Origin of the sequence: Nostocoides sp. F2B08 (assembly GCF_009184895.1) — a bacterium.
Classification (GTDB): domain Bacteria; phylum Actinomycetota; class Actinomycetes; order Actinomycetales; family Dermatophilaceae; genus F2B08.
The window spans coordinates 230,687-288,357 of sequence record NZ_WESE01000003.1 but is presented as its reverse complement, the minus strand read 5'-3'; the positions used below and the strand labels follow the sequence as shown (position 1 = coordinate 288,357).

Annotated in this window: 53 protein-coding genes and 3 rRNA genes (2 of these 56 running past the window's edge); 48 read left to right on the top strand and 8 right to left on the bottom strand. The window is 70.2% G+C overall.

Translation table 11 applies throughout. The features are described from left to right. Positions 1–165 carry the start of an APC family permease gene (locus tag GA707_RS08760; RefSeq protein WP_152178263.1) on the bottom strand. The gene continues 1,086 nt to the left of window position 1, outside the view, so the window shows 165 of its 1,251 coding nt (coding positions 1–165); it begins with the start codon at positions 163–165; its stop codon lies beyond the left edge, outside the window. 31 nt (positions 166–196) lie between these two features. On the opposite strand from GA707_RS08760, the gene GA707_RS08755 reads away from it, so the two are divergent. Further along, positions 197–850: an MBL fold metallo-hydrolase gene (locus tag GA707_RS08755; RefSeq protein WP_152178042.1), complete on the top strand. Its 654-nt coding sequence runs from the start codon at positions 197–199 to the stop codon at positions 848–850. Between the two features lie 29 nt (positions 851–879). Continuing rightward, a complete protein-coding gene (locus GA707_RS08750; protein ID WP_152178041.1) occupies positions 880–1,062 on the top strand; it encodes a hypothetical protein in 183 nt (60 codons plus the stop codon). A 183-nt stretch (positions 1,063–1,245) separates the two neighbouring features. Here the strand turns inward: GA707_RS08750 and map are convergent, their stop codons facing one another. Next, the gene (gene map / locus GA707_RS08745) at positions 1,246–2,112 is read right to left on the bottom strand and encodes a type I methionyl aminopeptidase (RefSeq protein ID WP_152178040.1); all 867 of its coding nucleotides are present in this window, start codon (positions 2,110–2,112) and stop codon (positions 1,246–1,248) included. 84 nt (positions 2,113–2,196) lie between these two features. On the opposite strand from map, the gene GA707_RS08740 reads away from it, so the two are divergent. Together GA707_RS08740 and GA707_RS08735 are read left to right on the top strand one after the other, a co-directional pair. Continuing rightward, positions 2,197–2,382: a methionine aminopeptidase gene (locus tag GA707_RS08740; RefSeq protein ID WP_152178039.1), complete on the top strand. Its 186-nt coding sequence runs from the start codon at positions 2,197–2,199 to the stop codon at positions 2,380–2,382. Between the two features lie 129 nt (positions 2,383–2,511). Then, a complete protein-coding gene (locus GA707_RS08735) occupies positions 2,512–3,852 on the top strand; it encodes a cyclic 2,3-diphosphoglycerate synthase (RefSeq protein WP_152178038.1) in 1,341 nt (446 codons plus the stop codon). A 353-nt stretch (positions 3,853–4,205) separates the two neighbouring features. On the opposite strand, the gene GA707_RS08730 is transcribed toward GA707_RS08735, so the two are convergent. Together GA707_RS08730 and panB are read right to left on the bottom strand one after the other, a co-directional pair. Continuing rightward, positions 4,206–4,886 carry a bifunctional 2-polyprenyl-6-hydroxyphenol methylase/3-demethylubiquinol 3-O-methyltransferase UbiG gene (locus tag GA707_RS08730; protein WP_152178037.1) on the bottom strand — a complete coding sequence of 227 codons (681 nt, stop codon included), beginning with the start codon at positions 4,884–4,886 and terminating at the stop codon, positions 4,206–4,208. Between the two features lie 7 nt (positions 4,887–4,893). Beyond that, positions 4,894–5,742 carry a 3-methyl-2-oxobutanoate hydroxymethyltransferase gene (panB, locus tag GA707_RS08725; protein ID WP_152178036.1) on the bottom strand — a complete coding sequence of 283 codons (849 nt, stop codon included), beginning with the start codon at positions 5,740–5,742 and terminating at the stop codon, positions 4,894–4,896. Positions 5,743–5,782: 40 nt separating this feature from the next. On the opposite strand from panB, the gene GA707_RS08720 reads away from it, so the two are divergent. The 8 genes from GA707_RS08720 (at position 5,783) to hisH (ending at position 16,928) form a co-directional block, all read left to right on the top strand. Then, on the top strand, positions 5,783–7,768 hold the full coding sequence (locus tag GA707_RS08720; RefSeq protein WP_152178035.1) for a glycosyltransferase: 1,986 nt from the start codon (positions 5,783–5,785) through the stop codon (positions 7,766–7,768). A 27-nt stretch (positions 7,769–7,795) separates the two neighbouring features. Beyond that, the gene (gene glnA / locus GA707_RS08715; protein ID WP_152178034.1) at positions 7,796–9,133 is read left to right on the top strand and encodes a type I glutamate--ammonia ligase; all 1,338 of its coding nucleotides are present in this window, start codon (positions 7,796–7,798) and stop codon (positions 9,131–9,133) included. A 34-nt stretch (positions 9,134–9,167) separates the two neighbouring features. Then, positions 9,168–12,233 carry a bifunctional [glutamine synthetase] adenylyltransferase/[glutamine synthetase]-adenylyl-L-tyrosine phosphorylase gene (locus GA707_RS08710; protein WP_152178033.1) on the top strand — a complete coding sequence of 1,022 codons (3,066 nt, stop codon included), beginning with the start codon at positions 9,168–9,170 and terminating at the stop codon, positions 12,231–12,233. Positions 12,234–12,401: 168 nt separating this feature from the next. Beyond that, positions 12,402–13,733, top strand: a complete 1,332-nt coding sequence (gene hisD, locus GA707_RS08705; RefSeq protein ID WP_152178032.1) for a histidinol dehydrogenase — start codon at positions 12,402–12,404, stop codon at positions 13,731–13,733. A gap of 4 nt (positions 13,734–13,737) precedes the next feature. After that, positions 13,738–14,958, top strand: a complete 1,221-nt coding sequence (locus tag GA707_RS08700; RefSeq protein ID WP_226963648.1) for a histidinol-phosphate transaminase — start codon at positions 13,738–13,740, stop codon at positions 14,956–14,958. Next, positions 14,955–15,587: an imidazoleglycerol-phosphate dehydratase HisB gene (gene hisB / locus GA707_RS08695; RefSeq protein ID WP_152178031.1), complete on the top strand. Its 633-nt coding sequence runs from the start codon at positions 14,955–14,957 to the stop codon at positions 15,585–15,587. Before GA707_RS08700 ends, hisB begins: the two co-directional genes overlap by 4 nt. Positions 15,588–15,687: 100 nt before the next feature. Next, entirely contained in the window at positions 15,688–16,287 is a 600-nt protein-coding gene (locus GA707_RS08690; protein WP_152178030.1) for a hypothetical protein, read from the top strand. After that, positions 16,284–16,928 carry an imidazole glycerol phosphate synthase subunit HisH gene (gene hisH / locus GA707_RS08685; RefSeq protein ID WP_152178029.1) on the top strand — a complete coding sequence of 215 codons (645 nt, stop codon included), beginning with the start codon at positions 16,284–16,286 and terminating at the stop codon, positions 16,926–16,928. Before GA707_RS08690 ends, hisH begins: the two co-directional genes overlap by 4 nt. Positions 16,929–17,051: 123 nt before the next feature. On the opposite strand, the gene GA707_RS08680 is transcribed toward hisH, so the two are convergent. Next, positions 17,052–17,408 carry a hypothetical protein gene (locus GA707_RS08680; RefSeq protein WP_152178028.1) on the bottom strand — a complete coding sequence of 119 codons (357 nt, stop codon included), beginning with the start codon at positions 17,406–17,408 and terminating at the stop codon, positions 17,052–17,054. Positions 17,409–17,535: 127 nt separating this feature from the next. Between GA707_RS08680 and GA707_RS08675 the strand changes: the two genes are divergently transcribed. The 11 genes from GA707_RS08675 (at position 17,536) to GA707_RS08625 (ending at position 27,219) form a co-directional block, all read left to right on the top strand. Beyond that, entirely contained in the window at positions 17,536–18,855 is a 1,320-nt protein-coding gene (locus GA707_RS08675) for an amidohydrolase (protein WP_152178027.1), read from the top strand. A 42-nt stretch (positions 18,856–18,897) separates the two neighbouring features. Then, positions 18,898–19,665, top strand: a complete 768-nt coding sequence (gene priA, locus GA707_RS08670) for a bifunctional 1-(5-phosphoribosyl)-5-((5-phosphoribosylamino)methylideneamino)imidazole-4-carboxamide isomerase/phosphoribosylanthranilate isomerase PriA (RefSeq protein WP_152178026.1) — start codon at positions 18,898–18,900, stop codon at positions 19,663–19,665. Beyond that, positions 19,662–20,483: an SseB family protein gene (locus tag GA707_RS08665; protein WP_226963647.1), complete on the top strand. Its 822-nt coding sequence runs from the start codon at positions 19,662–19,664 to the stop codon at positions 20,481–20,483. The genes priA and GA707_RS08665 overlap by 4 nt, the downstream gene beginning before the upstream one ends. Positions 20,484–20,874: 391 nt before the next feature. Continuing rightward, a complete protein-coding gene (infC, locus tag GA707_RS08660; RefSeq protein ID WP_152178025.1) occupies positions 20,875–21,525 on the top strand; it encodes a translation initiation factor IF-3 in 651 nt (216 codons plus the stop codon). A 112-nt stretch (positions 21,526–21,637) separates the two neighbouring features. Beyond that, positions 21,638–21,832, top strand: coding sequence for a 50S ribosomal protein L35 (gene rpmI / locus GA707_RS08655; RefSeq protein ID WP_152178024.1), 195 nt, complete (start codon positions 21,638–21,640; stop codon positions 21,830–21,832). A gap of 41 nt (positions 21,833–21,873) precedes the next feature. Further along, positions 21,874–22,251: a 50S ribosomal protein L20 gene (gene rplT / locus GA707_RS08650; protein WP_152178023.1), complete on the top strand. Its 378-nt coding sequence runs from the start codon at positions 21,874–21,876 to the stop codon at positions 22,249–22,251. A 19-nt stretch (positions 22,252–22,270) separates the two neighbouring features. Beyond that, positions 22,271–23,104, top strand: a complete 834-nt coding sequence (locus GA707_RS08645) for an RNA methyltransferase (RefSeq protein ID WP_193315244.1) — start codon at positions 22,271–22,273, stop codon at positions 23,102–23,104. Between the two features lie 9 nt (positions 23,105–23,113). After that, on the top strand, positions 23,114–24,247 hold the full coding sequence (locus tag GA707_RS08640; protein ID WP_226963645.1) for an ATP-binding protein: 1,134 nt from the start codon (positions 23,114–23,116) through the stop codon (positions 24,245–24,247). A 32-nt stretch (positions 24,248–24,279) separates the two neighbouring features. Then, the gene (locus tag GA707_RS08635; protein WP_152178021.1) at positions 24,280–25,458 is read left to right on the top strand and encodes an MFS transporter; all 1,179 of its coding nucleotides are present in this window, start codon (positions 24,280–24,282) and stop codon (positions 25,456–25,458) included. 128 nt (positions 25,459–25,586) lie between these two features. Continuing rightward, a complete protein-coding gene (locus GA707_RS08630) occupies positions 25,587–26,783 on the top strand; it encodes a hypothetical protein (RefSeq protein ID WP_152178020.1) in 1,197 nt (398 codons plus the stop codon). A 46-nt stretch (positions 26,784–26,829) separates the two neighbouring features. Continuing rightward, the gene (locus GA707_RS08625; protein ID WP_152178019.1) at positions 26,830–27,219 is read left to right on the top strand and encodes a hypothetical protein; all 390 of its coding nucleotides are present in this window, start codon (positions 26,830–26,832) and stop codon (positions 27,217–27,219) included. 34 nt (positions 27,220–27,253) lie between these two features. On the opposite strand, the gene GA707_RS08620 is transcribed toward GA707_RS08625, so the two are convergent. Genes GA707_RS08620 through GA707_RS08610 form a run of 3 tightly spaced genes read right to left on the bottom strand, consistent with a single transcriptional unit; the run spans position 27,254 to position 29,779 of the window. After that, positions 27,254–27,943, bottom strand: coding sequence for an SDR family oxidoreductase (locus tag GA707_RS08620; protein ID WP_152178018.1), 690 nt, complete (start codon positions 27,941–27,943; stop codon positions 27,254–27,256). 49 nt (positions 27,944–27,992) lie between these two features. Then, a complete protein-coding gene (locus tag GA707_RS08615; RefSeq protein ID WP_152178017.1) occupies positions 27,993–28,397 on the bottom strand; it encodes an ArsC/Spx/MgsR family protein in 405 nt (134 codons plus the stop codon). Beyond that, the gene (locus GA707_RS08610; protein ID WP_152178016.1) at positions 28,394–29,779 is read right to left on the bottom strand and encodes a TrpB-like pyridoxal phosphate-dependent enzyme; all 1,386 of its coding nucleotides are present in this window, start codon (positions 29,777–29,779) and stop codon (positions 28,394–28,396) included. The genes GA707_RS08615 and GA707_RS08610 overlap by 4 nt, the downstream gene beginning before the upstream one ends. 175 nt (positions 29,780–29,954) lie before the next feature. Between GA707_RS08610 and pheS the strand changes: the two genes are divergently transcribed. The 25 genes from pheS to GA707_RS08485 all read left to right on the top strand — a co-directional run. Continuing rightward, on the top strand, positions 29,955–31,112 hold the full coding sequence (gene pheS, locus GA707_RS08605) for a phenylalanine--tRNA ligase subunit alpha (RefSeq protein ID WP_152178015.1): 1,158 nt from the start codon (positions 29,955–29,957) through the stop codon (positions 31,110–31,112). A 1-nt stretch (position 31,113) separates the two neighbouring features. After that, positions 31,114–33,675, top strand: a complete 2,562-nt coding sequence (gene pheT, locus GA707_RS08600) for a phenylalanine--tRNA ligase subunit beta (RefSeq protein ID WP_152178014.1) — start codon at positions 31,114–31,116, stop codon at positions 33,673–33,675. After that, complete coding sequence (locus GA707_RS08595; RefSeq protein WP_152178013.1) at positions 33,672–34,409, top strand: SDR family oxidoreductase; 738 nt, start codon at positions 33,672–33,674, stop codon at positions 34,407–34,409. The genes pheT and GA707_RS08595 overlap by 4 nt, the downstream gene beginning before the upstream one ends. Before the next feature lie 42 nt (positions 34,410–34,451). Further along, complete coding sequence (locus GA707_RS08590; protein ID WP_152178012.1) at positions 34,452–35,438, top strand: NAD-dependent epimerase/dehydratase family protein; 987 nt, start codon at positions 34,452–34,454, stop codon at positions 35,436–35,438. A gap of 78 nt (positions 35,439–35,516) precedes the next feature. Beyond that, entirely contained in the window at positions 35,517–36,557 is a 1,041-nt protein-coding gene (gene argC, locus GA707_RS08585; RefSeq protein ID WP_152178259.1) for an N-acetyl-gamma-glutamyl-phosphate reductase, read from the top strand. Further along, positions 36,554–36,964, top strand: a complete 411-nt coding sequence (locus GA707_RS08580; protein WP_152178011.1) for an ACT domain-containing protein — start codon at positions 36,554–36,556, stop codon at positions 36,962–36,964. The genes argC and GA707_RS08580 overlap by 4 nt, the downstream gene beginning before the upstream one ends. Further along, complete coding sequence (gene argJ, locus GA707_RS08575) at positions 36,961–38,112, top strand: bifunctional glutamate N-acetyltransferase/amino-acid acetyltransferase ArgJ (protein ID WP_152178010.1); 1,152 nt, start codon at positions 36,961–36,963, stop codon at positions 38,110–38,112. Before GA707_RS08580 ends, argJ begins: the two co-directional genes overlap by 4 nt. Continuing rightward, a complete protein-coding gene (gene argB / locus GA707_RS08570; RefSeq protein WP_152178009.1) occupies positions 38,109–39,140 on the top strand; it encodes an acetylglutamate kinase in 1,032 nt (343 codons plus the stop codon). Before argJ ends, argB begins: the two co-directional genes overlap by 4 nt. Beyond that, positions 39,137–40,345: an acetylornithine transaminase gene (locus GA707_RS08565; RefSeq protein WP_152178008.1), complete on the top strand. Its 1,209-nt coding sequence runs from the start codon at positions 39,137–39,139 to the stop codon at positions 40,343–40,345. The genes argB and GA707_RS08565 overlap by 4 nt, the downstream gene beginning before the upstream one ends. Before the next feature lie 24 nt (positions 40,346–40,369). Then, complete coding sequence (gene argF, locus GA707_RS08560) at positions 40,370–41,323, top strand: ornithine carbamoyltransferase (protein WP_152178007.1); 954 nt, start codon at positions 40,370–40,372, stop codon at positions 41,321–41,323. Beyond that, a complete protein-coding gene (locus tag GA707_RS08555; RefSeq protein WP_152178006.1) occupies positions 41,320–41,823 on the top strand; it encodes an arginine repressor in 504 nt (167 codons plus the stop codon). The genes argF and GA707_RS08555 overlap by 4 nt, the downstream gene beginning before the upstream one ends. Next, positions 41,820–43,283 (top strand): argininosuccinate lyase, encoded by a 1,464-nt coding sequence (gene argH / locus GA707_RS08550; protein WP_226963644.1) that lies wholly within the window; start codon positions 41,820–41,822, stop codon positions 43,281–43,283. Before GA707_RS08555 ends, argH begins: the two co-directional genes overlap by 4 nt. Beyond that, positions 43,280–43,885, top strand: a complete 606-nt coding sequence (locus tag GA707_RS08545; RefSeq protein WP_152178005.1) for a DNA-3-methyladenine glycosylase — start codon at positions 43,280–43,282, stop codon at positions 43,883–43,885. The genes argH and GA707_RS08545 overlap by 4 nt, the downstream gene beginning before the upstream one ends. An 88-nt stretch (positions 43,886–43,973) precedes the next feature. Further along, positions 43,974–45,521, top strand: a complete 1,548-nt coding sequence (locus tag GA707_RS08540; protein WP_152178004.1) for an AlkA N-terminal domain-containing protein — start codon at positions 43,974–43,976, stop codon at positions 45,519–45,521. Beyond that, on the top strand, positions 45,521–46,099 hold the full coding sequence (locus tag GA707_RS21605; protein WP_152178003.1) for a methylated-DNA--[protein]-cysteine S-methyltransferase: 579 nt from the start codon (positions 45,521–45,523) through the stop codon (positions 46,097–46,099). Before GA707_RS08540 ends, GA707_RS21605 begins: the two co-directional genes overlap by 1 nt. Before the next feature lie 205 nt (positions 46,100–46,304). After that, positions 46,305–47,606 carry a tyrosine--tRNA ligase gene (gene tyrS / locus GA707_RS08530; protein ID WP_226963643.1) on the top strand — a complete coding sequence of 434 codons (1,302 nt, stop codon included), beginning with the start codon at positions 46,305–46,307 and terminating at the stop codon, positions 47,604–47,606. A 650-nt stretch (positions 47,607–48,256) separates the two neighbouring features. After that, a 16S ribosomal RNA gene (locus tag GA707_RS08525) occupies positions 48,257–49,779 on the top strand. A 358-nt stretch (positions 49,780–50,137) separates the two neighbouring features. After that, positions 50,138–53,246: ribosomal RNA gene (locus GA707_RS08520) — 23S ribosomal RNA — on the top strand. Positions 53,247–53,330: 84 nt separating this feature from the next. Then, positions 53,331–53,447: ribosomal RNA gene (gene rrf, locus GA707_RS08515) — 5S ribosomal RNA — on the top strand. Together the 16S, 23S and 5S rRNA genes form the textbook arrangement of a ribosomal RNA operon. Positions 53,448–53,915: 468 nt before the next feature. Then, positions 53,916–54,509 carry a hypothetical protein gene (locus GA707_RS08510; protein ID WP_226963642.1) on the top strand — a complete coding sequence of 198 codons (594 nt, stop codon included), beginning with the start codon at positions 53,916–53,918 and terminating at the stop codon, positions 54,507–54,509. Continuing rightward, positions 54,506–55,300 (top strand): HAD-IIA family hydrolase, encoded by a 795-nt coding sequence (locus GA707_RS08505; RefSeq protein WP_152178001.1) that lies wholly within the window; start codon positions 54,506–54,508, stop codon positions 55,298–55,300. Before GA707_RS08510 ends, GA707_RS08505 begins: the two co-directional genes overlap by 4 nt. A 175-nt stretch (positions 55,301–55,475) precedes the next feature. Further along, positions 55,476–56,441, top strand: a complete 966-nt coding sequence (locus tag GA707_RS08500) for a hypothetical protein (RefSeq protein ID WP_152178000.1) — start codon at positions 55,476–55,478, stop codon at positions 56,439–56,441. Continuing rightward, the gene (locus tag GA707_RS08495) at positions 56,438–56,638 is read left to right on the top strand and encodes a hypothetical protein (RefSeq protein ID WP_152177999.1); all 201 of its coding nucleotides are present in this window, start codon (positions 56,438–56,440) and stop codon (positions 56,636–56,638) included. The genes GA707_RS08500 and GA707_RS08495 overlap by 4 nt, the downstream gene beginning before the upstream one ends. Next, positions 56,635–57,483 (top strand): TlyA family RNA methyltransferase, encoded by an 849-nt coding sequence (locus tag GA707_RS08490; RefSeq protein ID WP_152177998.1) that lies wholly within the window; start codon positions 56,635–56,637, stop codon positions 57,481–57,483. Before GA707_RS08495 ends, GA707_RS08490 begins: the two co-directional genes overlap by 4 nt. 1 nt (position 57,484) lies before the next feature. After that, a protein-coding gene (locus GA707_RS08485) for an NAD kinase (RefSeq protein WP_226963641.1) crosses the window boundary here: on the top strand, positions 57,485–57,671 show its 5' end (the start). It continues 737 nt past the right edge of the window; the window shows 187 of its 924 coding nt (coding positions 1–187); the start codon lies at positions 57,485–57,487; its stop codon lies off the right edge, out of view.

The following is a 57,671-nucleotide window of genomic DNA, read 5'->3' as shown; positions in this document are numbered from 1 at the left end:
GTTGGCGTAGGCGACCAGCGCGGCCAGGGCCAGGGCGAGCAGCAGCCAGGAACCGGCGGCCGCAGCGGCGGGCGCGTAGGCGACGAAGACGCCCGCACCCAGCATGGACCCCAGACCGATGACGACGGCGTCCGAGAGGCCGAGCCGCCGCGCCAACCGGTCCATGGTCGTCACGCTATCGCTGTACGGTCGGGGTATGCGGATCACCCACCTCGGACATGCGTGCCTGCTCGTCGAGACCGCTGACCGGCGGATCCTCATCGACCCGGGTGCCTTCGCGGGCGACTTCCTGGGGCTGCGCGACCTCGACGCGATCCTGGTGACGCATCAGCATCCAGACCATCTCGACCCCGTGCGACTCCCGGAGCTGGTCCGCGCGGTGGGCGACGTACCGCTCTGGTGCGACCCCCAGACTGTGTCGGTTCTCTCCGGTCTCGGGATCGAGGCGACGGCCCACGACGGACAGGTCGTCTCGGTCGGAGAGGTCGAGATCCGACCGGTCGGGAAGATGCACGCCCTGATCCACGACGAGATACCGCGGATCACCAACGTCGGGGTCCGGGTGAGCGCACCCGGAGAGCCCACGCTGTTCCACCCCGGTGACGCCCTCGACGCCGAGCCGGGGGAGGTCGATGTCCTCGCCTTCCCGCTCAACGCGCCCTGGCAGCGCAGCCGCGAGATGACGGCCTTCCTGCGCCGGATCGGAGCGCCGCATGCCGTACCGATCCACGACGGCCTGCTCAACACGACCGGACGCAACCTCTACCTCAGGCAGGCCGGTGACCTCGGCAGTCCCGACACCGACATTCACGATCTCGCCGGACAAGATCCCTGGCGGGTCGAGTTGTGAGGTAAGGCGATCCTAAGTACTGTCGTGCCGTGCCCAAGGTCACGGCGAAGAAGAAGTGCTGCAAGGACAAGCCCCGGTGCAAGAAGTGCCCGGTGGTGCTGTCGCGCCTGACCACGCTGGGCTACGGCGAGCGTCACCCCAAGGACAAGCGCCGGTATGTGCTGGCCGGCTCGGTCCCGAAGAAGACGATGAAGGTGGCCCGGGCGCGTTAGGTCCGGCGATGTCGGCGTCAGCGGCGGGCTGTCGCGACCGTTGCTGCTCGGCCGTGTGGAGCGCCGTCGGGCGACCGGTATTGCGGTCGCTCTGCGGATGGAAAGTCTCGCGAGTGAGGAAAGGTCGCCTCGGCGACCAGAGGTCCCCGCGAGACGTGCGACCGATCCGGGGCGACCGAGCCGTCAGTCGGTGGTGGTGAGGATCTCGGCACCGGAGTCCGTGACGAGGATGGTGTGCTCGAACTGTGCAGACCGACGTCGATCCTTGGTCACCACGGTCCAGCCGTCGTCCCACATCTCCCACTCGTGGGTGCCGAGGTTGAGCATCGGCTCGATGGTGAACGTCATGCCCGGCTCGATGACGGTGTCGTAGCCCGGTGCCGCGTCGTAGTGCGGGATGATCAGGCCGGAGTGGAAGCTCGCGCCGATGCCGTGACCCGTGAAGTCCCGCACCACGCCGTAGCCGAAGCGCTTGGCGTAGCTCTCGATGACCCGCCCGATGACGTTCAGCTCGCGGCCGGGACGGACTGCCTTGATGCCCCGCATCATCGCCTCACGGGTGCGCTCGATGAGCAGGGCGGACTCCTCGTCGACCTCACCCACCGGGTAGGTCGCATCGGTGTCGCCGTGCACCCCGTGGATGTATGCGGTGATGTCGATGTTGACGATGTCGCCCTCGCGCAGCTCGCGTGAGTCGGGGATCCCGTGACAGATGACCTCGTTGACCGAGGTGCACAGCGACTTCGGGAAGGACTTGTAGCCCAGCGTGGACGGGTAGGCACCGTGGTCGAGGAGATACTCGTGACCGACGCGGTCGAGCTCGTCCGTGGTGACCCCCGGGGCGATCGCGGCCGCCGCCGCCCGCAGCGCCTCCGCAGCGATCCGACCGGCGATCCGCATCCGCTCGATGGTCTCGGCGTCCTTGACCTCGGGACCGGTATGGGGTCGTGGGGCGGGCCGGTCGACGTACTCGGGGGCGGCGATACTGCCCGGGACGGGACGACGCGGGGACAGCGTGCCGGGCTCGACGGAGGCGTAGGCGACTGGCATAGGTTGGAGTCTAGGCGGGTGCGTGTGGTTGTCCCCTGACGGCCGCGATCCCGCACCTGATGACCACGAGCGAGGAGGCCGGCAGTGCAGTACTGGTACAACATCCGCACCGGTGAGGTCGAGACCGACGAGAACCGCAGCCAGAACGACGATGTCATGGGCCCCTACGACACTCGGGAGGACGCGGCGGCAGCTCTGGCGACGGCCAGGGCCAACACCGAGAGGTGGGACGAGGAGGACCGCGAGTGGGAGGAGTGGGGTGAGGACTGACTGTGAGCGCCGGCACAGCCTGACCTGAGCCGTCCCGATAGCATCGGAGACGGCGGGTCCCGCAGCCAGGACTACCCAAAACGCGGGGTGTGTCGGTTCCGGCGGTCGACCTCAGCCAGGAGGTCCGGCATGACCCCTCACGCTCCTCTGTCCGGGACACCCCGTCGCGTCGTCATCCTCGGGGCCGCGGGCCGGGACTTCCACAACTTCAACGTCCTCTTCCGTGCCGACCCTGCCTACCGGGTGGTCGCCTTCACCGCGACCCAGATCCCCGACATCGAGGGCCGGTTGTACCCACCCGAGCTTGCCGGCGAGCATTACCCGGACGGCATCCCCATCGTCGCCGAGTCCGAGCTCGACAGCCTCCTCGTGGACGAGCGTGCCGACGTCGCCGTCTTCTCCTACTCCGACGTCCGTCACGAGCACGTCATGCACGTGGGCTCGAGGTGCATCGCGGCCGGCGCCGACTTCTGGCTGCCGAGCGGTCGGAGCACGATGCTGCGCAGCACCCGTCCGGTCGTCGCCGTGACGGCGGTCCGCACGGGCGTGGGGAAGTCGCAGACATCCCGGTTCCTGGCTCGGCTGTTGACCGATCTCGGCCACCGCGTCGTCTCGGTCCGCCACCCCATGCCCTACGGAGACCTCGCCGCCCAGGCGTGCCAGCGCTTCGCCGATGCCGCCGACCTCGACCGCTACGAATGCACCATCGAGGAGCGCGAGGAGTACGAACCGCACATCGCCGACGGCCTGGTCATCTACTCAGGCGTGGACTACGAGCGGATCCTGCGTGCCGCCGAGCAGGAGGCCGACGTCATCCTGTGGGACGGCGGGAACAACGACCTGCCCTTCTACGAGACCGACCTCCACATCACCCTCGTCGACCCGCTCCGGCCCGGGAACGAGGCGACTTATCATCCCGGCGAGGCCAACGTCCGCATGGCCGATGTGGTCGTCGTCGCCAAGTGCGACTCCGCCGACCCCGCAGCCGTCGCGGCGGTTGAGGAGTCGGTGCGTCGGCTCAACCCTCGTGCCCGGATCGTGCTCGCCGAGTCGCCGGTCACCCTGGACGACCCCACGTCGGTGAGCGGCCGGCGCGTCGTCGTCGTCGAGGACGGCCCGACCCTCACCCATGGGTCGATGTCGTTCGGCGCCGGGGTCGTCGGTGCTCGAGCCGCGGGTGCCGCCGAGATCGTCGACCCGGCCCCCTATGCGGTGGGCTCGATCGCGGAGGTGTACCGCGCATACCCGAACGCCCGCGGAGTCCTGCCCGCGATGGGGTACGGACCCGAGCAGGTGCGTGACCTCGCCGCCACGATCGCCGCGGTTCCGTGCGACATCGTGGTGTCGGGAACGCCGATCGACATCACCCGGGTCATGACGCCGGACAAGCCCGTGGTGCGGGCGCGCTACTCCCTGAAGGAGCGACGAGAAGGGGAGCTGTCCGACATCGTCACCGGCGCTCTGGCCTGAGAAGCGGCGCGGTGGGCAGGCCGGGGACTGCCCGCGAGGGTTGGGCATGTCAGGGGCGTGGCTTGTCGCGCGGTGGGCAGGCCGGGGACTGCCGCGGGGGGTGGTGGCATGTCAGGGGCGTGGCAAGTCGCGCGGTGGGCAGGCCGGGGACTGCTGCGAGGGGTGGTGGCATGTCAGGGGCGTGGCATGTCGCGCGGTGGGCAGGCCGGGGACTGCTGCGAGGAGTGGTGGCATGTCAGGGGCGTGGCATGTCGCGCGGTGGGCATGCCGGGGACTGCCGCGGGGGGTGGTGGCATGTCAGGGCGTGGCAAGTCGCGCGGTGGGCATGCCGGCAATGCCGACAGCCGATCGGATCACCCCTTGCGGTGGACGCTCACGGCGTAGTCGCACGCGAGGCTCCAGCGCGCCCGCTCCCAGGACCCCCACCGTTGCTGCAGCGAGAAGCCGGCACCCCGCAGCGCCCGGTCGTACTCCGTGATCGGCACGACGTGGGCCGTGTCGGGCAGGTCGGCCCGGGTCAGACCGAAGCCCGCGATCATGAATGCCCCCGGCACGAGATGCGCCGCGATCTGGCGCACGACGGTGTCGAGGGTGCCCTCGGCGAGGAAGGGCACGACGTTGCCGGCGAGCACGGCCACGCGGAACCCGCGCGTGCCCGCCCAGGTCGACGTGCCCCACGGCGAGAGGTTCTCCTGCGACAGGTCCATCTCGGTGAGGTCGGCGTTGACGTACTCCGTGCCGGGGTCCTCACGGCGGGCGATGTCGATGAGGTGCTTGTCCGCATCCACGCCGACCGCGTCGTAGCCCATCCGCGTCAACACCCGGGTGAGCCGTCCGAAGCCGCAGCCCGCGTCGAGCACTCTCGCCGGCGGCGGAACGACCGAGGCGACGAAGCGGGCCTCCCCGTGCAGGTCGGCGCCGGCCTCCTCCAGCTCACTGAAGCGCCGACGGTATGCGGCGGCCGCCTCCACACCCTTGCTCACCTCGGACCAGCGCGTCGGAGGGGGTGTGCGCTGGTCACCGGAGGCGGTCACGCGCGGCTCACTCCTCGAACGAGTGCTCGGTGGCGGGGAAGGAGCCGTCGCGGACCTCGGCGGCGTACTCCGTCGCCGCGCGGGCGAGCTCGCCGCGCAGGTCGGCGTACTTCTTGACGAACCGCGGGGCGCGCCCGCCGCGAAGCCCCGCCATGTCCTGCCACACGAGCACCTGCGCGTCGCAGTGCGGGCCGGCGCCGATGCCGACCGTCGGGATCCGCAACGCCGCGGTGACCTCGGCGGCGACGGGCGCCGGTACCATCTCCATGACGACGGCGAAGCACCCCGCCTCCTGGAGCGCGAGCGCGTCCTCCATGAGCTTGGCCGCGCCGGCTCCACGGCCCTGCACCTTGTAGCCGCCGAGGACGTGCTCACTCTGGGGGGTGAAGCCGATGTGCCCCATGACGGGGATGCCGGCCCGCACGAGCAGCTCGACCTCGGGCACCATCGCCTTCCCGCCCTCGAGCTTGACGGCGTGCGCCATGCCCTCCTTCATGAAGCGGGTCGCGGTCGTCAGCGCCTGCTGAGGGCTGGCCTGGTAGGACCCGAACGGCAGGTCGGCGACGACCATGGCGTGCTTGGCCGCCAGGGTGACCGCACGGCACAGCGGGACGAGGTGGTCGACCGTGACCGGCACGGTCGTCTCGAACCCGTAGACGTTGTTGCCCGCGGAGTCGCCGACGAGGAGCACCGGGATGCGCGCTTCGTCGAAGATCTCCGCCGTGTACATGTCGTAGGCGGTGAGCATCGCCCACTTCTCGCCATCCTCCTTCATCTTCTGCAGATGAGGGATACGGATGCGCCGCTGGGGGGCGGCCTGCACGCCGGTGCCGTACGGTGCGGGGGACTCGCTCATGGTGACGATCCTAGGGCGGTGACGGGGTAGGTTGACCTGCGTGACTGGGCCGTTGTCGATCCGCTTCGTCTCGATGCACACCTCGCCGATCGCGATCCCCGGAGCCGGTGACGCCGGTGGGATGAACGTCGTCGAGCGACATCAGGCCCACGCACTGGCCTCGCTCGGTCACACCGTCGAGATGGTCACGCGGCGCGCTGACCCCGACGTGCCCGACGTCGTTGAGGTCGCCCCGGGCGTCACGTTGCGCCACCTGCCCGGCGGACCGCCGACTCCCTTGGCCAAGAGCCGGATCGACGACCATCTCGAGGAGTTCTCGAGCCACCTCCGGCGCCTCGATGCGCCGGACGTCGTCCACTCCCACCACTGGATGTCCGGCGTCGCCGCCATCCCCTGCGCACGGGAGTGGGGCGTGCCGCACGTCCAGAGCTTCCATTCCGTCGCCGCCCTGCCGGACAGCCCCCTCGGCGAGGGTGAGCCGCCCGAGTCGCCGCGCCGGGTCCCGGGGGAGCGGTTCGCCGCCCAGGAGAGCGACCTCGTCATCGCGGTGAGCCACGCGGAGGCGCGCACCGTCATCGACCGCTGCGGCGGCGACCCCAGCCGGATCCGCATCGTCTCCCCGGGTGTCGACCCACAGATGTTCCGCCCCCTGCTCGCCGGCGAGGAGCCCTGGCGGGAGGAGCCGTACCTCCTGTTCGCAGCCCGGCTGCAACCACTGAAGGGCGCAGACCTGGCGCTCGCCGCATACGCCCTGCTCGACCCGCCCCTGCGGCCTCGGCTCGTCATCGCCGGCGACACCTCCGAGGACTTCGCCGACTACCGGCACGAGCTCGACCGCATCGTCGCCGAGCACGACCTCGCCGACGAGGTCGACTTCGTCGGACCGAAGGCACCGGACGAGCTGGCCCGGATGCTCCGCGCCTCCCGGATCGTCCTCGTCCCGTCCCACTCCGAGACCTACGGTCTGATCGCCCTCGAGGCGAGTGCGAGCTCGGTGCCGGTCATCGCATCGGCCGCCGGCGGGCTGACCGAGGCCGTCGTGCACGGCTGCTCCGGCGTCCTCATCCCCGAACGTGAGCCGAGCCTCTGGGCGGCGGCGATGACCCGGGTCCTCCACGACGAGGGGTATGCGCGGCGCCTGGGCCGCAACGGCCGCACCCATGCCCTGGGGTTCTCCTGGGAGGAGCACGCCGACCACCTCGTCGGCCTGTACCGCCGCCTCGCGGAGGCCGCCGCGGACGCAGTGTCCGCCACCGCGCGGCGCGACATCCTCCCGGCCCTTCGCTCGGCCCCGGCGGTCGGCCTGCTGCACGCCCACCCGGACGACGAGTCGCTCGCGACCGGCTCCCTCATCGCCGACCTCGTCGACTACGGGGTGCGGGTGCACGTCCTGACCGCCACCCGCGGTGAGCGGGGCGAGGTCGTGGCCGGTCCGCTGAGCCACCTCGAGGGCACCGAGGAGCTGCACGAGCACCGGATGGACGAGCTCGCGGCAGCGCTGGCGGCCCTCGGTGCGCAGCCGCCGGAGCTGCTCGACTACGAGGACTCGGGGATGCAGTGGATCACCGAGACCGTGGCCGGCCCGGCCGACGACCTGGGAGAGCGCGCCCTGACGAGCGCGCCGGTCGAGGAGGTCGCCGAGCGCGTCGCCGAATGGGTGCGGGCGGCGGGGCTGACACACCTGGTCACCTACGACTCGACGGGAGGCTACGGACACCCCGACCACGTCCACCTCCACCACGTCGGAGCGTTGGCCGCCGTGCTCGCCGGCGTGCCTCTCGTCGAGGTGCTGCCCACGCGCCGGGGGGTGCGCTGGCGGGGGGAGTGGACCGAGCTGCCGCAGACCCGCGAGCGCGTCGTCGCGGCGTTGCGGGCCCACGCCACCCAGGTCACCGTCACCGACGCCGAGGACCCCGCGGGCGTGGTCGTCACGCACAGCGGAGGGCAGCGCGACCTCATCCCGCTCGCGGTCGGGCTGCGGCGCTCGACCGGGATCGGGACCGGGGTGCGGACCTCCCACCCGTAGCCGCTGCGACTTTGACAGGATCTGGACATGGATCGTCAGCAGGAGTTCGTCCTTCGCACCATCGAGGAACGCGACATCCGGTTCGTCCGGCTGTGGTTCACCGACGTGCTCGGCACGCTGAAGTCTGTCGCGATCGCCCCGGCCGAGCTCGAGGGCGCCTTCGCCGAGGGGATCGGCTTCGACGGCTCGGTCATCGAGGGGTTCGCGCGGGTGTACGAGGCGGACATGCTGGCCCGGCCAGACCCGTCGACCTTCCAGATTCTCCCCTGGAGGGGTGAGGCGCCGGGAACGGCGCGGATGCTCTGCGACATCCTGCTGCCCGACGGCACGCCGAGCTACGCCGACCCCCGCAACGTGCTGCAGCGGGCGCTGACGAAGGCCTCCGACCAGGGCTTCACCTTCTACACCCACCCCGAGATCGAGTTCTTCCTCTTCGAGCGGGGCACGAAGGCCGGCCGCACCCCGGTCCCGGTCGACCACGCGGGGTACTTCGACCACGTGCCGCGCGGCACGGGCCACGATTTCCGCCGCGCCGCGATCACGATGCTCGAGTCGATGGGCATCTCCGTGGAGTTCAGCCACCACGAGGGTGCGCCCGGCCAGAACGAGATCGACCTGCGCTATGCCGACGCCCTGACGACCGCGGACAACATCATGACGTTCCGCACCGTCGTCAAGGAGGTGGCGCTCGAGCAGGGCGTCTTCGCCTCGTTCATGCCGAAGCCCTTCGCCGACCACCCCGGCTCCGGCATGCACACCCATCTGTCCTTGTTCGAGGGCGACTCGAACGCGTTCTACGAGGCGGGCGCGCCCTACCAGCTCTCGAAGGTGGGTCGGCAGTTCATCGCGGGCCTGCTCACGCATGGCGCCGAGATCACGGCGGTGACGAACCAGTGGGTCAACTCGTACAAACGGCTCTGGGGCGGAGGTGAGGCCCCGGCCCATCTGACGTGGGGCCACAACAACCGCTCCGCGTTGGTTCGGGTGCCGATGTACAAGCCGAGCAAGGGACAGAGCAGCCGGGTGGAGATACGCAGCCTCGACTCGGCCTGCAACCCCTACCTCGCCTTCGCCGTCGTCCTCGCGGCGGGGCTCAAGGGCATCGAGGAGGGCTACGACCTGCCGCCGGAGGCCGAGGACGACGTGTGGAGCCTGACGGCCGGTGAGCGCCGCGCCCTGGGCATCAAGCCGTTGCCGGCCTCGCTCCACGAGGCGATCTCGATCATGGAGGGCAGCGACCTGGTCGCCGAGACCCTCGGTGAGCACGTCTTCGACTTCTTCCTGCGCAACAAGCGGCAGGAGTGGGACGACTACCGCCACGAGATCACCCCATTCGAGCTCAAGCGCTACCTGCGCGCCCTCTGAACCCCGTGGTCCGTGACGCCAGGGTGATGCACCGATGACGAATCGGGCCCGGGATCGCGGCGGAAGTCTCCCTGCCGCGATCGCGCGGCTCGGCTTCGACGACCCCGAGCGCGTGCTGCGGCTGCTGTCGGACCCGGCGGTCGCCGACCTGATCCACACCACCGAGCGGATCGAGGACGAGGGACTCGCGGCGAGCCTGAGCCGCACCGCCGACCCCGACGCGGCGGCCCTCGGCATGGTCCGGCTCATGGAGACGGCCTCCGCAGACGCCGGGCTGTATGCGGCGGTCACCTCCGCGCTCTCCTCGCCCGGTCAGGCGCGGGAACGGGTGACGAAGGTGCTCGGCGCGTCCGTCGCCCTCGCGGACCATCTCGTCGCCCATCCGGGGCAGTGGCGCGCCGTCGCCGAGGCCGTCGACCTCAGCGCGCACGAGCGCATGGACCGTCTCGTCGGCGCTGTCCGCGACGCCATGGAGGAACGCGCAGCGGCCGGATCCGAGGAGGGGGATGCCGCCGACCCGGTCGACGTCCTGCGGATCGCCTACCGCGAGCAGCTCCTCGGGATCGCGGCGCTCGACGTGACCGCCGAGGAGCCGACCGAGCGGTTCGAGCGCAGCGCCGAGGCACTCGCCGACCTCGCCGCCGCGGCGCTGGAGGCCGCGCTCGTCATCGCGTCCGGGGAACTCGGACCGGCCGCGGAGCAGACGCGGCTCGCGGTGATCGCCATGGGCAAGACGGGAGGTCGGGAGCTCAACTACATCTCCGACGTCGACGTCATCTTCGTCGCCGAGCCCGGCGTCGGACCGGACGGCGAGCCGGTCGACGAGGCCGTGTCGACGGCCCTGGCCGCAGACCTCGCGGCGCGCGTGATGCGGGTCTGCGGCGCGCATACGGCCGCGGGTTCCCTCTGGGAGGTCGACCCGGCCCTGCGGCCGGAGGGCAAGGCCGGGCCGCTGGTGCGCACGGTCGCCTCGCACCGGGCCTACTACGAGAGATGGGCCAAGACGTGGGAGTTCCAGGCGCTACTCAAGGCGCGCCCGGTCGCCGGCGACGCCGAGGTCGGCCAGGCCTATATCGAGGCCATGAACCCGTTCGTCTGGCAGGCCGCCTCCCGCGAGAACTTCGTCGACGAGGTCCAGGCGATGCGCCGCCGCGTGGAGCAGCACGTCCCCAGGGCCGAGGCCGACCGCCAGATCAAGCTCGGTCCCGGCGGGCTGCGGGACATCGAGTTCTCCGTCCAGCTGCTGCAGCTGGTCCACGGTCGCAGCGACGAGGCCCTGCGGTCCCGCAACACCCTCGAGGCGCTCGCCGCCCTGTCGGCCGGCGGGTACGTCGGTCGGGAGGACGCCGCGACGCTGGCCGACGCATACCGCTTCCTGCGCACCCTGGAGCACCGCATCCAGCTGCACCGACTGCGGCGCACCCACGTCATGCCGAGCGGCGCCGGGGACCTGCGGCGGCTCGGGCGGGCTCTCGGGCTGCGCAGCCAGCCCGACGAGCAGATCGTCGCGCGGTGGCGGGCCCGCCAGCGCGAGGTGCGCCGCCTCCACGAGCGGATCTTCTACCGGCCGCTGCTGTCCGCGGTCGCGCGGCTCTCCCGCGACGAGGCCCGCCTGACCCCCGAGGCCGCCCGCGAGCGGCTCTCGGCCCTGGGTTTCCGCGATCCGCGCGGGGCGCTGCGACACCTCGAGGCGCTCACAGAGGGGCCGTCCCGGCGGGCCGCCCTGCAGCGGCAGCTGCTGCCCGTCATGCTCGGTTGGTTCGCCGACGAGGCCGACCCCGATGCGGGACTGCTCGCGTTCCGCCGGATCTCGGACGAGCTCGGCTCGACGCCGTGGTACCTGCGCCTGCTGCGGGACGAGGGGTCCGCCGCCGAGCGCCTCGCCCACACCCTGGCACGGTCCCGCTATGCCGGCGACCTGCTCGAGCAGGCGCCGGAGAGCGTCCAGTTCCTCGGTGACCCCAAGGGCCTGAGCCCGCGGACCCGCGACGAGATCCTCACGCGTATGCGGGCGGCCGCCGGCCGTCGGGACACCGCTGTCGACGCCATCGCCGCCGCCCGGGTGATCCGGCGCTCCGAGCTCTTCCGCATCGCCGTCGCCGACCTGACCGGACGCATCGGGCTCGGCGAGGTGGGTGCCGCCCTGACGGCGGTGACGACCGCCCTGATCGAGGTGGCGCTCGAGCAGGTCACCAAGGATGTCGTCGCCCGCACGGGAGGTCGCCCGCTCACCCGCATGCTCGTCGTGGGGATGGGACGCCTCGGGGGCGGCGAGCAGAGCTACGGGTCGGACGCCGACGTCCTGTTCGTCCACGACCCGGTGGAGGGCGGCTCGGACGGCGTCGATGCGCAGGCGGCCCAGGACCAGGCCGTGGAGATCGTCAAGGAGCTCGTCAAGGTCCTCGGGCAGCGTGGGCCGGACCCGATCGTCGAGATCGACACCGACCTGCGGCCCGAGGGCAAGAACGGGCCCTTGGTGCGCTCGCTCGCCTCCTATGCCGAGTACTACGGTCGCTGGGCGCACGTGTGGGAGCGCCACGCGCTTGTCCGAGCGACGCCGGTGGCCGGCGACGAGTCGCTCGCGGAGCGCTTCGTCGGTCTCATCGACCCGCTGCGCTGGCCCGAGGGTGGCCTGAGCGCGGAGCAGCTGCGGGACATCCGCCGTCTCAAGGCGCGCATGGAGGCCGAGCGGCTGCCCCGGGGCGCGGACCGCAAGACGCACCTGAAGCTCGGACACGGGGGTCTGTCCGACGTCGAGTGGGTCGTCCAGCTCACCCAGCTCCGCCACGCTCACGAGCAACCGTCGCTGCGGACGCCGTCGACGCTCGAGGCCCTCGACGCGGCTGTCGCCGCCGGACTCATCGACGACGAGCGCGGCACGGATCTGCGGCGGGCGTGGGAGCTGGCGTCGCGGATCCGCAACGCCGGGGTGCTGTTCCGCTCGCGCGGTCTGGAGTCTTTGCCCAGCGACCCGCGCGAGGCCGACGGGGTGGCCAGGATCCTCGGCATGCCCGCGGGCTCGGGCGAGATGCTCACCGACACCTACCGCCGCTATGCTCGCCGCGCCCGAACGGCTCACGAGCAGCTCTTCTACGACTGACCTCTCGCAGCGCCCGCGCTCGCTTCGGGACGGAACCTCTCGCTTCGGGAAGGAAACCTTCCGTCCCGAAGGACTCCTTTCTCTCCGGGAGAGAGAAAGGACAGGCGGCGGCCGGGGGCGGTGAGACGGGTTCGGGGGCACCGCAGACGCGCTCGTAGACTCGAGATCATGATGTCCGTCCTCGACCTGCGTGGACGCAGCCTCACGCTGCGAGACCTGCGCACGGCCCTGCCGCGCGCCGAGTTCGACGTCGAGGCGGCCCTGCATACGGTCCGTCCGATCTGCGAGGACGTGCGCGAGCGTGGGGCAGAGGCGCTGTATGCGGCGGCCGAGCGGTTCGACGGCGTCCGCCCGCAGCGGCTCCGCGTGCCCGCCGAGGTCATCACCGCCGCGCTCGACGCCCTCGACCCGACCGTCCGTGAGGCGCTGGAGGAGTCGATCCGGCGTGCGCGGCTCGTGCACGCCGACCAGCGGCGCACCGACGGTGTGACCCAGGTCAGCCGTGGTGGGCGGGTCACCGAGCGGTGGGTGCCGGTCGACCGGGTGGGCCTTTACGTCCCGGGCGGGCTCGCGGTCTACCCGAGCAGCGTGGTCATGAACGTCGTCCCGGCCCAGCTGGCCGAGGTCGGCAGCGTCGCCGTCGCCAGTCCGCCCCAGCGGGAGGCACCTCAGGGGTTCACGGGCTGGCCGCACCCCACGATCCTCGCCGCCTGCGCCCTCCTCGGGGTCGACGAGGTGTACGCCATGGGTGGAGCGCAGGCGGTCGCCGGCTTCGCCTACGGCTTCGACGACGCCGACCAGGTCTGTGAGCCGGTCTCCCTCGTCACGGGCCCGGGCAACATCTACGTCGCGGCCGCCAAGCGACTCCTCAAGGGGCTCATCGGCATCGACGCCGAGGCCGGACCCACCGAGATCGCGATCCTCGCCGATGCCACGGCCGACGCAGAGCACGTGGCGGCCGACCTGATCAGCCAGGCCGAGCACGACCCGCTGGCCGCCTCGGTGCTCGTCACCGACAGCGCCGAGTTCGCCGACTCGGTCGCCGCCGCCCTCGAGCGGCGCGTGGCCCGGACCAAGCACCAGGAGCGGGTCGGCACGGCGCTGGCGGGCCCCCAGTCCGGGGTGGTCCTCGTCGACGATGTCGACGCCGGACTCGATGTCGTCAACGCCTACGCTGCCGAACACCTCGAGATTCACACCGCGGACGCGGCAGAGGTCGCCGCCCGGGTGCGCAACGCCGGTGCCGTCTTCGTCGGCACGTGGGCTCCGGTCAGCCTCGGCGACTACTGCGCCGGCTCCAACCACGTCCTCCCGACCGGTGGCTGCGCCATCCACAGCAGCGGCCTGTCCGTGCAGTCCTTCCTCCGCGGCATCCACGTCGTCGAGTACGACCGGGACGCGCTGCGCGAGGTGGGCGCCCACGTCGTCGCGCTGGCCCGTGCCGAGGACCTGCCCGGCCACGGTGACGCGATCATCGCCCGCCTGCCCGAGCTGGAGTGAGCCGGTGACCTCGAGGAGTCCGGGCCTGCGCCCGGAGATCGACGCGCTGCTGCGCCCTGACCTGCGCGGTCAGTCGCCGTACGGCGCGCCGCAGCTCGATGTCCCCGTGGCGCTGAACACGAACGAGAACTCCTACCCCGTTCCGGAGATCGTCGTCGAGTCGATCACGGCGGCCGTCCGTGCGGCCGCGTCGGGCCTGAACCGCTACCCCGACCGTGAGTTCACCGACCTGCGGAAGGCGCTCGCAGCATACCTCTCCCGCTCCGGCACGGCGATCGGCCCGCAGCAGGTCTGGGCGGGCAACGGCAGCAACGAGGTCCTGCTCCACCTGCTCCAGGCGTTCGGGGGACCGGGACGAAGCGCTCTCGGCTTCACGCCCGCCTACTCCATGCACCCGATCATCACCCGCACCACCGGGACCCGCTGGGTCGACGGAATGCGCGGCATGCTCGGGGCGGACGGCCCCGAGGGGGGCCGGCCCTTCGATCTCGACGCGGAGAGCGCCGCGGCACAGGTGCGTGAGCACGCTCCCGACGTGATCTTCCTGTGCTCCCCGAACAACCCGACGGGCACCGCCCTCGGGCTCGACGTCGTCGAGGCCGTGCACGACGCCGCCCCCGACGCCCTGATCGTCGTCGACGAGGCCTACGCCGAGTTCGCCCGAGACGACACGCCGTCCGCGCTGACGCTGCTCGCCGGACGCCCGCGACTCGTCGTCACCCGCACGATGAGCAAAGCGTTCGCCCTCGCCGGCGCCCGGCTCGGATACCTCGCGGCCGACCCGTCCCTGACCGACGCCCTGCGACTGGTGCGGATGCCCTATCACCTCGGCACCCAGACCCAGGCGGTCGCCCTCGCCGCCCTCGAGCACACCGACCTCATGCTCGCGACCGTCGGCGCGATCAAGGCCCAGCGCGACCGCATCGTGGCCGCACTGCCCGACCTCGGCCTGACGCCCGTGCCGAGCGACGCCAACTTCGTCCTCTTCGGCCTCCTCCCGGACTCGGCCTCCACGTGGCGGGCGCTGCTCGACCGGGGCGTCCTCGTCCGCGACGTCGGCATCGCCCACTATCTTCGGGTGACGGCCGGCACGGAGGCGGAGACGACCGCGTTCCTCGACGCCCTCGCCGCCGTCCTCGGCGGTTCCGCCGGACCGACCGCCGACAGCCCCAGCCCCCGACCCTGCCCTCAGCCCGCCCCTTCGTCCCGCCGGGAGACCGCATGAGCACCGACGACCCAACCGACGACCGTGCCACCCACCGCACCGCCAGCCTGGCCCGCACGACCTCGGAGAGCTCGGTGAGCGTGCGGATCGACCTCGACGGCACCGGCCGCGGCACCGTCTCGACGGGCGTTCGGTTCTACGACCACATGCTTCTGTCGCTGGCCAAGCACTCCCTCATCGACCTCGACATCGAGGCCACCGGCGACATCGACGTCGACGCCCACCACACGGTCGAGGACGTCGCGATCCTGCTCGGCGACGCGCTCAAGGAGGCGCTCGGCGACAAGACGGGCATCAGCCGCTTCGGCGACGCCACCGTCCCGCTCGACGAGGCCCTCGTCCAGGCGGTCGTGGATGTCGCGGGCCGGCCCTATGCGGTGCACGTGGGAGAGCCGTCGGGTCAGGAGTACGTCGTCATCGGTGGCCAGTACGTCGGCTCGCTCACGCGCCACGTCATCGAGACCCTCGCACACCACGCCGGCATCGCCTTGCACGTTCGCGTGATCTCAGGGCGCGACCCGCATCACATCGTCGAGGCCCAGTTCAAGGCGATCGCTCGGGCTCTGCGCGCGGCCGTCGCCCGCGACCCCCGCGTCCAGGGAGTCCCGAGCGCCAAGGGCGTCCTCTAAGCGGTCCAGGCGCGGGACACGCCACCGGGAACCCCGCGCGGGTCCGGGCGTGCGGCACGATGTGACCGTGACCAGTCGGCGACAGGAGAGGATGCGGCCGGTGAACGTACGCGGCGTGCTCCTGGTCAAGGGCACCCCCTCAGAGACCGAGGCGTGGGTGCGCCGCGGAGTCGTCGCGGCCCACGTCGTGCCCGCCGGCGCGTGGGTCGGCATCTGCCCCGCCGAGTCCCAGACCCGGGTGGGGGAGCCCTACGACGCGGTCGTGCCGGCGCTCGCGGGTCATCCGCTGCGCCGCAGCCAGCGGCCCGGCATCGGCTTCTTCGTCACCCGTGACGAGGCGGGGGAGCGGGGCCTGCTCACCCTCCAGTTCGGCAGGGTGCGCCCGAGCACCGCATGGTTGGCCTGGACGCCGGGGCGCGGCACGCATACCCTTCCGCCGTTGCCCGCCCCGAGCATCGCCGACCTCGCCGCCGCGGCCGGGCGCCCCGGTGCTCGCGGCCGAGTCCTCGAGGCCCTGCGGACGCACCGCGCCGGTGCGGACGAGTGGCTCACCGGCGTCATGCTCGCCCTCGACCTGCCGGCGGTCGACCTCATCCTCGGCGCCCCCCGCGCGGTGCCCGTGACCGAGCCTGAGGAGAAGTCCGTGGAGACCTTCGCCTCCCTCACCGCAGACGACCTTCGCGAGGAGCAGACCCGATGACCGGACCGTCCGTCGTCGTCCTCGACTACGGCAGCGGCAACGTCCGCTCGGCGGTGCGCGCCCTCGAGCACGTCGGCGCCGTCGTCGAGCTGACGGGAGACCCCGACGCCGTCCTCGCAGCAGACGGGCTGCTCGTGCCGGGCGTCGGCAACTTCCACTCGTGCATGGAACAGCTGTCGGCGGCCCACGGTCCGCTCCTCATCGACCGTCGCCTCGCGGGTGGTCGCCCCGTCCTCGGCATCTGCGTCGGGATGCAGGTGCTGTTCGAGGGCTCCGACGAGCCGAGCCCGACGCCCCGACCCGGCCTGGGGGAGTGGCCCGGACGGGTCGAGCGACTACGGGCCGACATCGTGCCGCACATGGGCTGGTCGCACGTGCGGGCCGCCGTGGGATCCGCGCTGTTCGCGGGGATCGAGGACGAACGCTTCTACTTCGTCCACTCGTATGCGGTGCGCGAGTGGGAGATGCCGGTCCCGACGGGCGCGTTCACGGTCGTGGCGCCCAGGGTGACGACGTCGACCCACGGCGAGTCCTTCGTGGCCGCCGTCGAGAACGGCCCCCTCACCGCAACCCAGTTCCACCCGGAGAAGTCCGGCGAGGCCGGCCTGGCGCTCCTGCGCAACTGGCTCCAGACCCTCTGACACGCTCTTCGGGACCGCCCGCTGGCGCCTGGCGGTCAGGGTCGCGCCGGGTCGCTACGGACGCTTGCGTTGTAGCGGGTCAGAGGGTGAACCGGTACAACGCCGCTGCGGCGATGGGGGCGATCACCCAGCCGAGGACAAGGAGCAGCGTGGCGACCGCGACGAACCTGCGGCTGGCGTCCCTCGGTGGCACTCCGGCGTCTCCGACGGCGTCCCAGAGGTCCTGTAGGCGCGGACGACGGCCCGGTGGGCGGAGCCGAACCGGTCGGGATCGGCGAGTGGCCGGGCCGCCCTGGCCGTCTCGTGCAGAACGAGATCCTCCGCCGAATCGGCGTCGAGGAGGCTCTCGAGAGCGGCGTCGGCCTTCTCCTCGTCGGCCTCGGTCATGATCTGGAAGGCGTCGACGGGGCCGGCCACCCGATCCGCGATTCGTCGCGCGAAGGACTCCTGGTCGCCGGAGTCGTCGGTGCGCTTCTCCACACGCGCGTGTGTAGCGGTCGGTGACCGCGCCCAGCCGTTTCTGAAGAAGGGTTGTGGAAGGATGTGGCCACGCCGGGCCTGAGTCCCGGGGCCGTCAGCCGCTGCAGACCCGCGAGTGAGGTGTTCGATGTCCTCCGTGTCGACAGCCGGGACGGCACCGACGACACCCGGGACGTCACCAGGGCAGGCAGCGGAGCCGGCGAAGACCGAACCGGATGCACCGCCGGCCGGGGCCTTCGACGCGGCTGCCGTCTACCGGGACCTGCACGCCAACCCGGAGCTGGGCTTCGAGGAGCACCGCACCTCGGGGATCGCCGCCGAGCACCTGGCGGCAGCGGGGTTCACCGTGGCGACGGGTATCGGCGGCACCGGCGTCGTGGGCACCCTCGATCGCGGCGACGGGCCGGTCGTCCTGCTGCGGGCGGACATGGACGCGCTGCCCGTGGAGGAGGCGACCGGTCTCGACTACGCCAGCACCGCGACGACGCTCGACGCGAGCGGCACGAGCCGCCCGCTCATGCACGCCTGCGGCCACGACGTCCACACGACGTGTCTGCTGGGTGCCGCGTACTCCCTCGCCGCCGACCCGGGGTGGACCGGACGCGTCATCGCGGTCTTCCAGCCCGCTGAGGAGCTGGGCCGCGGGGCCCGCGCGATGGTGGCCGATGGCCTGTTCGACCGGTTCGGAACTCCTGACGTCGTTCTGGGCCAGCACGTGGCGCCGCTGCCAGCCGGCGTCCTCGGCGTCCACGACGGTCCGGCCTTCGCCGCCTCGGACTCGCTGCGGGTCACCCTCCACGGCAAGGGTGGCCACGGCTCGCGCCCCGAGACCACCCACGATCCCGTGCTCATGGCGGCGTCCTTCGTCGTCCGTCTCCAGTCGATCGTCTCCCGGGTCATCGGCGGCAGCGACGTGGCGGTGGTGTCGGTGGGTTCGCTTCACGCCGGCACCGCGCCCAACATCATCCCCGACCACGCCACGTTGGAGCTGACCGTGCGCACCTTCGACCCGGCGGTCCGGGAGACGGTCCTGGCGACCATCGAGCGCTATGCGCGCGCCGAGGCCCTGGCAGCCGGAAGCGACCGCGAGCCGACGGTGGAGCCGATCGAGTCCTTCCCCGCCGTGGTCAACGACCCCGACGCGTGCGGGATCCTTCGCGGCGCCTTCGCCGATCTCCCCGGCGTGATGGTCGTCGACCCGGGAGTCGTCACCGGCAGCGAGGACGTCGGTATCCTCGCCCGCGAGTCCGGCGCCCCGTGCGCCTACTGGCTCCTCGGCGGCTCGGACCCGCGGCACTTCGCCGGGGCGTCGACGATCGAGGAGGTGGCGGCGGTGGTCGCCGGACTGCCCTCGAACCACTCCCCGCACTTCGCTCCGGTCACCGATCCGACGCTGCGGGTCGGCGTCGCGGCGCTCACCGCTGCGGCGCGGCGCTGGCTCGGGTGAGGGGGTCGGGAGCGTCGTCACCCGGTCACTAGGCTGGCTCGGGTGACGACAGACGACGTATCCACCGACCCCGACCCGGACACCCCCCGCCTCGAGCTCCTGCCCGCCGTGGACGTCCGCGACGGGCGCGCGGTCCAGCTCCAGCAGGGCGTCGCGGGCAGCGGCTGGGAGTTCGGCGACCCGGTCGAGGCCGCTCTCGCCTGGCAGGAGCAGGGTGCGGAGTGGATCCACCTCGTCGACCTCGACCGCGCCTTCGGGACCGGCTCGAACGCCGAGCTGCTCGCCGAGATCGTCGGACGCCTCGACATCGCGGTCGAGATGAGCGGTGGCATCCGTGACACCGACTCGCTCGAGGCGGCGCTCGCGACCGGGTGCCGCCGGGTCAACATGGGCACCGCCGCGCTCGAACACCCCGAGTGGACCGCCGAGGCCATCGCCCGGTACGGCGACCGGATCGCGATCGGGCTCGACGTCCGAGGCACGACGCTCGCCGCCCGCGGGTGGACCCGTGAAGGCGGCGACCTGTGGGAGACGCTCGAGAGACTCGACCGCGAGGGGTGCGCGCGCTACGTCGTCACCGACGTCGCCAAGGACGGCATGCTCCAGGGCCCGAACCTCGAACTGCTCCGTGACGTCTGCTCGCGGACCGACCGGCCCGTTGTCGCGAGCGGCGGTGTGTCGACGCTGGCGGACCTCACGGCGATCCGCACGCTCGTGCCGCTCGGTGTCGAGGGCGCCATCGTCGGCTCGGCGCTCTACACGGGCGCCTTCACCCTTCCGGAGGCCCTCGACGCGGCGGGTCGACCGTGACCCGCCCCGGCACCGACGGCGCCGACGAGCTGGGCGGCCGGCCACCGCATACCCACGAGCCCCACACCTCCGACCCCCGCACCTCAGACTCCCGCACCTCGGACTCCGCGGGACAGACGTTCGGCGGACGCACCCTGGACCCGACCGGCTTCGAGGCCGACGACGGCGCCGCGGACGAGGCACTCGCCATCGCCCGGGCGAACCCGGCCGACGAGCGCGCCTGGATGGCCGCCCTGGCGCGGTCCCGGTTCCTCGTCCCGGTCCTCGCCGTGCCGGGTGAGACCGAGGAGGTCGCCGGTCGTCTCGTCGAGAAGACGAGCGACATGGCGATGGTCACCCTGACCGCCCCGGACGGGCAGCGGGCCCTCCCCGTGTTCACCGGGACCGCCGCTCTCCAGGCGTGGGACGCCACGGCCCGCCCGATCCCCGTCGAGGCGACCCGCGCCGCGCAGGCGGCCATCACCGAGAGCTGCGACGTCATCGTCGTCGACGTCGCCGGCCCGGATGCCTTCGTGCTTCGCCCGAGCATGCTGTATGCGGTGGCCCAGGGCCGCGACTGGCTGCCCGGGCACGAGGACCCGTTCGTCGCCCAGTCCGTCGGTCACGCCCTCGCCGGGGAGGAGCTCGTCCTCGACCACGACCTCGTGCCGGGCGAGCCCGCCGGTCAGGGGGTGCTCGGGATCCGACTCGTGCTGCGGCCCGGACTGGGAGCCGACGAGATCCAGGCGCTCGCGACCCGAGTGGGGGAGCGGCTGGCCACCGACGGTGAGTTCCGCGCGCGCGTGGACGGCGTGTCGTTCATCCTCGCCGGTCGCTGAGCCGCCGCGGCCGGCGATGTGGTGTCGAGCGCGGCGAGCAGCCCTCGAGCGGCACCACACCGGCGTCCGGACTTTGAGCCCGTGGCCGCCCGGCTGCTACCCTTGACGCACCGGCTTCGCCTGCACCCGTGTTTTCGACTCGCACTGGCGCAGGCCAGGCGCAAGAGAGGCTCTCGAGCTTCCACCCCGGCACCCGCCAGCACGACCGATCCTCAGCACGACGATCACCACGAACACAGGGGGCCGAGGTTCCGAGGTACCCGTTCCGGGTCGGCTCCGCCGCACCGGTTCAGGGCCGAAGGCTTCTTGCGCGCACGCCAAGGAGCCTTTTTCGTTTTCCCTCTCCGGCGGAGCCGCCGCCGAAGAGCTCAACCGTTCGAAGGAGCAGCACATCAGCGAGCCCCGCATCAACGAGCGCATCCGGGTCCCCGAGGTGCGCCTCGTCGGCCCCAACGGCGAGCAGGTCGGGATCGTCCGCGTCGAAGACGCCCTCCGACTGGCCGCCGAGGCAGATCTCGACCTCGTCGAGGTGGCCCCCATGGCCAAGCCGCCCGTCGCCAAGCTCATGGACTTCGGCAAGTACAAGTACGAAGCCGCCATGAAGGCCCGGGAGGCTCGCAAGAACCAGGTCAACACGGTCATCAAGGAGATCAAGCTCCGCCCGAAGATCGACCCGCACGACTACGGCACGAAGAAGGGCCACGTCGAGCGGTTCCTCAAGGGCGGGGACAAGGTCAAGGTCACGATCATGTTCCGCGGCCGCGAGCAGTCTCGTCCCGAGCTCGGGTTCCGGCTGCTGCAGCGTCTGGCCGAGGACATCGCCGAGCTCGGTGTCGTCGAGAGCCAGCCGAAGCAGGACGGCCGCAACATGGTCATGGTCATCGCGCCGACGAAGAAGAAGTCCGAGGCCATGGCCGAGCAGCGCCGCAAGCGCGACCGTCAGGCCGCGGAGCGGTCCGCCGCGCACGACGCGCCGGCCGAGGCGCAGCCGACCGAGGGCGAGACCACCGAGACCAGCGAGGCAGGGTCCGCAGCGTCCTGACCGGGCGCGCACCGCATACCTCGCACAGTCCTCGCAGGAGGACCACCCCACACACCACCCCCACGCGCCCGCCACCCGGCGGACGCGCGAGAGACAAAGGAGATCGGCAGCCATGCCGAAGAACAAGACCCACAGCGGCGCCAAGAAGCGCTTCCGTGTCACCGGCTCGGGCAAGATCATGCGCGAGCGGGCCGGCGTGGTCCACAAGTTCCACGAGAAGACCCCGCAGAAGGCGCGGGCCCTCTCCAAGGACGTCGTGGTCAGCAAGGCCGACACCAAGGCCGTCAAGAAGATGCTCGGTCGCTGACCGACTGCCCCGATCCCCAACGAACGAGAAGGAGAACTCACGTGGCACGCGTGAAGCGGGCAGTCAACGCCCAGAAGAAGCGCCGCACCGTCCTCGAGCAGGCGAGCGGCTACCGCGGACAGCGCTCGCGCCTGTACCGCAAGGCCAAGGAGCAGGTCACCCACTCCCTCGGCTACGCCTACCGTGACCGGCGCGCCAAGAAGGGCGACTTCCGTCGCCTCTGGATCCAGCGGATCAACGCCGCGGCCCGCGCCAACGGCATGACCTACAACCGGTTCATCCAGGGTCTGAAGGCCGCCGAGGTCGAGGTCGACCGCCGCATCCTCGCCGACCTCGCGGTCAACGACGCGCCGGCCTTCGCCGCGCTCGTCGAGATCGCCAAGGCCAACGTGCCGGCCACGGCCGACGCCTCGGCCTGACCTGGATCCGCTGAGCCGGGTGCTCGCGAACCCACGGTCCGACCGCATCCAGGCGGTCCGGGCCCTCACGAAGCGGTCGGTGCGCGCACGCACCGGCCGCTTCGTCGTCGAGGGACCGCAGGGGGTGCGCGAGGCGGTCCGTCACGCCCCCGAGCGTGTCGTCGACGTGTATGCGACGGTCGCCTCCGCGCGTCGGTACGCCGACGACATCATCGAACCTGCCCGGGCAGCGGGTCTGTACGTCCACGAGGCCACCGACGAGGTGGTCGCCGCCATGGGTGACGCCGACAGCCCGCAGGGAGTCCTCGCCGTGGTGTCCGACGCGTCCCCGAGCCTCGACGAGGTCCTCGCAGCGGAGCCCGGGCTGCTGGTCCTCCTGGCCCACGTACGAGACCCGGGCAACCTCGGCACCGTGATCCGGGCCGCGGACGCGATGGGGGCCGACGCCGTGCTCGTGAGTCAGTCGTCGGTCGACGTGACGTCGCCGAAGGTCGTGCGCTCGACGGCGGGGTCGCTGTTCCATCTGCCGATCGTGCGGGGCCTGCCCGTCGAGTCAACGCTGCACCGGCTTCGCGCGGCGGGTATCCGCAGTCTGGCGGCCGACGGCCACGGAACGCGGCAGCTGCCTGACGTGGACCTCACGGGTGCCCACTGCTGGGTCATGGGAAACGAGGCTTGGGGGCTGTCGGAGGAGCTCCGGGCCGCGTGCGACGCGGTCGTCAGGGTCCCGATCCACGGCCCGGCCGAGTCGCTCAACCTCGCGATGGCCGCGACCATCTGCCTGTATGCCTCGGCCGACGCTCGTCACCACGGTGACACGCGGGACCCGACCCGGGGAACGGACACCGCGTAGGTTAGGAGTATGAGCGGGGCGAGCGTCGGGGAGGGCCCGATCGACGACGGGCGGCCCGACCCGGGCGCGAATCCTCCGGGGGATCTCGAGAGCGCCGCGGCGGCCGACGAGATGGCCGAGCTGTTGCCCGACGGCTTCATCGCCCTGACCGCCGAGGGCACCGTCGAGTCGTTCAACCGACGTGCGGTCGAGATCTGCGGGGTCGAGCCCGCGGTGCTGCGGGGCGGCGACGTGCGCCAGGTCCTCCCGCTGCAGGACGTGCACGGCCAGGACTGGTGGGAGATCAGTGAGCCCTCCCGCAGGCTGCCCACGACCACCGGCCACCGCGAGAAGGCCCTGATGCTCCGCAGCGGTCGGATGGTTCTGCTCACCGCCCGCTATCTGCGCGACCCCGAGGGTCGCCTCTTCGGGATACTCCTCGCGTTGCGCGACGCGGCGGAACGCGAGCGCGCCGACTCCGCGGTCGCCGAGCTGATCACCACGGTCGCCCACGAGCTCAGGTCGCCGGTGGCCGGGATCACGGGGTTCACCGCGAGCCTCCTGCAGCACTGGGACCGCTTCGACGACGGTGACAAGCGCGTCATGCTCGAGACCATCGAGCACGACGCCCAGCGGGTCACTCGCCTTATCACCGAGCTGCTCGACGTCGCCCGGATCGACGCCCGGACACTCCAGGTCCGGCCCCAGCCGCTGGATCTCGAGGCGTTGCTGCGCACCCATGTCGCGCGGTGTGTGGTCACCGGAGAGCCCGAGAGCCGCTTCGAGCTCAGGGTCGCCGAGGACCTGCCCCAGCTGTGGGCCGATCCGGACCGCCTCGAACAGATCGTGGCCAACCTCGTCGACAACGCTCTCCGGCACGGGGCCGGTCTGGTGCGAATCGAGGTCGATCGGTCGAGCCTCGATGACGGCACCCCGGCGGTGTCCATTGCGGTGAGCGACCAGGGGGACGGGATCGCCGAGGCGAACCGAGAGCTCGTCTTCTCCCGCTACTGGCAGGGTGGGGCCAAGGCGGGGACCGGGCTGGGCCTCTTCCTCGTGCGCGGCATCGTGGCCGCCCACGGCGGCAGCGTCCGGGTGACGGATGCGCCAGGAGGGGGTGCCCGGCTCGAGCTACTCCTCCCGGTCCGCTCCGACACCGGATGAGAGCGCACCCGGGACGCCCCTAGGATGAGCCGGTGCTGCGCCGGTACCGGGACATCCTCGCCATTCCGGCCATCCGCACCGCCATCGTCGTGGGGTTCCTGGTCCGGCTGCCCTTCTTCGGTGCGGGGATCGTCGTCACCCTCCACGTCGTCCGCACCCTGGACCGCTCCTACACCGAGGCCGGAGTGGCCTCGGCGGTGCTCGTGCTGGCCATCGCCGTCTCAGGCCCGTGGCGCGGTCGACTCCTCGACCGCTGGGGACTGCGCCGGGTGCTGGTTCCGTCGATCGCCGTGCAGAGCGGGTATGCGCTGGTCGCCCCGACGTTGGAGTTCGGCCCGTTCCTCATGGCTCAAGCGGTGGCGGGTCTCTTCTTCATCCCGGTCCAGCCCATCCTGCGCCAGGCCGTCATGGCCGCCGCGCCCGAGGACCGACGGCGCGCGGCGTTGTCGCTGGACGGCGTCGTGCTCGAGCTGTCCGCTGGCCTGGCGCCGGCGATCGCGGTGTGGGCGGCGACGACGTGGGACACCGCCGTCGTGCTCGGCGGGGTGTTCTGGGCGAGCGCGCTCGGCGGTGTGATCCTCTTCGCCGTGGACCTGCCGCTGCGGCGCGCGGGTGCGGGCGTGGCCGGCGGGGCCCCTCCGGCAACCCGGTCGTGGTTCGGGCTCGGCGTCCTCGCGCTGCTCGTCGGAGGTGTCACGAGCACGCTCGTGTTCGCCGGGACCGACCTGTCCGCGGTCGCGAGCCTCAACGAGGTGGGACGCGCCTCGTCCATCGGCTGGGTTCTGGCGCTCTGGGCCGTGGGTTCTCTCATCGGTGGGCTCGCGTACGGGACCGTGCAGCGCACCCCCAGCCCGTTCCTCCTCCTCGCCGTGCTGGGGGTGGTCACCCTGCTGCCCGCCCTCTCCACGGGTGCTTTGAGTCTCGGGCTGCTGCTCCTCGTCGCAGGGCTCCTGGGTCAGCCGGTCGTCACCTCGACCGTCGAGGTGCTCACAGACCGGGTCCCGGAAGCGGCCCGGGGTGAGGCGATGGGGTGGCACTCGACGGCAATGACCACGGGCATCGCCCTCGGTGCCCCGGTCAGCGGAGTCGCGATCGACGCCTACGGGGGGTCGGGCGGCTTCGTCCTGGTCGGGTCCGTGGCGGTCGTCGTGGGTCTCACGCTCTGGGCCCTGGCCGGGCAGCGGTCCCGGGCGGGTGCCCCGGCTCGCTGAGCAGAACGGCCGCGCTGTCCCCAGCGCGACACCAGGCGGTATCGGCCGGCGTATCAGCATCGCCCGCGCCGTGCTCCTTCGAGTTGACGGGCCGCATCCGCGAGCGCGTCCCCACGAGAGGAGAGGTCATGACGACCACGGAAGATCTCGGCACCGAGTACCACCAGCAGGACACCGACTACTACTGCGGCGCGGCCTGCGCGCAGATGGTCCTGGAGGAGTGCGGGTCAGGACATATCGATCAGGTGTCGCTGTACAACGACAACCACAGCCACTCCACGACGGACACGGGAGTGAACTGGGCGACCGGGCCAGACGGCCTGACGTGGACCCTGAACAACCGGCAGAGCGGCCGCTACTTCGTCCTCGACGCACTCGCGACCGAGGACGCCATCTCACGGATGATCGTCTGGACGATCCACCACTACCGGGTCTCCCCGGTCGCCCTGGTCTTCGGATGGGCGCACTGGATCGCGGTGCGCGGGTACACGACGAGCGGGCACCCGACGAGCTCGACGGACGTCGGCTACACGATCACGGGATTCGACGTCAACAACCCGTGGCCCCCGACGCCGGGGATGGCGGCCGAGCCCCCGCACACCACAGGTGACGGCTGCGGAAGTGGCGGCACCCGGGGAGTCTCGGACGAGTACATCTCCTACCAGACGTGGCAGGACGACTACATGACCGGAGTGCCCGGGGGTCACTGGTCCGGCCGCTTCGTCGCCGTCTGCGACCCCGAGCCGCCACCCGAGCGACACCCCGAGCGGGTGGAGCGGCCGTTGCCGCGGTACGACGGCACCGAGATCCTGTCACCCGACCTGGCGAGGGAGCTCTCCCTCGAGTCGTTGAAGGAGGCCGGTCTGCGGGAACGCGAGACGTGGACCCGGGCCCTCGAGGGTACGGAGCCGGGCGAGCCCCAGCTGGTTCAGCGGCTGGACCGCAACGACGCCTTCTACTGGATCGTGCCGCAGGTGCGCGACGGGATCGCCACCGCCGCGGTGAACGTCGACGCCCTCTACGGTGGGTTCCAGCAGGCGCGGGCGCTGGCGGCGGGAGAGGACACAGCGCTGCTGACGCTGGAGCGCCGCGCGCTCGACGAGCGGATCCTCGGGCGCGTCATCGACCTGCCCCGGAAGGCGGGCCAGCTGCGCCTCCGCCCGGGGATCGCGTGCGTGTCGCGGCACTGGGTCTGGAAGCCGTGCGACCAGTCGCTCTCTCCCTACTACCCGTTCCGGCAGGTCTGCTACGGCGACCAGCACCTCTACGTCCGCAGTGACGGCCGCCTCTTCACCCGGCTCACCGTCAACGGTCGAGGCATCTGAGGACGCGCTGGTCCGCGCGGTCCGGCTCGCCGCTACGGTGACTGTCATGCGCGACTCCGGCTCCGCAGAGAGCGCCCGGGCGGTCGAGACCGCCCGGGCCTCGGTGGGCGTCGGACCCGATGCCGAGGCGGCGGCCCGGCTCGTCATGCGGCTCGAGCCGGGGCGGGAGCCGTACTTCCTCGTGGGTCTGTCGCTGGGGGACCGTGGCTGGGTCGTCGCGGTGTCCTCGGACGGAACCGCTGTCCGTCAGGTCGCCGAAGACCCCGCTGGGGCGCGGTCGTGGTGGGTCGACGTGCCGGAGGAGCTGGTCTGGGCACCGGGCACGTGGAGCCGATCACCGCTGTACCCGCTGCGCCGTGGCACCGACGGTGGTCGGGCCGTGCTGCTCGACCACCTCGGTCGTCGGCTTCCGCCCGGGCCGGTCGGGCCGGGATGACGCGTCGGCGGGACCTTCCGCCGAGCGTGTGCCGTCAGGCGAACTGTGCCGAGCCGACCTCGGACTCGCCGGCCTCGATCGCCCGGACGACGCGCCGGGCGACGACCTGAGGGTCGAGCCCGCGCGGCAGCTTCGGGGCGGTGCCGGCCAGCGGTCGGTCGGCAAGTCCGGTCCCGGTATGCGGTGGCCGGGCGTCGATGACGCTCACCTTCATCCGGCGCAGCTCACGAACGAGAGCGGAGTCGGCGGCGGTCAGTGCTGCCTTGGCGGCGGCGTACGGGACCATTCCCGGCAGAGGCTGCTCGGCGACGACGGCGGAGATGTTGCAGAAGAAACCGCCGGTCTCCGCGAGCGTCGGGGCGACGCGGCGGATCATCCAGAGCGGTCCGATGACGTTGGTCATGAACAGCTCTTCGACGACGGCGTCCTCGGTGTCGACGAGCGGGCCGAACGCGACGACCCCGGCCGCGTTGACGACACCGTCCAGCCGTCCGTGGACATCCAGCGCCGTCTGGACGACCCGGTCGCCGGCGGCCGCGTCGGTCAGGTCCGCGACCACGGTCGACGCACCCTCGATCGGGACCCCCGCCAGCCGCTCCTGGTCCCGGCCGACGAGCACGAGGCGGGCTCCGCGGTCGGCGAGCTCGCGGGCGATCAGCGACCCGAGCGCCCCGCTCGCACCGACGACCGCGACGACGGATCCGTCCAGGGTGTGTCCAGCCATGCCCGCAACTGTACGGAGGTGTGCGGCTGGGAGAGGTCCGCCCCTGCGGTCAGTCCGTCTTCGTCGAGGACGGCCCGTGCCCCGTCGCGAGGTCGGTGACCCGGCTGCGCGGCCTGCCGATGAGGGCGCGATCCCCGACGAGGAGGACCGGGCGCTGCATGAGCTCGGGATGTGCCAGCAGTGCGGCCACCACCCCGTCCGCGTCGGAGACATCCGTCTCGGTCAGTCCCGATCGCTCGAAGGCCGGATCTCGTCGCACAAGGTCGGTCACCGGGTCCTCGAGCCGATCGACGAGATCGCGCAGAGCGGGCTCGTCGAGCGGCTCGCTGAGATAACGGACGACGGTATGCGCGACCCCCGCCTCCTGGAGCGTCTCGACCGCGAAGCGGGACGTCGAGCACCGGGGGTTGTGCAGGACGGTGAGCTCTGTCTGCCGCGTCGGCGGCTGACTCACCGCTCGGCCTCCGCGTCCGCGCCAGGCTGCTGGGAGAGGTAGTCCTGGTAGGACGGCAGGTCGAGCACACCGTTGCCCGACAGGCCGATGAGGATTGACCGCTCCGTCCCGGACTCGGTGCACGCGTTGGCCTCTCTGATGGCGCCGGCGACCGCGTGCGTGGACTCGGGGGCGGGGATCAGCCCCTCGGTGCGGGCGAAGGTGACACCTGCGGCGAAAGCCTCATCCTGGTCGACCGCCATGGCCTCCATCAGGCCGAGGTTGACGATGTGGCTCACCATCGGGCTCATCGCGTGGTAGCGCAGACCGCCCGCGTGGATGGGATCGGGCACGAAGTCCCGGCCCAGGGTGTACATCTTCATGAGCGGCGTCAGGCCGGCGACGTCGCCGTGGTCGTACTCGTAGCGCCCTGCCGTCAGGGAAGGACAGGCGGCCGGCTCGACGGCGACCAGCCGGCTCGTGGTTCGTCCGGCAAGGTTCTCCCGCAGCAACGGGAAGGTCAGGCCGGCGAGGTTGGAGCCGCCTCCGGCGCAGCCGAACACGACGTCGGCCTGCTCCTCGCCGAACATCGCGAGCTGGGCCAGGGTCTCCTCTCCGATGACCGTCTGGTGGAGCATGACGTGGTTGAGGACCGAGCCGAGCGCATACCGGGTCGACGGATCGCTCGCGGCCGCCTCCACCGCCTCCGACACGGCCATGCCGAGCGAGCCGGTCGTGTCCGGGAACCGCGCGCGCAGCGCCCGGCCCGCCTGGGTGAGCTCGGACGGCGAGGAGTGGATCGAGGATCCGTAGGTCTCGATCATCATCCGCCGATACGGCTTGCTGGCATAGGACGCGGCGACCTGCCACACCTCGCAGGTCATGCCGAAGAGCGCGCAGGCCATGGACAGCGCGCTGCCCCACTGTCCGGCACCGGTCTCGGTCGTGATCCGGCTGACCCCGTCGAGGTGGTTGTAGTACGCCTGGGCCACTGCTGTGTTCGGCTTGTGCGACCCCACCGGCGAGACGCCCTCGTACTTGTAGTAGATCCGGGCCGGTGTGCCGAGCGCGCGCTCGAGGCGCCGCGCGCGATACAGGGGTGAGGGCCGCCACAGCCGGTAGATCTCGCGGACCGGCTCCGGGATCTCGATGAAGCGCTCGGACGAGACCTCCTGGGCGATCAACCCGGCGGGGAACAGCGGCGCGAGGTCCTCCGGGCCGACGGGGTCCTTGGTGGCCGGGTGCAGGTGCGGGGGAAGCGGCTCCGGCAGGTCCGGCAGGAGGTTGTACCAGTGCGTGGGGATCTCGCTCTCGGGGAGCGTGGCGCGGGTCAGCTCGGATGGGCCGGTGACGACGCCGACGTCGGCCTGGGGGAGCGTCTCGGTGGGCGAGGTGGCGGTCATGGCGTCACCCTAGAGGGGATAGTCTTGCTCGTCATGAGTGGTCGCCGATTTAGCTAGCCTTCGGGCGCGTTCGTCCCGGTATCCGGACGCACCCGAGGGCTGTGCCGCAGCCGCCCACCGCGTTGGCTGCCCGCGACTCGACCACCCGCTCCCGCACCCGGAGGACACCGTCCGCATGTCTGGACCCAACACGAACTTCGACCCTGTCCGGGTCGCCGCGCTCGAGCCGGAGGCGCTCGAGGAGGCCGTCTCCACCGCCCTCGCGGCGGCCGCTGCGGCCGCCGGCCTTGACGAGCTCAAGGCGGCCCGCTCCGCACACCAGGGGGACCGCAGTCCGCTCGCACTCGCCAACCGGGAGATCGGCGCCCTACCCCCGAGTGCCAAGGCCGAGGCGGGCAAGCGCGTCGGCGCCGCCCGGGCCCGGGTGGCCGAAGCGTTCGCCACCCGGCAGAGTGAGCTGGAGATGGAGCGCGACGCGCGCATCCTCGTCGAGGAGGCCGTCGACGTCACGCTGCCGACCGGTCGTCGGCCGTTGGGGCGGCGACACCCGATCGAGCTGATGGCGACCCGGATCACCGACATCTTCGTCGGGATGGGGTGGGAGATCGCCGAAGGCCCGGAGATCGAGGCGGAGTGGTTCAACTTCGACGCCCTCAACTTCGACGAGGACCACCCGGCCCGACAGATGCAGGACACCTTCTACGTCGCCGCACCGGACGAGGTCGTCGCCCACGGCCAGGCGGCGTCCTCACACGACGGCGGCCACCACGACTGGCCGTCCAGCGGTCTCGTCCTGCGCACCCACACCTCGCCGGTCCAGGCGAGGGCACTGCTCGAGCGGGGAGTGCCGCTCTACGTCGCGTGTCCCGGCCGGGTCTTCCGCACCGACGACCTCGACGCGACGCACATGCCGGCGTTCCACCAGGTGGAGGGTCTCGCGATCGACGAGGGTCTGACGATGGCGCACCTGAAGGGCACCCTCGACCGGCTCGCGAGCGAGATCTTCGGCGAGGGCACGACGACCCGCCTGCGCCCCGCATACTTCCCGTTCACCGAACCCAGCGCCGAGATGGACCTGCGCTGCTTCCTCTGCCATGGGACCAATCCCGACTGCCGGGCCTGCAAGGGAATGGGCTGGATCGAGTGGGGCGGCTGCGGCATGGTCAACCACAACGTCCTGCGCGCCTGCGGGATCGACCCCGAGAGGTACTCCGGCTTCGCCTTCGGCATGGGCATCGACCGGGCTCTGATGTTCCGCACCGGCGTCTCCGACATGCGCGACATGATCGAGGGAGACGTCCGCTTCAACGCCCAGTTCGGGATGGAGATCTGACATGCGCGTCCCCATCGACTGGCTCCGCGACTACGTGGACGTGCCCGCCGGCACGACCGCTCAGCAGGTCGCGGCCGACCTGGTCCGCGTCGGGCTGGAGGAGGAGGCCTTCCACGGCGGCGGCGTGACCGGCCCGCTCGTCGTCGGGCGTGTGCTCACGCTCGACAAGGAGCCGCAGAAGAACGGCAAGGTCATCACCTGGTGCACCGTCGACGTCGGCGCGGCCAACGGCACGGGTGAGCCCCAGGGAATCGTCTGCGGAGCACACAACTTCGAGGCGGGCGACCTCGTCCCGGTCATCCTTCCGGGGGGCGTCCTCACCACCCCGCAGGGACCGATGGTGGTCGGGGCCCGCAAGACGTACGGTCACGTCTCGGCGGGGATGATCTGCTCCGAGCTCGAGCTGGGCCTCGGCGAGGACCATGACGGCATCATCGTCCTGACCCGTCGCTTCGCCGACGACCCCGAGATGCTCGCCCGGCTCGAGCCGGGTGCCGACGCGATCCCGCTGCTCGGCCTCGACCGCGAGACCGTCGAGGTCAACGTCACCCCGGACCGGGGCTACTGCTTCTCGATCCGCGGCATCGCGCGCGAGTACTCCCACGCGACTGGCGCATCCTTCACCGACCCCGTCGTCGACCTGGCCGAGGCCGCACCCGCCGCGACGGACGACGGCTTCCCGGTCCGACTGGAGGACCACGCGCCGATCCAGGGTCGGGCGGGGTGCAGCCGCTACGTCGCGCGCGTCGTGCGCGGCATCGACGTCTCGGCACCGACGCCGCGCTGGATGTCCCAGCGGCTCGTCGAGGCCGGGATGCGACCAATCTCCCTGCCGGTCGACGTGACGAACTACGTCATGCTCGGCCTCGGCCAACCGCTGCACGCCTTCGACGCGGCAACGCTCGGTGACGCGATCGTCGTGCGCCGTGCGGCACCGGGTGAGCGGATCACGACCCTCGACGGCCAGGACCGCGCGCTGCATCCCGAGGACCTCCTCATCACCGACGGCGGGCGCACCCCGATCGCGATCGCCGGGGTCATGGGCGGAGCCGAGACCGAGGTCGGTGCGGGCACGGCCGACGTGCTGGTCGAGTCCGCGACGTTCGACCCTGTTTCGATCGCGCGCTCGGCCCGACGGCACCGACTTCCCTCGGAGGCGTCCAAGCGCTTCGAGCGCGGCGTCGACCCCGAGCTCGCCCCCGCCGCCGCCGAGCTGGCCGTCCAGCTGCTCACCGCGTACGGCGGCGGTTCCGTCGACCCCGGGGTGACCGATGTCGGCACCCCGCGGCCGATCGTCACCGTCGACCTCGACCCGGACTATCCCGCGCGGTTCGTCGGCGTCCCCTACAGCCGCGACGACGTCCGGCGCATCCTCACCGAGATCGGCTGCCACGTCGAGGAGGTTGCGACGACCGGAGGCCCGCGGATGCGGGTCACGCCGCCCTCGTGGCGACCCGACCTGAGGACGGCGCCGGACCTGGTCGAGGAGGTCGCCCGCATCGACGGCTACGACCGCATCCCCTCCGTCGTTCCGACACCCCCGAGCGGGAGCGGGCTGACCCACGGCCAGCGGGCCCGCCGCATCGTCGCGGAGGTGCTCGCCGGTCAGGGTCTCACCGAGGTGTGGAGTCCGCCGTTCGTCGGCGACACCCGCCACCGCGACCTCGGGTGGGACCCACAGGAGGCCCGCGCCCGGACCGTGGCCCTGGCGAACCCGCTGTCCGAGGAGCAGCCGCTCATGCGGATCAGCGTGCTCTCGACGATGGTCGACGCCCTCGTGCGCAACGTCGCCCGCGGCGCCAAGGACGTGGGGCTCTTCGAGGTGGGCCTCGTCGTCGCGCGCGACGGCGAGCAGCGGCGGGCGCCGACGGAGGACGTCGGCATCCTGCCGAGCGAGGACACCCTCGCCGCGATCCACGCCGCCATCCCGGCACAGCCGCGTCACCTCGCAATCCTTCTCACCGGCGACCGCGACCGGGCGGGGTGGTGGGGCGGCGGGCGGCGTGCCGACGTCACCGACGTCATCGCCCTCGCCGCGAGCGTCGCCGAGGCCCTCGGAGTCGAGACGGAGGTCCGGCCGGCCGACGACGTCATGCCGTTCCACCCGGGGAGGTGTGCGGCACTCCACCTCGCCGACGGCGTGCTCCTCGGCCACGCCGGCGAGCTGCACCCCAAGGTCGTCGCGTCGCTCGGACTGCCGGCGCGCACCCTGGCTGCCGAGCTCGACCTCGACCGACTCATCGCCGCGTCCGAGGTGACGGTCCAGGCCCGGGACGTCATCACCTCGCCGGTCGCCTACAGCGACGTGGCGCTCGTCGTCGACGAGACGGTCACCGCGGCCGCGGTCGAGGCGTCGCTGCGCTCGGGTGCCGGGGACATCCTCGAGTCGGTGGGTCTCTTCGACGTCTACCGGGGCGACCAGGTCGGCCCGGGCCGCAAGTCGCTCGCATACCGGCTCGCCTTCCGGGCCCCGGACCGCACGCTGACCACCGACGAGGTCTCCGGCCTGCGCGACCGGGCGGTCGCCGAGGCGGCCCGGGTCGTCGGGGCGGTCCAGCGATGAGCGCGCCCGTCGCCGTCGTCACCGGCGCCTCTCGCGGGATCGGTCGGCACATCGCCGACGCCCTCCAGGCGCACGGGTATGCGGTGGCGCGGGGGTCGAGCATCGTCGCCGCCGTGACGGACCAGGAGGCGGTCGAGAGGTGGGTCGCCGACGTCCTCTCCCGGCATCCCCGCGTGGACCTGCTCGTGAACAACGCCGGCGTCATCGACGCCGAGGTTCCGCTCCTGGACTCCGAGCCGGAGCAGTGGTGGCGGACGGTCGAGGTCAACGTGCGCGGCGCATACCTGGTCACGTGGGTTCTGGGCCGGATGCTGCGCGAGCGCACCGGCTCGACCGACGGACTGCGGGTCGTCAACCTCAACAGCGGCGCGGGCCTGCGGCCGGGGGCGCTGGCCACCGCATACAACCTCAGCAAGACCGCCCTCGCCCGGCTGACCGGCTCGACCCACCTGTCCGGCATCCCATGCCTGGACCTCATGCCGGGCGTCGTCCGCACCGACATGACCGAGTCCATGCAGGCCCACGTCGACCGGACCGAGTGGACCGACCCCGCCGACGTGACCGCTCTGGTGCTGGCGTTCGCGGCGGGCGACCTCGACGCGTGGTCGGGCCGCTTCGTCCGGGCCGGTGTCGACACGCCCGAGTCGCTGCGGGCGCGGGCGAAGGCCGGTCTGGACGAGTCGGACCGCACGGTGACGCTCCGCACCTGGGGGGCCGGGGACCCGCTCGGCTGACCGCCGCGCGGACTCGCAGGAGGGTCACAGTAGGTTGGCGGGATGGCCGAGACCACGCGACTGACGGTGGCGGTGACTGGACCCACTGGCACCTTCGGGCTGGCGCTGGTGCCGATGCTCGAACGCGATGAGCGAGTCGGGCGGGTCATCGGGATCGCGCGCCGGCCGTTCGATCCCGCGGCCCGGGGCTGGTCCAAGCTCGAGTACCGCAGAGGCGACGTGCGGGATCCCGACGCGCTGCGGGCCTGCTTCGAGGGCGCCGACGTCGTCGTGCACCTCGCGTTCCAGGTGATGACGGGGAACGAGGAGACGGCTCGGGCGATCAACGTCGACGGCACCCTGGGCGCGTTCGACGCGGCCGTGGCGGCGGGCGCCCGCCGGTTCGTCTACGCATCGTCGGTGGCGGCCTACGGCTTCCACCGCGACAACCCGGTCGGCCTGACCGAGGACTGGGCCACCCGCCCCGCCGGGCGGCTCCTCTACGCGCAGGAGAAGGCCGAGCTCGAGCACGCCCTCCAGCGGGCGGCCGCACGCAACCCCGGGACGGACGTGTACCTCCTGCGCCCGCCGATCGTCCTCGGTCCCGACGCCGCCGGCGGGAAACAGGTCCTGCCGGCTGCGCTCGCACCGGTCGTACCCCTGGTCCGCGCCGTCATGCGCGGCCTGCCCGCCCCGCCGGTGGTGGTTCCCGACCTTCCGCTGCAGTTCGTCCACCAGGAGGACGTGGCGCGCGCGCTGCTCCTGTGCGTCCTGGGCGCCGGTCCTCCGGGCGCCTACAACATCGCCGCGGACGACGTCGTGTCCCTCGTCGACGTCGCCCGGGCGCTCGGTCTGCGACCCGTCCGGATGCCGGGCGCGCCCGTCGCCGCGGCCTCGCGGGTGATCGCGCGAGTGCCCCACCTGCCGTCCCGGATGGCGTGGGTCGAGACCATGGCCCACCCCGCGATCATGGACACGACCAAGGCCAGGACGGTGCTCGGCTGGAGTCCTCGGCACTCCGCGCTCGATGCGCTCGGGGAGACCTTCTAGCCCCGTGTGCTGGGTCGCTCGCCGAGAGCGGAACCGGAGTGAATGAACGTGCTGAGTCATGTATAGTCATGCAACGTGATGAGAGCAGCGGTCGTCGGTGCGAGCGGCTACGCCGGCGGTGAGATCCTGCGGCTGCTGATCGAGCATCCTGGCATCGAGATCGGGGCGCTGACGGCGGCGAGCAGTGCCGGGACGCCCCTGGGTCGGATCCATCCGCATCTTGTGCCGCTGGCCGACCGGACCGTCGTGGAGACGACACCGGAGGCGGTGACCGACCACGACGTCGTCTTCCTCGCCCTCCCGCACGGACACTCGGCCGCCCTCGTGGACCGGTTGCCGGCCGACGTCCTCGTGATCGACTGCGGGGCCGACTTCCGGCTCGCCGACGACGCTGCGTGGACGGCCTACTACGACACCCCCTATGCCGGGCAGTGGCCGTACGGGCTGCCCGAGCTCGCTCTCGCCGACGGCGGGGTCCAGCGGACCCGGCTGCTCGGAGCGCGCCGGATCGCCGTGCCCGGCTGCTATCCGACGGCCGTTTCTCTGGCCCTGGCACCAGGCCTGGCCGCCGGCGTGCTCGAGCCGGACGACCTCACCGTCGTGGCCGCCTCCGGCACGTCCGGCGCGGGCAAGGGGCTCAAGGCGCACCTGCTCGGATCCGAGGTGATGGGAGCGATGTCGCCCTACGGCGTCGGCGGCGTGCACCGGCACACTCCCGAGATCGAGCAGAACCTCTCCCTCGCCGCGGGGGCCGACGTGCGGGTGTCGTTCACCCCCACCCTGGCGCCCATGCCCCGCGGCATCCTCGCGACGTGCACCGCCCGGCTCGCGTCCGGGGCCGGCGTCGAGCAGGTGCGCGCCGCCTGGGAGCAGCGGTATGCGGGGGAGACCTTCGTCCACCTCCTGCCCGAGGGCGTCTGGCCGAGCACGGCGAGCGTCGTCGGGAGCAACAGCGCCCTCATCCAGGTCGCCGTGGACGACCGCGTCGGGCGGGTCATCGCGATCGCCGCCATCGACAACCTGACCAAGGGCACGGCCGGCGCCGCCGTCCAGTGCCTCAACCTCGCGGCCGGGTGGGACGAGACCATCGGGCTGCCCGTCGCCGGAGTCGCCCCATGAGCGCCCTGAAGCTGCACATCCTGCACCACACCGACCCGTTCGTCATCGCCTCGCTGCCGCCGGACACGGTGGTGGACTGGGACCGCTCCGGGTCGGTCCTGTTCTCCGTCACCCACTCCACGACGGAGACCTCGGTGATCTGTCACGAGAGGGCGGTCCCCGACGGGACCCGGACGGAGGGGCCGTTCCACGTGTTCGAGGTCGCCGGGCCGCTCGACTTCACCCAGGTCGGTGTGCTGGCGGGGCTGGTCGTGCCGCTCGCGGCCAAGGGCATCACGATCCTGACGACGTCGACCTATGAGACCGACTGGATCCTCGTTCCCGCGGGGCGGGCGGACGAGGCCGAGCAGGCCTGGCGGCGAGAGGGCTTCCTCGTCACCCCTCCGGTTCTCGGGTCCCTCGGATGAGCGTCACCACCCCACGGGGTTTCGTCGCCGCCGGCGTGACGGCAGGGCTCAAGGCCTCCGGCCGCCCCGACGTCGCACTCGTGCACAACCTCGGTCCGGATCGGCATGCCGCCGGGGTCTTCACGAGCAACCGGGTGTGCGCCGCGCCGGTGACGTGGAGCCGTCAGGTCCTCGCCGACTCGCGGGTCGACGCCGTCGTCCTCAACAGCGGGGGAGCCAACGCATGCACCGGCGCCCAGGGGTTCCAGGACACCCATCGCACGGCCGAGCTCGTCGCGGACGCGCTGGACGTCAGTGCGGGGGACGTCGCGGTGTGCTCGACGGGTCTCATCGGCGAGCTGTTGCCGATGGACCTCATCGAGTCGGGGATCGCACTGGCGTCGGCGGCACTGTCCACCGAGGGCGGAGCCGACGCGGCGCTGGCGATCATGACGACCGACACCGTTCCCAAGACGGCGTCGACCAGCCGTGACGGCTGGTCGGTGGGCGGCATGGCCAAGGGCGCCGGCATGCTCGCGCCGGCCCTGGCCACGATGCTCGTGGTCGTCACCACGGACGCCGTGACCACCCCGGGAGACCTCGATGCCGCCGTGCGCTCGGCGACGGCGCAGACCTTCGACCGCGTCGACTCCGACGGGTGTCAGTCCACGAACGACACCGTCCTGCTCCTCGCCTCCGGAGCGAGCGGCATCGCCGTGGACCGAGCCGACCTGACCGCCGCGGTCACCGAGGTGTGTGCCGACCTCGCGCGTGGGCTCGTCGCCGACGCGGAGGGCGCCCACCACGAGGTGGCGATCGACGTGACCGGCGCCGCGACACTCGAGGACGCCCTCGAGGTGGGCCGCTCGGTCGCCCGCAACACCCTCGTCAAGTGCGCCATCTTCGGACAGGACCCGAACTGGGGCCGGATCCTCGCCGCGGTCGGCACCACGGGGGCCGCCTTCGAGCCGACCGACCTCGACGTGAGCATCAACGGGGTCATGGTGTGCCGTGCCGGCGGTGTCGGGGAGGACCGCGCCCTCGTCGACCTGTCCCCCCGCGAGGTCCACATCGTCGTCGACCTGCACGCCGGGGATGTGGCCGCGACGATCTGGACCAACGACCTCACCCATGACTACGTCCACGAGAACAGCGCCTACTCGACATGACCGCCGACCACATCCCGGGCGGCGCCCCCACCGCGGCCGACGGCCACCGGACCGGCCCGACCGGTGGTCGCCACGATCACCACGTCGCCACCGCCTCGGCCAAGGCGGCCACCCTCATCGAGGCGCTGCCGTGGCTCGAGCGCTTCCACGGCTCCCTCGTCGTCGTCAAGTACGGCGGCAACGCGATGACCGACGACGCCCTCAAGACGGCCTTCGCCCAGGACGTCGCCTTCCTCCGCTATGCCGGCCTGCGACCGGTCGTCGTGCACGGGGGCGGCCCCCAGATCGGCACGATGCTGGACCGGCTCGGGATCCACAGCGAGTTCCGCGGCGGACTGCGGGTCACGACGCCGGAGGCGATGGACGTCGTCCGCATGGTCCTGGTCGGACAGGTCGGCCGCGAGCTCGTGGGACTGCTCAACCAGCACGGCGCCCTCGCCGTCGGACTGTCCGGCGAGGACGCCGGCCTCTTCAAGGGGGTGCGCAAGGGCCTCGTCGAGGACGGTGTCGCGGTCGACCTCGGACTCGTCGGCGACGTGACGGAGGTCGATCCGACGGCCATCGACGACCTGCTCGCCGCCGGCCGCATCCCGGTCGTCTCGACGATCGCCCCGGACCTCGAGGACACGGGCCAGGTGCTCAACGTCAACGCCGACACGGCGGCTGCCGCCCTCGCCGTCGCGCTGCCGGCCGACAAGCTCATCGTCCTCACCGACGTCGAGGGTGTCTACGCTAGCTGGCCCGACCGCGACTCGCTGCTCACCGACCTCCCCGTCGGTCGGGCCCGGGAGCTGCTCGGCACCGTCGACTCGGGCATGATCCCCAAGCTCGAGGCCTGTGTGCGAGCCGTCGAGGGGGGAGTGGCCGCAGCGCACGTCATCGACGGCCGCATCCCGCACGCCCTCCTCCTCGAGGTGTTCACGGACACGGGCATCGGGACGATGATCCGGCCGGACGAGGCGATGCCGCCCACCGCACGGAGTCAGGCACCGCGCAGGGCGTCGAACCCGGGCGGAGGTTCGGCATGAGCGCCTCCGACGAGCTGCTGGCACGCTACGAGCGGTCCCTCATCGGCGTCTTCGGCGTGCCGCAGCTCGTCCTCACCCGCGGCGACGGCTGCTACGTCTGGGACGCCGACGGCCGACGGTACCTCGACCTGCTCGGCGGCATCGCGGTCAACGCCCTCGGGCACAACCACCCCTCTCTCGTCGTCGCCGTCTCGACGCAGGCGAGCGAGATGCTCCACCTCTCCAACTTCTTCACCTCGCCTGCCCAGGTCGGGCTGGCCGAACGCATCCTCGAGATCGCGGACGCTCCGGCCGGCTCGGGCGTCTTCTTCTGCAACTCGGGAGCCGAGGCCATCGAGGCGGCGATCAAGATGAGCCGCCGCACCGGACGGACCCGGCTCGTCGCAGCCAGCGGGTCCTTCCACGGACGCACCACCGGTGCCCTGGCCCTGACGAGCAAGGAGACCTACCGCAGCCCCTTCGAGCCGCTGATCCCCGGGGTGGACTTCGTCCCCTTCGGCGACGTCGATGCGCTCCGCCGCGTCGTCGACGACCACACGGCCGCGATCTTCCTGGAGCCCATCCAAGGTGAGGGGGGCGTCGTGCCGGCGACCAGCGCATACCTCCTCGCCGCCCGCGAGGTCGCCGACGCGACCGGCGCCCTGCTCGTCCTCGACGAGATCCAGACCGGTGTCGCCCGCACCGGCGACTGGTTCGCGTTCCAGCACGTGCCCGGCCTGCGTCCCGACGTCATGACGCTCGCCAAGGGTCTCGGCGGTGGCATCCCCGTCGGGGCGGTCGTCGCATTCGGGGAGCACGTGCGCGGACTCCTCACCCCTGGCCAGCACGGCACGACGTTCGGCGGGAACCCGCTCGCCGCCGCCGCGGGACTCGCGGTGCTCGACGAGATCGAGCGGGCCGGTCTGCTCGAGCACGCCCGGGCCGTCGGCGACCATGTCGCCTCGGCCATTCGCGCCCTGGGCCACCCCTCGGTCACGGACGTGCGCGGCCGCGGACTGTTGCGGGCCATCGCCCTCGACGCCGAGATCGCGCCCGCACTCGTGACCGCGGCCCGGGACCAGGGCTTCATCGTCAACGCCGTCACGCCGTCCGCGATCCGGATCGCCCCACCGCTGATCATCACCGCGGAGCAGCTCGACACCTTCGTCACCGCCCTGCCGGGGCTCGTCGACGAGGCGCATGCCCGGACCGCTCAGACCGCCTGACCACGCCCGCCCCAGGAGACCGACATGCCGCTGCGCCACTTCCTCCGCGACGACGACCTCACCCACGACGAGCAGGCCCTCGTCCTCTCCCGCGCCGCCCGGATCAAAGCCGCCCCCTTCACGGACCGCACCCTCGTCGGACCGGAGGTCGTCGCCGTCCTCTTCGACAAGCAGACCCTGCGCACCCAGCTGTCGTTCTCCGCGGCGATCGCCCACCTGGGCGGATACCCCATGGTCGTCGACGGCAAGCTCGCCCAGGTCGGTGTGCGCGAGTCGATCGCCGACGTCGCCCGCGTCATGGGCCGCGAGGCAGTCGCGATCGTGTGGCGCACCTACGGGCAGGACCGGATCGAGGAGATGGCCGCATACGCGCAGGTGCCCGTCATCAATGCACTCACCGACGACTTCCACCCGTGCCAGATCCTCGCCGACCTGATGACCGTCCAGGAGCACCGGGGTGACCTGCCCGGCAAGACCCTCGCCTACCTCGGCGACGGGGCGAACAACATGGCCCACTCCTACCTGCTCGGCAGTGCGCTGGCCGGGATGCACGTGCGGGTCGCGACGCCCGCCGACCACCAGCCGAAACCCGAGATCCTCGCCCGCGCCGAGGAGCTCGCCGCCGCCCACGGGGGCTCGGTGCTCATCACCGACGACCCGGTGGCGGCGGTCGCCGATGCCGACGCGGTCGCCACGGACACCTGGGTCTCGATGGGGCAGGAGAAGGAGAAGGACCGCCGCCGCGGCGAGACCAGCCCGTTCGCCCGGTTCCAGGTCACGACCGAGCTGATGGGTCACGCGGACCCCGAGGCGGTCTTCCTGCACTGCCTGCCCGCGTACCGCGGGTACGAGGTGACGGCCGAGGTCATCGACGGCCCCCAGTCGGTCGTCTGGGACGAGTCGGAGAACCGGCTGCACGCCCAGAAGGCGATCCTCTCCTGGCTCGTGGAACAGCACCGGGCGGGGGAGCAGCCGTGACGATCTCGACGAGCCGGACGGCCCGCCAGCAGCGGATCATCGAGATCCTCGGGCAGCGACCGATCCGGTCCCAGCCCGAGCTGCTCGACCTGCTCGCCGAGGACGGCATCGAGGTCACCCAGGCGACCCTCTCGCGGGACCTCGTCGAGATCGGCGCGGAGAAGGTGCGGGTCGGCAAACAGCTCGTGTATGCGGTGCCCGGCGAGGGCGGCGACCGCACCGTCCGCCCGGCGCCGGCCGCGCACGAGGTGAGCCAGCGACTCCAGCAGCGCTGCCAGGAGCTGCTCGTCAGCGCCGAGCCGACGGCCAACCTCGTCGTGCTGCGGACCCCGCCGGGCGCCGCGAACTTCCTCGCCTCGGCCATCGACCACGGAGCGGTCCGCGAGGTGCTCGGCACGATCGCGGGGGATGACACGATCATGGTCATCACGACCGGCGACGCCGCGAGCAGGCGGGTCGCCGACCTGTTCATGAGCATGGCGAGGAAGGACACGACGTGACCCATCACGGGGAGGCAGGGTCCACGGTTTCCGGCGGGCCGGACCGGGTGGCGCTGTGGGGCGGCCGGTTCGCGGGCGGCCCGGCCGATGCGCTCGCCGCGCTGTCGAAGTCCACGCACTTCGACTGGCGTCTGGCGGCGTACGACATCGCCGGCTCCCGGGCGCACGCGCGTGTCCTGGCCGGCGCCGGCCTGCTCGAGGAAGCCATGCTCGCCGAGATGCTCCGCGGGCTGGACGAGCTCGCCGCGGACACCGCCTCCGGGGCCTTCGTCCCCGCCGAGACCGACGAGGACGTGCACACGGCCTTGGAGCGGGGCCTCATCGAGCGGGTCGGCCCCGAGGTGGGCGGCCGGCTCCGGGCCGGTCGCTCCCGCAACGACCAGGTCGCGACGTTGTTCCGGATGTACCTGCGCGACCACGCGCGCGTCGTCGCCGGACTCGTGCTCGACGTGGTCGAGGCGATCACCGGCCAGGCCGACCGCCATCTCGGCGTGCCGATGCCGGGACGCACCCATCTGCAGCACGCCCAGCCCGTGCTGCTCAGCCACCACCTCCTCGCGCACGCCTGGGCGCTGCTGCGCGACGTCGACCGCCTCCGCGACTGGGACCGGCGCGCGGCCGAGAGCCCCTACGGCTCAGGTGCCCTGGCAGGCAGCTCGCTGGGTCTGGATCCCGAGGCCGTCGCCGCCGACCTCGGCTTCGACCGTGCGGTGGAGAACAGCATCGACGGCACGGCCGCTCGCGACTTCGTCGCCGAGTTCGCCTTCGTGACGGCGATGATCGGAGTCGACGTGTCCCGACTCGCCGAGGAGGTCGTCATCTGGGCGACCAAGGAGTTCTCGTTCGTCACCCTCGACGACGCGTACTCGACCGGCTCGAGCATCATGCCGCAGAAGAAGAACCCCGACATCGCCGAGCTCGCGCGCGGCAAGGCCGGCCGTCTCGTGGGCGACCTGGCCGGGCTGCTCACGACCTTGAAGTCGCTCCCGCTCGCCTACAACCGCGACCTCCAGGAGGACAAGGAGCCGGTCTTCGACGCTGTCGACACCCTCGAGGTCCTCCTGCCGGCCTTCGCGGGCATGGTGGAGACCATGGTCTTCGACACCGAGCGGCTCGCGTCGCTGGCACCGCAGGGCTTCTCGCTGGCCACCGACATCGCCGAGTGGCTGGTCCGGGAGGGGGTGCCGTTCCGGGTCGCGCACGAGGTGGCGGGTGAGTGCGTCCGGGTGTGCGAGGCCCGCGGGATCGAGCTCTGGGACCTCTCCGACGACGACCTCGCCGGCATCTCACCGCACCTGACGCCCGCCGTGCGCGAGGTGCTCTCGGTCGAGGGCTCGCTCGCATCGAGGGCGGCCAAGGGCGGGACCGCGCCGGAACGCGTCGCGGAGCAGCTGGCGGCGGTGCGCGAGAGGTCCCGGGACGCCCGTGGCTGGGCGGACGGGTCCGTCCTGCCCTCGTGACGAGGCTCGTCAGGGCCGCCCTGGAGCGTCCCGTCCTCGAGGTCGCCCCGGACCTCCTCGGGTGCCTGTTCACCGCGGGCGGCGTCACCGTGCGGATCACCGAGGTCGAGGCGTATGCGGGGGAGTCCGACCCCGGGTCGCACGCCTTCCGGGGGCGCACGCCGCGCACCGAGGTCATGTTCGGGCGGGCCGGTCACCTCTATGTGTACTTCACCTACGGCATGCACTGGTGTGCCAACGTCGTCACGGGACTCGAGGGCCGGGCGTCCGCGGTGCTCATGCGCGCCGGGGAGGTGGTCGCCGGGCACGAGGTCGCCGCGCGACGACGGCCCGGGATCCGCGAACGCGACTGGGCCCGCGGCCCGGCGAGGTTGGCGAGCACCCTCGGGCTCGACCGCGCCCACAACGGCGCCGACCTGTGCGGCGACGCGGAGGAACCCCGTCTCGAGGCCGCCGGCGCGGTACCGGATCCGGCGGCCGTGCGGACCGGACCCCGGGTCGGGGTGAGCGGACCCGGAGGCGATGGCACCGCATACCCCTGGCGCTTCTGGCTCGACGCAGAGCCGACCGTCTCCGTCTACCGACCTGGACGGCGGCCCTGAGCCGGCGTCCCTGGCCCGCGAACTACCCGTCACTGCCGTGTCGGTTTTCCGCTGGTCACCGTGCTCCGCGTACCGCAGGATGGTCGGTATGCACACCGACCACGCCCGGTGCGTCCGAGCCGTCCAGGGCCGGGACGCCCGCTTCGACGGGCTCTTCGTGACCGGGGTCGTGTCGACCGGGATCTACTGCCGGCCGTCGTGCCCCGCCCGCACGCCCGCGCCCCACAACATGCGCTTCTACCCGAGCGCGGCGGCCGCCCACCGGGAGGGGTTCCGCGCCTGCAAGCGGTGCCTGCCCGACGCGACGCCGGGCTCCCCGCAGTGGAACGTGCGGGCGGACGTCGTCGCGCGAAGTGTCCGCCTGATCGAGGACGGCCTCGTCGACCGCGTCGGGGTGCCGGGACTCGCGGCTGCGGTCGGGTACAGCCCACGGCACCTCGAGCGGCTCATGCTCGCCGAGGTCGGCGCGGGTCCACTGGGGCTCGCCCGAGCGCAGCGCGCGCAGACCGCTCGCACCCTGATCGAGCGCTCCGCCCTGCCGCTCACCGAGGTGGCATGGGCTGCGGGGTTCGGCAGCGTGCGGTCCTTCAACGAGACGATCCGAGCCGTCTACGGCACCTCGCCCAGCGAGCTGCGAGGGCGATCCTCGTCCCGACGGGGCGTAGGCGCCGTTGGCAGTGCGGGAGAGGAGCCGGACGGCGCACAGGCCGCGGGCTACAGCCTGGTGCGGGTGCGCCTGCCGTTCCGTCCGCCGCTCGAGCCGCGCCAGCTCCTCGGTCATCTCGTCGCCACCGCTGTCCCCGGGATCGAGGAGTGGAACGGGACGGCCTACCGCCGCACCCTGCGGCTCCCGCACGGTCATGGCATCGTCGCGGTCCGGCCACCCGACCCGGCTCGGGCTCACGTCGAGGCCGACCTGCACCTCAGCGACGTGCGTGACCTCACCGCAGCCGTGCACCGGGTCCGGTCACTCCTCGACCTCGACGCCGACCCTGGCGCCGTCGACGAGGCCCTCGCGTCCGACCCCGTGCTCGCGCCGCACGTGAGGCGCTCGCCCGGACGCCGCGTTCCGCGGACCGTCGACGCGGGGGAGCTCGCCGTCCGTGCGGTGCTCGGGCAGCAGGTCTCGACGTCGTCCGCCCGAACCCTCACCGGCCGCCTTGTCGCCAGGCTCGGTGACCCCGTGACGGACCCCGTCGGCGGGCTGAGCCGGCTCTTCCCGGAACCGGAGCGGTGGGCGGGTGCACCCGACGACGTGCTCCGCATCCCGGGCGGTCGCCGGCGGACGGTCCGAAGTCTCGGCGCCGCTCTCGACGCCGGCCTCGACCTCGGCCCGGGCGCCGACCGCGACGAGGCCCGAGGTCGGCTGGCCGACATCCCCGGGATCGGGCCGTGGACGGTCGAGACGGTCGCGATGCGCGCCATGGGGGACCCGGACGCCTTCATCCCGACGGATCTCGGGATCCGGGCCGCCGCAACCGGGCTCGGCCTGCCGGGTGGTCGCGACCTCGTGAGTCGCGCCGAAGCATGGCGGCCCTTCCGCTCGTACGCGGTCCAGCACCTCTGGGCCGTGCTGCCCCATCCCGTCAACGACCTGCCGGACCCCGGTCCGACCATCCCACGAGGAGAGAGCTGATGTCCGTACCGTCCACCCCATCCGGATCCGACCCCGAGGCCGGGCCGAACAGCCCGTTCGTCTCCGACGCGCACGGACCCCTGCGTCACGCCGCGGCGCCGACGGCGCTCGGGGTGTTCACGCTCGTCGCCGACGACGTCGCGGTCACCGCCGTCCACTACCCGGGTCAGGATCCGCCGCTCGATGGCGCCTGGGGCACTCCGGTGCGCGCCGAGGACCACCCGGTGCTGGGTCCGGCGGCCACCCAGCTGGCCGAGTACGTCGACGGAGCCCGCACCGAGTTCGCCCTCCCGCTCCGTCCTGCGGGAACGGCGTTCCAGCGGGACGTCTGGGCCGCTCTCCTCGCCATCCCGTACGGCGTCACCCGGTCCTACCGAGAGCAGGCCGAGTCCCTCGGCCGACCGAACGCGGTGCGCGCCGTCGGCGCCGCCAACGGGCGCAACCCGATCCCCGTCGTCATCCCGTGCCACCGGGTCATCGGGTCAGGTGGTGCGCTGACGGGGTATGCGGGGGGCACCACGCTCAAACGTGCGCTTCTCGATCTGGAGTCGGGCTCCCGTCCACTACCGACCGGTTGACCATCGGGGGGTTGGCCGGCGACGGCCAAGCGGGCAGTCCGCGGCCCCACCCGGTCGGGGTCGTGGCCACCGGATGGACCGTCGCGGTCCACTGCAGGGCGACGTGGCAGGCTGTGGCGAGCGCCGCATACCGCTGCGGCCCCGGCCGGTGGACACGGTCGGCACCCCACCCACGACTCCGACGACGCACGAGGACGGCAGGACAGTGACCCAGACCCAGGCGATCACCCGGGACGGGATTCTCGACGAGCTCCGGTGGCGCGGAGCGATCGCGCAGACCACGGATGAGGACGCCCTTCGCGCGGCGCTGGGCGCGGGTCCGGTGACGGTCTACTGCGGGTTCGACCCGACCGCTCCCTCGCTACACTTCGGGAACTTCGTCCAGCTCGTCGCGCTGCGCCGGTTCCAACGGGCCGGACATCGGGTGATCTGCCTCGTCGGCGGTTCCACCGGCCAGATCGGCGACCCGAAGGCGACGGCGGAACGGGTGCTCAAGTCCCGGGAGCAGACGGCACACAACGTCGCCCGGATCAAGGATCTCGTCGCACCATTCCTCGACTTCGACGGGTCCACCGGTGTCGAGCACCCGGCGGTCCTCGTCGACAACCTGGACTGGTTCGCTCCGTTGACGGCGCTCGACTTCCTGCGCGACGTGGGCAAGCACTTCCGGGTCAACCAGATGATCCGGAAGGAGGCGATCGCCGCTCGGCTCGAGAGCCAGGAGGGTATCTCGTACACCGAGTTCAGCTACCAGCTGCTGCAGGCCTACGACTTCCTCGAGCTGTACCGCAGCCACGGCTGCACCCTGCAGATCGGCGGATCGGACCAGTGGGGCAACCTGACCGCCGGGGTCGACCTGATCCACCGTGTCGAGGGGGTCGCCGTCCACGCGCTCACCTCACCGTTGCTCACCGACTCCTCCGGCACCAAGTTCGGCAAGTCGGAGGGCAACGCGATCTGGCTCTCGGCGGACATGACGAGTCCGTACGCCTTCTACCAGTACTTCCTCAACATCGAGGACGCATCGGTGATCACGCTCCTGCGCATCTTCACCGACCTCTCGCCCGAGGCGATCGGGGATCTCGAACACCAGGTGACGGTCGAGCCGTATCGTCGGACCGCCCAACGGACGCTGGCCGAGGAGATGACGCGGCTCGTCCATGGCGACGACGCGACCGACGCGGTGATCGCCGCATCCGAGGCGTTGTTCGGGCGTGGTGACCTGCGGGTGCTCGACCCCGGCACCTTGGCCGATGCTGTCGAGGAGCTGCCCGGCGGAGGGGTGGTCCCCGGCGGAACGCTCACGGATGCGCTGGTCGCCGCGGGCCTGGCGGAGTCCCGCAATGCCGCCCGTCGCATCGTCGGCGAAGGTGCGGTCTCGTTGAACGGCGAACGCGTGGCCGACCCGGAGCAGGTCCTCGTGGAGGGTGACTTCCTCGGGGGCGTGGCCGCGATCCTGCGACGCGGCAAGAAGAACCTCGCCGCCGCACGCCGGCGGGACGGCTGAACGCCACTCGGCGGCGCGCCGACCGGGAGCACGCGACCGCCCACCCGAGGGCCGGACGCGCGAACTCGTTGGAGCACAGGGCAATTCGCCTATCCACGCCTGCATCTCAGGGCTGCGACACGCCCGAGATACAGGGCGATTTGGCGCCGCGGAGGAGCCCGGTCTAATGTTTCTTCTCGTCAGCCCGAGAGGGAGGAACGGACACCAAGCGGTGCGCGGCGCGAAGCGCCGAGGGCACACCAAGCAGGCCGGTCCCCAGGGCAGACTCCACCGAAAAGCAGGCCTTGTGGGTCTGGTACAGTGGATCGCCGCAGCCAGCGAAGACGCTCGAGCTGATCGAGACGGTCAGCGAATTTGACGCGCTTGGAGCCTGCGGATACAGTAGAACGGTTGCCCCGATGAGCCACCCACTGGGTGGCGGACCGGTGCGCGTCCGAACCTTGAGAACTCAACAGCGTGTCAAAAATCGATGCCAATAACCTCGTCTCGAGGGGCCTCGAACCGGCGCCGAACGGCGCCGTCGACGGGTCATTCGAACGAAAATCCTTTGGTTGACAACGAATAACTACTTACAGCTAGTTGTTCTTGCTCAGTCAGTGAAACAACCCTTCTTGGGTATAGATTTCGCAGGTTCGCCTGCGAGCTAAACATCAACGGAGAGTTTGATCCTGGCTCAGGACGAACGCTGGCGGCGTGCTTAACACATGCAAGTCGAACGGTGACCTCGAGAGCTTGCTCTTGAGTGATCAGTGGCGAACGGGTGAGTAACACGTGAGTAACCTACCCCTGACTCTGGAATAACAATTGGAAACAGTTGCTAATACCGGATATGACACGAGCGGGCATCCGCATCGTGTGGAAAGTTTTTCGGTCTGGGATGGACTCGCGGCCTATCAGCTTGTTGGTGAGGTAACGGCTCACCAAGGCGACGACGGGTAGCCGGCCTGAGAGGGCGACCGGCCACACTGGGACTGAGACACGGCCCAGACTCCTACGGGAGGCAGCAGTGGGGAATATTGCACAATGGGCGAAAGCCTGATGCAGCGACGCCGCGTGAGGGATGACGGCCTTCGGGTTGTAAACCTCTTTCAGTAGGGAAGAAGCGAAAGTGACGGTACCTACAGAAGAAGCACCGGCTAACTACGTGCCAGCAGCCGCGGTAATACGTAGGGTGCGAGCGTTGTCCGGAATTATTGGGCGTAAAGAGCTTGTAGGCGGTTTGTCGCGTCTGCTGTGAAAATCCGGGGCTCAACCCCGGACTTGCAGTGGGTACGGGCAGACTAGAGTGTGGTAGGGGAGACTGGAATTCCTGGTGTAGCGGTGAAATGCGCAGATATCAGGAGGAACACCGATGGCGAAGGCAGGTCTCTGGGCCACTACTGACGCTGAGAAGCGAAAGCGTGGGGAGCGAACAGGATTAGATACCCTGGTAGTCCACGCCGTAAACGTTGGGCGCTAGGTGTGGGACTCATTCCACGAGTTCCGTGCCGCAGCTAACGCATTAAGCGCCCCGCCTGGGGAGTACGGCCGCAAGGCTAAAACTCAAAGGAATTGACGGGGGCCCGCACAAGCGGCGGAGCATGTGGATTAATTCGATGCAACGCGAAGAACCTTACCAAGGCTTGACATATACCGGAAACATTCAGAGATGGGTGCCCCGCAAGGTCGGTATACAGGTGGTGCATGGTTGTCGTCAGCTCGTGTCGTGAGATGTTGGGTTAAGTCCCGCAACGAGCGCAACCCTCGTTCTATGTTGCCAGCGCGTAAAGGCGGGGACTCATAGAAGACTGCCGGGGTCAACTCGGAGGAAGGTGGGGATGACGTCAAATCATCATGCCCCTTATGTCTTGGGCTTCACACATGCTACAATGGCCGGTACAAAGGGCTGCGAAATCGCAAGATGGAGCGAATCCCAAAAAACCGGTCTCAGTTCGGATTGGGGTCTGCAACTCGACCCCATGAAGTCGGAGTCGCTAGTAATCGCAGATCAGCAACGCTGCGGTGAATACGTTCCCGGGCCTTGTACACACCGCCCGTCAAGTCACGAAAGTCGGTAACACCCGAAGCCGGTGGCCCAACCTTTTGGAGGGAGCCGTCGAAGGTGGGACTGGTAATTGGGACTAAGTCGTAACAAGGTAGCCGTACCGGAAGGTGCGGCTGGATCACCTCCTTTCTAAGGAGCACTGGTCGCGTAAGCGATCCAGAGCCTGGTCTGAGCGCGAATGTCGCTCAGCAGGCGCTCAAGGGTGGAACATCGATTATTTGGCGCTCAGCTCGCTACTCGACCAAGTACAAGCCGCAGCGGTCCTTCATTGGACCCAGGCAGTGGAACGGGACGGTCGCGAGATGGGCGCCTGACACGTTGTTGGGTCCTGAGGGCTCGGGCGTTTGCTCGACCTCAGGCCGAGAGATCGGCTGCAGGACCCGCGTCACGGACGAACCGCCGGCACGACAGTGCCGAGCAGGCGCCGGCAGCGACGCGGGGCCGCCCGTACTTTGAGAACTACACAGTGGACGCGAGCATCTTTGTGGCTCAAGTTTATAAGGGCACACGGTGGATGCCTTGGCACCAAGAACCGAAGAAGGACGTAGGAATCTGCGATAAGCCTCGGGGAGTCGATAACCAGACTGCGATCCGAGGATTTCCGAATGGGGAAACCCGGCTGGAGGCAAGTCCAGTCACTCCCACCTGAACACATAGGGTGGGTAGAGGGAACGTGGGGAAGTGAAACATCTCAGTACCCACAGGAAGAGAAAGCAACCGCGATTCCGTGAGTAGTGGCGAGCGAAAGCGGAACAGGCTAAACCGATCATGTGTGATAGCTGTCAGGCGTTGCATGGTCGGGGTCGTGGGACTTTTCAGTTGTCTCTGACAGGACAGCATGGAGTCAAAAACTCGTGTCATAGTCGAAGGACATTGAAAGGTCCGGCACAGAGGGTGCTACCCCCGTAGACGAAATGGCGCGAACTCCAGAGAAGTATCCCAAGTAGCACGGGGCCCGAGAAATCCCGTGTGAATCTGGCGGGACCACCCGCTAAGCCTAAATATTCCTTGGTGACCGATAGCGGACAAGTACCGTGAGGGAAAGGTGAAAAGTACCCCGGGAGGGGAGTGAAATAGATCCTGAAACCGTGTGCCTACAATCCGTCGGAGCCTCCTTGTGGGGTGACGGCGTGCCTTTTGAAGAATGAGCCTGCGAGTTAGTGCTCAGTGGCGAGGTTAACCCGTGTGGGGAAGCCGTAGCGAAAGCGAGTCCGAATAGGGCGAATGAGTCGCTGGGTCTAGACCCGAAGCGGAGTGATCTACCCATGGCCAGGTTGAAGCGACGGTAAGACGTCGTGGAGGACCGAACCCACTTAGGTTGAAAACTGAGGGGATGAGCTGTGGGTAGGGGTGAAAGGCCAATCAAACTCCGTGATAGCTGGTTCTCCCCGAAATGCATTTAGGTGCAGCGTCATGTGTTTCTTACCGGAGGTAGAGCTACTGGATAGCCGATGGGCCCTACCAGGTTACTGACGTTAGCCAAACTCCGAATGCCGGTAAGTGAGAGCATGGCAGTGAGACTGCGGGGGATAAGCTCCGTAGTCGAGAGGGAAACAGCCCAGACCACCAGCTAAGGTCCCTAAGCGTGTGCTAAGTGGGAAAGGATGTGGAGTTGCATTGACAACCAGGAGGTTGGCTTAGAAGCAGCCACCCTTTAAAGAGTGCGTAATAGCTCACTGGTCAAGTGATTCCGCGCCGACAATGTAGCGGGGCTCAAGCACACCACCGAAGCTGTGGCATTGACACATTGCCCGGCCGTACTTGTACGGTCCAAGCGTGTTGATGGGTAGGGGAGCGTCGTGTGGCGAGAGAAGCGGCGGAGTGATCCAGCCGTGGACGCCACACGAGTGAGAATGCAGGCATGAGTAGCGAAAGACGGGTGAGAAACCCGTCCGCCGAATAACCAAGGGTTCCAGGGTCAAGCTAATCTGCCCTGGGTAAGTCGGGACCTAAGGCGAGGCCGACAGGCGTAGTCGATGGACATCCGGTTGATATTCCGGAACCGGCGAAGAACCGCCCATGACGAACCTTCTGACGCTAAGCGCCTGAAGCTCTTTTCGCCTCCTTCGGGAGTCGAGTTGAGTGGAGCGCGCGAACCAAGGTTGTAGTAGTCAAGCAATGGAGAGACGCAGGAAGGTAGCCTCCGCGTGGCGATGGTTGTCCACGTCCAAGGGTGTAGGGAGTGAGATAGGCAAATCCGTCTCACACATATCCTGAGACCTGATAGTGACCGCGAATGCGGGAAGCAGGGTGATCCTATGCTGCCAAGAAAATCTTCTAGCGAGGTTCTAGCCGCCCGTACCCCAAACCGACTCAGGTGGTTAGGTAGAGAATACCAAGGCGATCGAGTGAATCGTGGTTAAGGAATTCGGCAAAATACCCCCGTAACTTCGGGAGAAGGGGGGCCTGGATCGTGAAGTGGTTTACCCACTAGCGTGAATGGCCGCAGAGACCAGGGAGGAGCGACTGTTTACTAAAAACACAGGTCCGTGCGAAGTCGCAAGACGATGTATACGGACTGACGCCTGCCCGGTGCTGGAAGGTTAAGAGGACGGGTTAGACCTTAGGGTCGAAGCTCAGAATTTAAGCCCCAGTAAACGGCGGTGGTAACTATAACCATCCTAAGGTAGCGAAATTCCTTGTCGGGTAAGTTCCGACCTGCACGAATGGCGTAACGACTCCTCCACTGTCTCAACCACGAACTCGGCGAAATTGCACTACGAGTAAAGATGCTCGTTACGCGCAGAAGGACGGAAAGACCCCGGGACCTTTACTACAGCTTGGTATTGGTGTTCGGTGCGGCTTGTGTAGGATAGGTGGGAGACTGTGAAGCATTCACGCCAGTGAGTGTGGAGTCAACGTTGAAATACCACTCTGGTCGTTCTGGATACCTAACCTCGGTCCGTGATCCGGATCAGGGACATTGCCTGGTGGGTAGTTTAACTGGGGCGGTTGCCTCCTAAAAGGTAACGGAGGCGCTCAAAGGTTCCCTCAGCCTGGTTGGCAATCAGGTTTCGAGTGTAAGTGCACAAGGGAGCTTGACTGTGAGACAGACATGTCGAACAGGGACGAAAGTCGGAACTAGTGACCCGGCGGTGGCTTGTGGAAGCGCCGTCGCTCAACGGATAAAAGGTACCCCGGGGATAACAGGCTGATCTTGCCCAAGAGTCCATATCGACGGCATGGTTTGGCACCTCGATGTCGGCTCGTCGCATCCTGGGGGTGGAGTTGCTCCCAAGGGTTGGGCTGTTCGCCCATTAAAGCGGTACGCGAGCTGGGTTTAGAACGTCGTGAGACAGTTCGGTCCCTATCCTCTGTGCGCGTAGGAAACTTGAGAAGGGCTGTCCCTAGTACGAGAGGACCGGGATGGACGAACCTCTGGTGTGTCAGTTGTTCTGCCAAGAGCACCGCTGATTAGCTACGTTCGGAAGTGATAACCGCTGAAAGCATCTAAGCGGGAAGCACGCTTCAAGATGAGGTTTCCATGGGGTTTACCCCGAGAGGCTCCCGGCTAGACTACCGGGTTGATAGGCCAGACGTGGAAGTGCAGCAATGCATGTAGCTGACTGGTACTAATAAGCCGATAACTTGATACACACAATCTTTGATTGTCCTGATGATCGCGTCCACTGTGCAGTTCCCGAGGTATGGTCGGGAATTGATTGATATCTCCATAGAGTTTCGGCTGTCATAGCGAAGGGGAAACGCCCGGCTCCATTCCGAACCCGGAAGCTAAGCCCTTCAGCGCCGATGGTACTGCACTGGCGACGGTGTGGGAGAGTAGGACGCAGCCGGACATACTTAACAAAAGGCTCTTCTTCGGAAGGGCCTTTTGTCATATTGGCAGGCGTTGTGTGCAGACTGGTGATCGGTCTGCACCTGATCCTGCTTCGGCGACTGGACTAGGGAATGATGGACCTGTGACTGACTCGAACTCCGGCCGGAGTGACTCACGACCCCGAGGCGCGTCGGGAGCGGGCGGCCGGCCCCGAGGCGGGTCTGATCGAACCCCCCGCGGGTCCGGCGCTGCTGACCGGCGCGGTGGGAGATCCTCGCAGGGACGCCGAGAGTCCCAAGGTGCCGGACGAGGGCGAGAACGGGATCCGGGTCAGTTCGACAACAGCGAGCGCCGGGGTGGCCCCCGTCTTGCACCGAAGACAACCCGTCTTCCGGACCCGGCCATCCCCGTTGAGGTCACGGGCAAGGAACTCGATCGGGCCGTCCACCACCAGCTGCGGACGCTGAGCAAGGAGAATGCGGACGGGGTGGCCAAACACCTCGTGATGGTGGCGGCTCTTCTCGAGGCAGAGGATCTCGACGGTGCGCTGGCGCACGCGGAAACAGCGGTGCGGCGCGCCGGCCGAGTACCGGCGGCGCGGGAGGCCCTCGGAATGGTGGCCTACCGCATGGGGGACTTCGGGAGGGCTCTCAGTGAGTTTCGCACTGTCAAGCGACTGAGTGGGTCGAATCACCTGCTTCCGCTCATGGTGGACTGCGAACGCGGCTTGGGGCGACATGAGCGCGCCCTGGACCTCGCGGCCTCCCCGGAGGTCGGCTCCTTGGCGATCGAGGACCGCGTCGAACTGGCGATCGTCGTCTCAGGGATACGCCGTGACCTCGGACACGTGGATGCCGCGGCCGTCGCGTTGCAGATCCCCGCCACCAAGTTGGCGCGCAGGCAGCCGTGGGCGGCCAGACTTTTCTACGCCCAGGCGGAGGTCGAGCTGGACCGTGGCGACACGGAGGCCGCCCATCGGCTGTTCTCCCTGGCGCTCGATGCGGACCAGGACCTCATGACCGACGCCGGGGACCGCCTCGCCGAACTCGACGGGGTCGTCATCGACTGGGCCGACGAATGACCGAGCAGCCGGATCGCGCGCTCCTGCGCGGCGTCCAGGCCCTGGTCTGCGATCTCGATGGAGTGGTCTATCGAGGGGCGGCTGCGGTCCCGCACGCGATCGATGTGCTGAGGAAGGTCGGGATACCCGTCCTCTACGTGACGAACAACGCGTCCCGCTCCGCCGCAGAGGTGGCCGAACACCTCGTCGACCTCGGCCTCGTCGTCGACCCGTCGGAGGTCGTGACCAGCGCCCAGGGAGCGGCGCATCTGGTGCTGCAGGCTCGACCGACCGCCACAGTGCTGGCCGTGGGTGGACCGGGACTGCGCGTGGCCCTGGAGGACGTCGGACTGACCGTGGTCACGCGCGCCGAGGATGCCGATACGGTCGTCCAGGGCTATGGACCCCAGGTATCAGCCTCGGACCTGGCCGAGGCGGCGTACGCTATCGCAGCCGGCGCGTGGTGGGTCGCGACGAACACCGATGCGACCATCCCGAACGAGCGCGGCATAGCCCCCGGCAACGGGGCACTGGTCGGAGCCGTCGAACGGGCCGTCGGCCGTAGCCCGGATCGCGTGGTCGGCAAGCCCAACCCCGACCTCTACGAGCTCGCCTCAGCACGATTGGGCGTTACTCCAGCTCTCGTTCTCGCCGTGGGCGACCGGCTCGATACCGATATCGCGGGCGCGAACGCCGCGGGAATGCCGTCCGCCCTCGTGCTCACCGGGGTCTCGACGAGGGACGAGGCCGCCTCGGCGACGGAGGAGCTGCGGCCGACCTACGTCATCGACGACCTGAGAGGCCTGTACTGACCGACGGTTCCGCTGTCCGACCACTCGTCCCTCGATGAGCGCGGGTCCCACTCCGGAGTGGGAGTCGACAAACGGCTCCGCTGCGCCGCTGCCGCGACAACTCGCAATCGGATAGCGTGATGTGAATCGGTCGTGCGTCGACGGCCGTCACCTCTCGTAGAAGGAAGTGCCACCGATGATTGACGCGGTCAAGTCGTACGTACAGCTCGCATCGGGTCTCGGTGAGACCTCTCGAGCCATGGCCAAGGAGGCCGCAAGCGACATCGTCGCCCTGTCCGGTATCGAGGGAAAGACCAAGCGTAAGAAGACCCAGAAGAAGGTCGCCAAGATCGCTGACGAGCTCATGGAGGCGGCCGAGAGCAACCGCCGTCAGCTCGTCGCGCTGGTGCGGCGTGAGGTCGAGGAAGCCGTGGCCAAGGCGGAAGCCCGGACGAGTGCTGAGCTCGCGGAGGCGCGGGACACGATCGAGCGACTGCAGCAGCAGTTGGATGAGCTGCGCGGACTCGTCGCGAGCGGAGTGGCGGCGGCCGCAGGCAAAGCGGGCGGGGCGGCATCAAGCGTCATCCGCACCACCAGGGACAGTGCTCCCGCGGACGAGGCGCTGCAGTTGATGGCGGGCGCGGGGACGAGGGCGAGCGAGGCGGCGGTCTCGTCGGCCGGCGTGAGCGAACCGGCTGCGGCGTCGCCAGCCACGCCGAGGAAGTCGACGGCGGCGAGGGGCACCGCGAAGAAGAGCACTGCGAAGAAGAGCACGGCGAAGAAGTCGACGGCGGCGGGCACCGCGAAGAAGAGCACCGCCTCGAACGGCGCAGCCAAGAAGAGCACAGCCAAGAAGTCGACTGCGGCGACGCTCACCGCTAAGAAGAGCACCGCGAACAAGAGCGCCGCCTCGAACACAGCCAAGAAGAGCACCGCGAAGAAGTCGACTGCGGCGACGGGCACCGCTCAGAAGAGCACCGCGAAGAAGTCGACGGCGGCGGGCACCGCGAAGAAGAGCACCGCACAGAGGGGCACAGCAAAGAGGAGCACGGCCAAGAAGAGCACCGGCACGACGAGGGGAGCCGCTCAGAAGAGCGCCGGGGCCAAAGGCTCAGGTGCGCCCTCCTCCGCAGCCGGCGACTCCGGCTCATCCTCGACGTGAGCGATCAAGAGACACGGATCGATCCGTCGACCGACACACAGGCGGGGATCGCTGAGCCCCTCACCGGCGACATCGTCATCGATTCCGCTCTGCGTGATCTGGATTCCGCCGAGCCGCACGACCTCGACGCGCAGATCGAGCTGGCCGAGTCGCTTCAGCGAACGCTGCAGGGGCGCCTCGCCGACCTCGGCGATTGACCTCCGGCACGAGCCGGCTCGACGTCGCTCTGGTCGAGCGCGGACTGGCTCGGAGCCGGGGGCATGCGCACGACCTCGTGCGCCGAGGTGTCGTCCTCGTCAACGACCGATCTGTGCTCAAGGCCTCGAGGGCGGTCCGGGAGTCCGACTCGATCGTCATTCGGACGTCAGCGGAGGACGCCCTCGACCCGCGATGGGTGTCCCGAGCGGCGGGAAAGTTGCTGGGCGCCCTGACCGACCTCCCCGGTGGAGGACCGACCCTCGCGGACGTGCGGGCGGTGGATGTCGGTGCATGCACGGGCGGGTTCACCCAGGTCCTGCTCGAACGGGGGGCCCGTCACGTCAGCGCGGTGGATGTCGGACACGGTCAGCTCGCTCCCGTCCTCCGCTCGGACCCTCGCGTCGCGGATCTGTCCGGCCACAATGTCCGAGACCTCCGGGTCGAGAAAGTAGGAGGTCCCGCCGACATCGTCGTCGCCGACCTCAGCTTCATCTCGCTGACCGTCGTCATGGACCGACTCCATGACCTGGTCAAGCCGGGCGGAGATCTGCTGCTCCTCGTCAAGCCACAGTTCGAGGTCGGCAAGGGAGGCCTCGACGGGCGAGGAGTCGCCCGGGCGGGAGCCGGTCGACGTGATGCGGTGCTCCGGGTGGTCCGGATCGCCTACGACCTCGGCCTGGAGGTCTGCGGTGCGGTGCCAAGCCGGACGGTCGGTCAAGAGGGGAACATCGAGTATGTGCTGTGGCTGAAGCGACCCACCGGCGCGTTCGCGCTGCCCGCATGGCAGTCTGTCTGCCAGATCATCGATGACATGCTCGACCGAGGCGACGGAGAGGAGAGCTGACGTGGCGACGACCAACACGGAGCGCCGCGTGCTCATCGTCGGTCACCCGCGTCGCTCCGACATTCCCGACCTGGCCCGTACCGTGCTCGACCGGCTCGATGTCGACGGCATGGGCGGCATGATGCTCGCGGCCGAGGCCGAGCGTCTCGGGCTGCAGGACCACCCTGCTACACGGATCGCCGATCCGG

Excerpts from the sequence above, each read along its gene's own strand:
- pheT (WP_152178014.1), top strand. The coding sequence starts at position 31,114 with ATGCGCGTCCCCATCGACTGGCTCCGCGACTACGTGGACGTGCCCGCC.
- GA707_RS08565 (WP_152178008.1), top strand. The coding sequence starts at position 39,137 with ATGAGCGCCTCCGACGAGCTGCTGGCACGCTACGAGCGGTCCCTCATC.
- rpmI (WP_152178024.1), top strand. The coding sequence starts at position 21,638 with ATGCCGAAGAACAAGACCCACAGCGGCGCCAAGAAGCGCTTCCGTGTC.
- glnA (WP_152178034.1), top strand. The coding sequence starts at position 7,796 with ATGGATCGTCAGCAGGAGTTCGTCCTTCGCACCATCGAGGAACGCGAC.
- argC (WP_152178259.1), top strand. The coding sequence starts at position 35,517 with ATGAGAGCAGCGGTCGTCGGTGCGAGCGGCTACGCCGGCGGTGAGATC.
- GA707_RS08505 (WP_152178001.1), top strand. The coding sequence starts at position 54,506 with ATGACCGAGCAGCCGGATCGCGCGCTCCTGCGCGGCGTCCAGGCCCTG.
- GA707_RS08675 (WP_152178027.1), top strand. The coding sequence starts at position 17,536 with ATGTCCTCCGTGTCGACAGCCGGGACGGCACCGACGACACCCGGGACG.
- panB (WP_152178036.1), bottom strand. The coding sequence starts at position 5,742 with ATGAGCGAGTCCCCCGCACCGTACGGCACCGGCGTGCAGGCCGCCCCC.
- GA707_RS08590 (WP_152178012.1), top strand. The coding sequence starts at position 34,452 with ATGGCCGAGACCACGCGACTGACGGTGGCGGTGACTGGACCCACTGGC.
- pheS (WP_152178015.1), top strand. The coding sequence starts at position 29,955 with ATGTCTGGACCCAACACGAACTTCGACCCTGTCCGGGTCGCCGCGCTC.
- GA707_RS08630 (WP_152178020.1), top strand. The coding sequence starts at position 25,587 with ATGACGACCACGGAAGATCTCGGCACCGAGTACCACCAGCAGGACACC.
- argF (WP_152178007.1), top strand. The coding sequence starts at position 40,370 with ATGCCGCTGCGCCACTTCCTCCGCGACGACGACCTCACCCACGACGAG.
- GA707_RS08755 (WP_152178042.1), top strand. The coding sequence starts at position 197 with ATGCGGATCACCCACCTCGGACATGCGTGCCTGCTCGTCGAGACCGCT.
- GA707_RS08710 (WP_152178033.1), top strand. The coding sequence starts at position 9,168 with ATGACGAATCGGGCCCGGGATCGCGGCGGAAGTCTCCCTGCCGCGATC.
- GA707_RS08620 (WP_152178018.1), bottom strand. The coding sequence starts at position 27,943 with ATGGCTGGACACACCCTGGACGGATCCGTCGTCGCGGTCGTCGGTGCG.
- GA707_RS08540 (WP_152178004.1), top strand. The coding sequence starts at position 43,974 with ATGCACACCGACCACGCCCGGTGCGTCCGAGCCGTCCAGGGCCGGGAC.
- GA707_RS08580 (WP_152178011.1), top strand. The coding sequence starts at position 36,554 with ATGAGCGCCCTGAAGCTGCACATCCTGCACCACACCGACCCGTTCGTC.
- GA707_RS08640 (WP_226963645.1), top strand. The coding sequence starts at position 23,114 with ATGAGCGGGGCGAGCGTCGGGGAGGGCCCGATCGACGACGGGCGGCCC.
- argJ (WP_152178010.1), top strand. The coding sequence starts at position 36,961 with ATGAGCGTCACCACCCCACGGGGTTTCGTCGCCGCCGGCGTGACGGCA.
- GA707_RS08735 (WP_152178038.1), top strand. The coding sequence starts at position 2,512 with ATGACCCCTCACGCTCCTCTGTCCGGGACACCCCGTCGCGTCGTCATC.
- GA707_RS08595 (WP_152178013.1), top strand. The coding sequence starts at position 33,672 with ATGAGCGCGCCCGTCGCCGTCGTCACCGGCGCCTCTCGCGGGATCGGT.
- hisD (WP_152178032.1), top strand. The coding sequence starts at position 12,402 with ATGATGTCCGTCCTCGACCTGCGTGGACGCAGCCTCACGCTGCGAGAC.
- hisB (WP_152178031.1), top strand. The coding sequence starts at position 14,955 with ATGAGCACCGACGACCCAACCGACGACCGTGCCACCCACCGCACCGCC.
- GA707_RS08625 (WP_152178019.1), top strand. The coding sequence starts at position 26,830 with ATGCGCGACTCCGGCTCCGCAGAGAGCGCCCGGGCGGTCGAGACCGCC.
- GA707_RS08500 (WP_152178000.1), top strand. The coding sequence starts at position 55,476 with ATGATTGACGCGGTCAAGTCGTACGTACAGCTCGCATCGGGTCTCGGT.
- map (WP_152178040.1), bottom strand. The coding sequence starts at position 2,112 with ATGCCAGTCGCCTACGCCTCCGTCGAGCCCGGCACGCTGTCCCCGCGT.
- argB (WP_152178009.1), top strand. The coding sequence starts at position 38,109 with ATGACCGCCGACCACATCCCGGGCGGCGCCCCCACCGCGGCCGACGGC.
- GA707_RS08610 (WP_152178016.1), bottom strand. The coding sequence starts at position 29,779 with ATGACCGCCACCTCGCCCACCGAGACGCTCCCCCAGGCCGACGTCGGC.
- GA707_RS21605 (WP_152178003.1), top strand. The coding sequence starts at position 45,521 with ATGTCCGTACCGTCCACCCCATCCGGATCCGACCCCGAGGCCGGGCCG.
- hisH (WP_152178029.1), top strand. The coding sequence starts at position 16,284 with ATGACCGGACCGTCCGTCGTCGTCCTCGACTACGGCAGCGGCAACGTC.